This window comes from Paenibacillus sp. FSL K6-1566 (assembly GCF_038050475.1).
GTDB classification, from domain to species: domain Bacteria; phylum Bacillota; class Bacilli; order Paenibacillales; family Paenibacillaceae; genus Paenibacillus_AQ; species Paenibacillus_AQ lactis.
The window spans coordinates 4,715,132-4,772,802 of record NZ_JBBOSR010000001.1 but is presented as its reverse complement, the minus strand read 5'-3'; the positions used below and the strand labels follow the sequence as shown (position 1 = coordinate 4,772,802).

At 52.9% G+C, this 57,671-nt stretch carries 54 protein-coding genes, 1 tRNA gene, 1 other RNA gene and 1 pseudogene (2 of these 57 running past the window's edge); 38 read left to right on the top strand and 19 right to left on the bottom strand.

Features of this window, described 5'->3' with window-relative positions:
- A protein-coding gene (locus tag NST08_RS21235) for a Gfo/Idh/MocA family protein (RefSeq protein ID WP_007127638.1) crosses the window boundary here: on the bottom strand, positions 1-274 show its start. The gene continues 785 nt to the left of window position 1, outside the view; 274 of the gene's 1,059 nt are visible here — the first part of the coding sequence; it begins with the start codon at positions 272-274; the stop codon falls past the left edge of the window.
- Positions 275-406: 132 nt separating this feature from the next.
- Between NST08_RS21235 and NST08_RS21230 the strand changes: the two genes are divergently transcribed.
- The 9 genes and pseudogenes from NST08_RS21230 (at position 407) to NST08_RS21185 (ending at position 10,910) form a co-directional block, all read left to right on the top strand.
- Positions 407-1,279 carry an AraC family transcriptional regulator gene (locus NST08_RS21230; RefSeq protein ID WP_007127639.1) on the top strand — a complete coding sequence of 291 codons (873 nt, stop codon included), beginning with the start codon at positions 407-409 and terminating at the stop codon, positions 1,277-1,279.
- A 341-nt stretch (positions 1,280-1,620) separates the two neighbouring features.
- Positions 1,621-3,366, top strand: a complete 1,746-nt coding sequence (locus NST08_RS21225) for a glycerol-3-phosphate dehydrogenase/oxidase (RefSeq protein WP_341342267.1) — start codon at positions 1,621-1,623, stop codon at positions 3,364-3,366.
- A gap of 358 nt (positions 3,367-3,724) precedes the next feature.
- A complete protein-coding gene (locus NST08_RS21220; RefSeq protein WP_341032703.1) occupies positions 3,725-4,534 on the top strand; it encodes an HAD-IIA family hydrolase in 810 nt (269 codons plus the stop codon).
- Between the two features lie 66 nt (positions 4,535-4,600).
- Positions 4,601-5,206, top strand: a complete 606-nt coding sequence (locus NST08_RS21215; RefSeq protein ID WP_007127642.1) for a glycerol-3-phosphate responsive antiterminator — start codon at positions 4,601-4,603, stop codon at positions 5,204-5,206.
- 53 nt (positions 5,207-5,259) lie between these two features.
- Positions 5,260-5,973: an MgtC/SapB family protein gene (locus tag NST08_RS21210; protein WP_007127643.1), complete on the top strand. Its 714-nt coding sequence runs from the start codon at positions 5,260-5,262 to the stop codon at positions 5,971-5,973.
- A 270-nt stretch (positions 5,974-6,243) separates the two neighbouring features.
- A pseudogene (locus NST08_RS29955) lies at positions 6,244-7,858 on the top strand (spore germination protein).
- Positions 7,859-7,957: 99 nt separating this feature from the next.
- Positions 7,958-9,172 (top strand): Ger(x)C family spore germination protein, encoded by a 1,215-nt coding sequence (locus NST08_RS21195; protein WP_251537929.1) that lies wholly within the window; start codon positions 7,958-7,960, stop codon positions 9,170-9,172.
- A gap of 14 nt (positions 9,173-9,186) precedes the next feature.
- Positions 9,187-10,329 carry a GerAB/ArcD/ProY family transporter gene (locus NST08_RS21190; protein ID WP_341342264.1) on the top strand — a complete coding sequence of 381 codons (1,143 nt, stop codon included), beginning with the start codon at positions 9,187-9,189 and terminating at the stop codon, positions 10,327-10,329.
- 497 nt (positions 10,330-10,826) lie between these two features.
- A tRNA-Leu gene (locus tag NST08_RS21185) sits at positions 10,827-10,910 on the top strand.
- Between the two features lie 258 nt (positions 10,911-11,168).
- Here the strand turns inward: NST08_RS21185 and NST08_RS21180 are convergent.
- Entirely contained in the window at positions 11,169-11,804 is a 636-nt protein-coding gene (locus NST08_RS21180; protein WP_251537930.1) for a LysE family translocator, read from the bottom strand.
- A 283-nt stretch (positions 11,805-12,087) separates the two neighbouring features.
- On the opposite strand from NST08_RS21180, the gene NST08_RS21175 reads away from it, so the two are divergent.
- On the top strand, positions 12,088-12,801 hold the full coding sequence (locus tag NST08_RS21175) for a WD40/YVTN/BNR-like repeat-containing protein (protein WP_251537931.1): 714 nt from the start codon (positions 12,088-12,090) through the stop codon (positions 12,799-12,801).
- Between the two features lie 141 nt (positions 12,802-12,942).
- Here the strand turns inward: NST08_RS21175 and NST08_RS21170 are convergent, their stop codons facing one another.
- The 3 genes from NST08_RS21170 to NST08_RS21160 all read right to left on the bottom strand — a co-directional run bounded on the left by NST08_RS21170 (position 12,943) and on the right by NST08_RS21160 (position 15,135).
- On the bottom strand, positions 12,943-13,131 hold the full coding sequence (locus NST08_RS21170) for a hypothetical protein (RefSeq protein ID WP_251537932.1): 189 nt from the start codon (positions 13,129-13,131) through the stop codon (positions 12,943-12,945).
- A gap of 157 nt (positions 13,132-13,288) precedes the next feature.
- The gene (locus tag NST08_RS21165) at positions 13,289-13,885 is read right to left on the bottom strand and encodes a helix-turn-helix domain-containing protein (RefSeq protein WP_251537933.1); all 597 of its coding nucleotides are present in this window, start codon (positions 13,883-13,885) and stop codon (positions 13,289-13,291) included.
- Positions 13,886-14,214: 329 nt separating this feature from the next.
- Positions 14,215-15,135: a helix-turn-helix domain-containing protein gene (locus NST08_RS21160; RefSeq protein WP_251537935.1), complete on the bottom strand. Its 921-nt coding sequence runs from the start codon at positions 15,133-15,135 to the stop codon at positions 14,215-14,217.
- Positions 15,136-15,307: 172 nt separating this feature from the next.
- Between NST08_RS21160 and NST08_RS21155 the strand changes: the two genes are divergently transcribed.
- From NST08_RS21155 to NST08_RS21140, 4 genes are read left to right on the top strand one after another with little or no spacing between them, the layout of a single operon-like run.
- The gene (locus tag NST08_RS21155) at positions 15,308-16,183 is read left to right on the top strand and encodes a fumarylacetoacetate hydrolase family protein (RefSeq protein WP_213614695.1); all 876 of its coding nucleotides are present in this window, start codon (positions 15,308-15,310) and stop codon (positions 16,181-16,183) included.
- A 25-nt stretch (positions 16,184-16,208) separates the two neighbouring features.
- Positions 16,209-17,675 carry an alpha-ketoglutaric semialdehyde dehydrogenase GucD gene (gene gucD / locus NST08_RS21150; protein ID WP_213614693.1) on the top strand — a complete coding sequence of 489 codons (1,467 nt, stop codon included), beginning with the start codon at positions 16,209-16,211 and terminating at the stop codon, positions 17,673-17,675.
- 16 nt (positions 17,676-17,691) lie between these two features.
- Complete coding sequence (locus NST08_RS21145; RefSeq protein WP_276824975.1) at positions 17,692-19,668, top strand: YjhG/YagF family D-xylonate dehydratase; 1,977 nt, start codon at positions 17,692-17,694, stop codon at positions 19,666-19,668.
- Between the two features lie 49 nt (positions 19,669-19,717).
- Positions 19,718-21,307 (top strand): glycoside hydrolase family 43 protein, encoded by a 1,590-nt coding sequence (locus tag NST08_RS21140; RefSeq protein ID WP_210095045.1) that lies wholly within the window; start codon positions 19,718-19,720, stop codon positions 21,305-21,307.
- 125 nt (positions 21,308-21,432) lie between these two features.
- On the opposite strand, the gene NST08_RS21135 is transcribed toward NST08_RS21140, so the two are convergent.
- Entirely contained in the window at positions 21,433-22,890 is a 1,458-nt protein-coding gene (locus NST08_RS21135; protein ID WP_007127666.1) for an alpha-L-fucosidase, read from the bottom strand.
- 381 nt (positions 22,891-23,271) lie between these two features.
- Between NST08_RS21135 and NST08_RS21130 the strand changes: the two genes are divergently transcribed.
- From NST08_RS21130 to NST08_RS21085, 10 genes are all read left to right on the top strand, one after another.
- Positions 23,272-23,559: a Dabb family protein gene (locus tag NST08_RS21130; RefSeq protein ID WP_007127667.1), complete on the top strand. Its 288-nt coding sequence runs from the start codon at positions 23,272-23,274 to the stop codon at positions 23,557-23,559.
- Between the two features lie 44 nt (positions 23,560-23,603).
- Positions 23,604-24,023 carry a DUF86 domain-containing protein gene (locus NST08_RS21125; RefSeq protein WP_210095046.1) on the top strand — a complete coding sequence of 140 codons (420 nt, stop codon included), beginning with the start codon at positions 23,604-23,606 and terminating at the stop codon, positions 24,021-24,023.
- Positions 24,024-24,236: 213 nt separating this feature from the next.
- Complete coding sequence (locus tag NST08_RS21120; protein WP_213614685.1) at positions 24,237-24,692, top strand: DUF948 domain-containing protein; 456 nt, start codon at positions 24,237-24,239, stop codon at positions 24,690-24,692.
- A 15-nt stretch (positions 24,693-24,707) separates the two neighbouring features.
- Positions 24,708-25,079 carry a YtxH domain-containing protein gene (locus tag NST08_RS21115; RefSeq protein WP_007127670.1) on the top strand — a complete coding sequence of 124 codons (372 nt, stop codon included), beginning with the start codon at positions 24,708-24,710 and terminating at the stop codon, positions 25,077-25,079.
- A 366-nt stretch (positions 25,080-25,445) separates the two neighbouring features.
- Entirely contained in the window at positions 25,446-26,252 is an 807-nt protein-coding gene (gene racE / locus NST08_RS21110) for a glutamate racemase (RefSeq protein ID WP_007127671.1), read from the top strand.
- 246 nt (positions 26,253-26,498) lie between these two features.
- Complete coding sequence (locus tag NST08_RS21105; RefSeq protein ID WP_210095047.1) at positions 26,499-27,701, top strand: M14 family zinc carboxypeptidase; 1,203 nt, start codon at positions 26,499-26,501, stop codon at positions 27,699-27,701.
- Positions 27,702-27,937: 236 nt separating this feature from the next.
- Entirely contained in the window at positions 27,938-28,207 is a 270-nt protein-coding gene (locus tag NST08_RS21100) for a hypothetical protein (protein WP_007127673.1), read from the top strand.
- A gap of 148 nt (positions 28,208-28,355) precedes the next feature.
- Positions 28,356-28,658 (top strand): HesB/IscA family protein, encoded by a 303-nt coding sequence (locus NST08_RS21095; RefSeq protein WP_007127674.1) that lies wholly within the window; start codon positions 28,356-28,358, stop codon positions 28,656-28,658.
- A 27-nt stretch (positions 28,659-28,685) separates the two neighbouring features.
- Positions 28,686-28,907 carry a DUF1450 domain-containing protein gene (locus NST08_RS21090; RefSeq protein ID WP_210095048.1) on the top strand — a complete coding sequence of 74 codons (222 nt, stop codon included), beginning with the start codon at positions 28,686-28,688 and terminating at the stop codon, positions 28,905-28,907.
- A 125-nt stretch (positions 28,908-29,032) separates the two neighbouring features.
- Positions 29,033-29,299, top strand: a complete 267-nt coding sequence (locus NST08_RS21085) for a hypothetical protein (RefSeq protein WP_007127676.1) — start codon at positions 29,033-29,035, stop codon at positions 29,297-29,299.
- Between the two features lie 188 nt (positions 29,300-29,487).
- On the opposite strand, the gene NST08_RS21080 is transcribed toward NST08_RS21085, so the two are convergent.
- Both NST08_RS21080 and NST08_RS21075 read right to left on the bottom strand, forming a co-directional pair.
- On the bottom strand, positions 29,488-31,479 hold the full coding sequence (locus NST08_RS21080; protein ID WP_387730636.1) for an LTA synthase family protein: 1,992 nt from the start codon (positions 31,477-31,479) through the stop codon (positions 29,488-29,490).
- Positions 31,480-31,669: 190 nt separating this feature from the next.
- Positions 31,670-32,824, bottom strand: a complete 1,155-nt coding sequence (locus NST08_RS21075; RefSeq protein ID WP_210095050.1) for a THUMP domain-containing class I SAM-dependent RNA methyltransferase — start codon at positions 32,822-32,824, stop codon at positions 31,670-31,672.
- Between the two features lie 167 nt (positions 32,825-32,991).
- On the opposite strand from NST08_RS21075, the gene NST08_RS21070 reads away from it, so the two are divergent.
- Positions 32,992-33,624: an O-methyltransferase gene (locus NST08_RS21070; protein WP_007127679.1), complete on the top strand. Its 633-nt coding sequence runs from the start codon at positions 32,992-32,994 to the stop codon at positions 33,622-33,624.
- 78 nt (positions 33,625-33,702) lie between these two features.
- Here NST08_RS21070 and NST08_RS21065 read toward each other — a convergent pair whose 3' ends face one another.
- Positions 33,703-34,923: an MFS transporter gene (locus tag NST08_RS21065; protein ID WP_007127680.1), complete on the bottom strand. Its 1,221-nt coding sequence runs from the start codon at positions 34,921-34,923 to the stop codon at positions 33,703-33,705.
- A 264-nt stretch (positions 34,924-35,187) separates the two neighbouring features.
- Between NST08_RS21065 and hemE the strand changes: the two genes are divergently transcribed.
- The 7 genes from hemE (at position 35,188) to NST08_RS21030 (ending at position 42,977) form a co-directional block, all read left to right on the top strand.
- Complete coding sequence (hemE, locus tag NST08_RS21060) at positions 35,188-36,246, top strand: uroporphyrinogen decarboxylase (RefSeq protein WP_210095051.1); 1,059 nt, start codon at positions 35,188-35,190, stop codon at positions 36,244-36,246.
- A 35-nt stretch (positions 36,247-36,281) separates the two neighbouring features.
- A complete protein-coding gene (hemH, locus tag NST08_RS21055; RefSeq protein WP_210095052.1) occupies positions 36,282-37,223 on the top strand; it encodes a ferrochelatase in 942 nt (313 codons plus the stop codon).
- A gap of 147 nt (positions 37,224-37,370) precedes the next feature.
- Complete coding sequence (locus NST08_RS21050) at positions 37,371-38,663, top strand: CapA family protein (RefSeq protein ID WP_210095053.1); 1,293 nt, start codon at positions 37,371-37,373, stop codon at positions 38,661-38,663.
- A gap of 29 nt (positions 38,664-38,692) precedes the next feature.
- Entirely contained in the window at positions 38,693-39,466 is a 774-nt protein-coding gene (locus NST08_RS21045; RefSeq protein WP_341032717.1) for a glycerophosphodiester phosphodiesterase, read from the top strand.
- Positions 39,467-39,470: 4 nt separating this feature from the next.
- A complete protein-coding gene (locus NST08_RS21040) occupies positions 39,471-40,094 on the top strand; it encodes a fumarylacetoacetate hydrolase family protein (protein WP_210095055.1) in 624 nt (207 codons plus the stop codon).
- Between the two features lie 32 nt (positions 40,095-40,126).
- The gene (locus NST08_RS21035; protein WP_210095056.1) at positions 40,127-40,936 is read left to right on the top strand and encodes a DUF92 domain-containing protein; all 810 of its coding nucleotides are present in this window, start codon (positions 40,127-40,129) and stop codon (positions 40,934-40,936) included.
- A gap of 64 nt (positions 40,937-41,000) precedes the next feature.
- Positions 41,001-42,977: an ABC-F family ATP-binding cassette domain-containing protein gene (locus NST08_RS21030; RefSeq protein WP_341342263.1), complete on the top strand. Its 1,977-nt coding sequence runs from the start codon at positions 41,001-41,003 to the stop codon at positions 42,975-42,977.
- A gap of 93 nt (positions 42,978-43,070) precedes the next feature.
- Here the strand turns inward: NST08_RS21030 and NST08_RS21025 are convergent, their stop codons facing one another.
- From NST08_RS21025 to NST08_RS21005, 5 genes are all read right to left on the bottom strand, one after another.
- Positions 43,071-44,105: a M42 family metallopeptidase gene (locus tag NST08_RS21025; protein ID WP_007127688.1), complete on the bottom strand. Its 1,035-nt coding sequence runs from the start codon at positions 44,103-44,105 to the stop codon at positions 43,071-43,073.
- Positions 44,106-44,193: 88 nt separating this feature from the next.
- Positions 44,194-44,532, bottom strand: a complete 339-nt coding sequence (locus NST08_RS21020) for a LapA family protein (protein WP_007127689.1) — start codon at positions 44,530-44,532, stop codon at positions 44,194-44,196.
- 110 nt (positions 44,533-44,642) lie between these two features.
- The gene (pepF, locus tag NST08_RS21015; RefSeq protein WP_007127690.1) at positions 44,643-46,433 is read right to left on the bottom strand and encodes an oligoendopeptidase F; all 1,791 of its coding nucleotides are present in this window, start codon (positions 46,431-46,433) and stop codon (positions 44,643-44,645) included.
- 201 nt (positions 46,434-46,634) lie between these two features.
- Positions 46,635-46,817: a hypothetical protein gene (locus NST08_RS21010; RefSeq protein ID WP_007127691.1), complete on the bottom strand. Its 183-nt coding sequence runs from the start codon at positions 46,815-46,817 to the stop codon at positions 46,635-46,637.
- Between the two features lie 3 nt (positions 46,818-46,820).
- Positions 46,821-47,054 carry a hypothetical protein gene (locus NST08_RS21005; protein ID WP_007127692.1) on the bottom strand — a complete coding sequence of 78 codons (234 nt, stop codon included), beginning with the start codon at positions 47,052-47,054 and terminating at the stop codon, positions 46,821-46,823.
- A 196-nt stretch (positions 47,055-47,250) separates the two neighbouring features.
- On the opposite strand from NST08_RS21005, the gene NST08_RS21000 reads away from it, so the two are divergent.
- From NST08_RS21000 to pfkA, 3 genes are all read left to right on the top strand, one after another.
- A complete protein-coding gene (locus tag NST08_RS21000; protein ID WP_028405178.1) occupies positions 47,251-47,448 on the top strand; it encodes a cold-shock protein in 198 nt (65 codons plus the stop codon).
- A 284-nt stretch (positions 47,449-47,732) separates the two neighbouring features.
- Positions 47,733-48,815 carry a tetraprenyl-beta-curcumene synthase family protein gene (locus NST08_RS20995; protein ID WP_007127693.1) on the top strand — a complete coding sequence of 361 codons (1,083 nt, stop codon included), beginning with the start codon at positions 47,733-47,735 and terminating at the stop codon, positions 48,813-48,815.
- 23 nt (positions 48,816-48,838) lie between these two features.
- Positions 48,839-49,810 carry a 6-phosphofructokinase gene (gene pfkA / locus NST08_RS20990; protein WP_007127694.1) on the top strand — a complete coding sequence of 324 codons (972 nt, stop codon included), beginning with the start codon at positions 48,839-48,841 and terminating at the stop codon, positions 49,808-49,810.
- 98 nt (positions 49,811-49,908) lie between these two features.
- Here pfkA and NST08_RS20985 read toward each other — a convergent pair whose 3' ends face one another.
- The 4 genes from NST08_RS20985 to NST08_RS20970 form a co-directional block, all read right to left on the bottom strand.
- Positions 49,909-51,303, bottom strand: a complete 1,395-nt coding sequence (locus NST08_RS20985) for an MATE family efflux transporter (RefSeq protein WP_007127695.1) — start codon at positions 51,301-51,303, stop codon at positions 49,909-49,911.
- A gap of 344 nt (positions 51,304-51,647) precedes the next feature.
- Complete coding sequence (locus tag NST08_RS20980; protein ID WP_340899905.1) at positions 51,648-52,835, bottom strand: putative glycoside hydrolase; 1,188 nt, start codon at positions 52,833-52,835, stop codon at positions 51,648-51,650.
- Between the two features lie 417 nt (positions 52,836-53,252).
- The gene (locus NST08_RS20975) at positions 53,253-53,447 is read right to left on the bottom strand and encodes a hypothetical protein (protein WP_007127697.1); all 195 of its coding nucleotides are present in this window, start codon (positions 53,445-53,447) and stop codon (positions 53,253-53,255) included.
- Positions 53,448-53,606: 159 nt separating this feature from the next.
- Complete coding sequence (locus NST08_RS20970) at positions 53,607-54,428, bottom strand: YitT family protein (protein ID WP_007127698.1); 822 nt, start codon at positions 54,426-54,428, stop codon at positions 53,607-53,609.
- Between the two features lie 289 nt (positions 54,429-54,717).
- Between NST08_RS20970 and NST08_RS20965 the strand changes: the two genes are divergently transcribed.
- Positions 54,718-56,307, top strand: a complete 1,590-nt coding sequence (locus NST08_RS20965) for a DEAD/DEAH box helicase (protein ID WP_007127699.1) — start codon at positions 54,718-54,720, stop codon at positions 56,305-56,307.
- Positions 56,308-56,470: 163 nt separating this feature from the next.
- Here NST08_RS20965 and NST08_RS20960 read toward each other — a convergent pair whose 3' ends face one another.
- On the bottom strand, positions 56,471-56,569 hold the full coding sequence (locus NST08_RS20960; protein ID WP_007127700.1) for a hypothetical protein: 99 nt from the start codon (positions 56,567-56,569) through the stop codon (positions 56,471-56,473).
- A gap of 189 nt (positions 56,570-56,758) precedes the next feature.
- On the opposite strand from NST08_RS20960, the gene NST08_RS20955 reads away from it, so the two are divergent.
- Together NST08_RS20955 and ssrS are read left to right on the top strand one after the other, a co-directional pair.
- Positions 56,759-57,574, top strand: coding sequence for a YesL family protein (locus tag NST08_RS20955; protein WP_007127701.1), 816 nt, complete (start codon positions 56,759-56,761; stop codon positions 57,572-57,574).
- A 35-nt stretch (positions 57,575-57,609) separates the two neighbouring features.
- Positions 57,610-57,671: non-coding RNA, 6S RNA (gene ssrS / locus NST08_RS20950), on the top strand (it continues 130 nt past the right edge of the window).

Sequence of the window (57,671 nt, the reverse complement as noted above, 5' to 3'; positions counted from 1 at the left end):
CATGCTTGCCGGCGTTAAGAGCGGCAATGCTGATCTCGGCATGGGTATTGTTCCAGGTACAGATGCTTACCGCATCGATCTCAGGATCGGCCAGCAGCTCGCGATAATCTGTAAATACTTTGGTAGCGCCGTACTTTTCAGCCGCAAGCCGTGCGCGTTCTTCATTTAAATCACATACCGCGAGCAGATTCGCGTTCGCGTGTTTTTGGTAGGATTGCAAATGCATAGCAGAGATCGAACCAGTTCCAATGACCCCAACATTAATTGATTTCATGATTTCACTCCTCTGAATTTACTGCATTACACTTCTGTATTATAATGCTTCTAAGGAAAGACACCATGATAAACCGTGCTTTTTGTTTGTACGATCGTGCTGTCTTGATCAAGTTCAAAGGAGACCATAGCATTGGACCATACACTGCGGGAACCGATGACGATGCCGGACCCCCAATTTCCGATCAAGGTTCATCTCTGCCAGTTCGAGGGCAGGGGACAGGTCATGTTTAATCGCCACTATCACGAGCATTTGGAAATTTTGTATTTTGTCTCCGGAGAAGCAATGCTGGAGTGTGGTTCCTCCACCTTGCATGCCCGCGAAGGCGATTTGATTGTCATTAATCGCAATGAGCTTCATTATGGAATCAGTCAGTCTGATCATTTGTTCTATTATGCGTTAATCGTGGACTTCTCGCTGCTCCAGAGCCATTCCTTGGATGCGCCGGAGATGAAATTCATTACGCCGATTACCCAAAATCGTCTGGTGTTCGCCAACCGGGTTAACGGAGATGACGTTCTTTCATCTATGCTGGCGATCATCCAAGAGCTGGAAAAGCGGGAATTCGGTTATGAGCTCGCCATTAAATCCGAGCTGTACCGCTTGCTTACGCTGCTCTTGAGAGGCTATGTTGCAACCGTTCTCACACAGGATGAATATGTGGAGCGGATGAAGAACGTAGAGCGTTTTGCCCCGATATTCAAATACATTGAGGAGCATTACAAGGAGGAGCTTTCGGTCGAGCTGCTATCCGGGATGGCCGGTCTCAGCCGATATCATTTCAGCCGGTTGTTTAAAGAGCTGAGCGGAAGAACCGTAACGGAATATGTTAACGAGACCCGGATTAATAAAGCGGATTATCTGCTGCGAAGCAGCCCGCTTACCGTCTCCGAGATCGCGGTAGCGACGGGGTTCAAGGATATTTATTATTTCAGCCGCATCTTCAAGAAATATAAACGGCTTGCCCCTTCTTTTTTAAGAAAAAACAGTGCTGTTTCTCATTGATCTGTCATAAGCTGATCCATGTGCAGGCAGTTCATACGCCGTGCCGCTGTATCATAGGATAAGACTGTAGACATATAGATCAATGCATCCTATAATGAATATCATTATCTTAAATGCATAAGCGGGCGGAGATCATGGAGGACCCTTTTGCTATGGATGCGTATGACGTGCGCATTTTCGGCAGATGCGGTTCTTTTTTAGCTATCTGAAGCTATAAACTCCGGAGGAAGCTGCTGCCAGATCTCGCAAAAAACTACTGCTAAACGAGGTTTGTCTTCCTTGAAAGCACGTCGATAGACGTTTTTCTTATATCAAGGCGTTGGGGAAAGAGGTGATTGACGGTGAACGAAGGGTTATCCGCAAAGCTGCGGGCCCAATATTTACAGGACATGGAGAGGGGCAAGCTGGATGTTCTGGTGATCGGCGGTGGCATTACGGGCGCCGGGATTGCCTGGGACGCCAGCTGCCGTGGAATGACGGTCGGCTTGGTGGAGATGAATGATTTCGCCTCCGGAACAAGCGGCAAATCCGCCAAGGTGATCCATGGCGGATTGATATATCTCAGGAAAGGGAAGCTTCGTTTGGTACGCGAGTCTTGTACCGAGCGGGCATTGCTGCGTCGCTGCGCCCCCCATTTGGTGAAACCGCTTCCAGTGCTGCTGCCGATTTATAAACATCAGCCCAGCGGTTATTTGGCGAGTTCCATCAGGCTGTATGCGTATGATCGGCTTGCCGGTGCGAAGGCTAGCCGTCGGGGAAGGATGTACCGGCGGGAACAAACCCTGTCTTTGGAAAACCTGCTGAATTCGGACGCGTTAAAAGGGGCGGCCTACTGCCGTGAGTACCGGGCTGATGATGCGAGATTGACGATTGAGGTGCTGAAGGCTGCCCGGATGAAGGGCGCGCTGATGGTCAATTACGCAAAAGTGTTGGGTTTTATCTATCGGGGCGGGAGGATTGCAGGCGTCCGTGTCGAGGACCGCTCAAGCGGAATCCGATATCCGATCCTCGCCCGCCAAATTGTGAATGCCGCCGGCCCATGGGCGGATCAGGTAAGGCAAATGGACAACTCGCTGGCCAGCGAGCAGCTGCAATTGACCAAGGGGGTGCATCTTGTTGTCGATTATAACAAACTCCCTGTTCGTCAGGCTGTTTGTTTTGAAGGTCCCGGAGGAAGGAGAGTCCTCGTCATCCCTAAGGATTCTAAGACTTGCATCGGTATGACCGGGACTCCGTTTGAAGGAGGTGTCGGGACACCAGATATAACGGACGAGGATAAGCGGTATTTGATGGGCGCCGTCAACGGCTTGTTCCCCGGAATCCGCCTGGAGCATGGGGATATCGAATCAGGCTGGTGCGGATTAAGCGCGATGTTCAAGCCGGAGAACAGACAGTCTCCCGACATGACCGGGAAGGATGGCATTCTCATATCCGAATCAGGGTTGATCACAGCGAGGCCAGGAAATCTAACCGGATTTCGCAAGAGGGCGATGTCCGTTGTGGACCTCGTGGCTAAGCACATCCAGGATGCGGATGGAACGATCTATCCTCCTTGCATGACCGACCGGACGCCAATCAGCGGAGGGGACCTGAACGGTCTTACTTATAAACGGTTCAAGGAAATGATGGTCGAACAGGGTGCCCTTCAAGGAATCGGAGCTGACCCCATGCGAAGACTTATAGCAAGATACGGGTCGAACGCCAAGAAGCTGCTGGACATTTATCGGGCTTCGTCAGCTGAGGAAAAGGATGAATATAAGCTGCTGCGGGCAGAGCTGATCTATTCAATCGAGCATGAAATGACCGTTGCCGTCGAAGATTTCCTGCTGCGGCGAACCGGCTGGGTATGGTTTGAGCGGGAGACGGCCGAGCGGATGATCGCTCCCGTCATGGAGATCATGGGCGAGCTGCTGGATTGGGATGAAGAAGAGCAGGCCAGGCAGTGGCGTTTGCTTGAGGATCAGCTTCAGATGGCATGGGGACTTGGAGGAGGCAACCTACTTGAGCGGTTCCCCTTGGAGCCTGACCAAGATCCCGCCGAGCTGATTGTAACGGATGAGGCAGCGAAACAGCTAACGCAAACCTAATGGTCCCCATTTTCGGCATTCGAACCGAATGATCCCCATGATTCACTTGTCAAATGGAATAACTGGATGTAGTATTAAATTATCGATTATAGAGCTGGGCGGAGATGATGAGAAGCCCTTTGCATAACGGAATCATTCATTTTGCATGAATGAGCATCTTGCTATGCAGAGGAGCTTCTCATTTTTTATGGGCGATTTTAGAAATCCGGCTCCTTTAGCAAGTGGTTTCGGCAAGGACTAACCGGCTGTGCCGGAACATATGAATACTAGACCACGTGCGGCTCCGTTTTCGTAGTCCCACGAGTCAGATTGTGAATCTATCAAAATTCCAAGATGGAACATGCAGAGGAGATCGAGTATGGATCATTTTTCAGGGTATATCTTTGACTTGGATGGCACGATTTATTTAGGGCCGGAAGCGATCGAGGGGGCCGTAGAGACCGTCCGTTATTTGCAGGGCTTGAATAAACGCTTGTTGTTTCTGACGAACAAAACGATCGATTCCCGAGAAAATTATTTGAAAAAGCTAGGGAAGCTCGGAATCCGGGTGGAGCTGGATAACATTTTGAATCCCGCACTCGTAACGATTCATTATTTGCACAAGCATCATCCGGGGGCGAAGGTTTATGTCATCGGCGAGCCGATATTAAAGCAGGAGCTGCTGGATAACGGGATTACATTTGCTTCCGCGCCGGAAGAGACGGACGTCGTTGTCGTGTCCTGGGATCGGGACTTTCATTATAAGCATCTGGACTTTGCATACCAATCGATTAAGAGAGGCGCGGCCGTTATCGCTACGCATCCGGATCGAACATGCCCGATGCCGGGAGGCGATATTCCTGATTGCGGCGGCATGATCGGGGCTATTGAAGGCACGACCGGCATGAAAATTACAACCGTCATGGGTAAGCCCTCCGTCTTGACGGCGTTGACGGCACTTGATATTTTGGGAGTTAAGGCTGAAGAGTGCCTCATGACGGGAGATCGTCTGGAAACCGATATTCGAATGGGCAATCAGGCCGGGATGAGCACAGCGTTGGTGCTTACCGGCGTCTCGACTTCGGAGGATTTGAAAGACAGCGATGTGAAGCCAACCTATATTCTGGATTCGGTCCACGATATTTATCGCAGCCGTACCGTGAAAGAGGCAAATGAAGCGGGTTCTTAAGGTACAAAAAATAAGCCCGGGCAGCTGGAGAACCGGAGATGCTGCTCTTGGCAACGAGGTGAAGACATGAGAACAAGTGTAGAAGGCGCGCAGCGAATCACGTACTGCTTGAAGCGCAAACCGATCATTACATCTTTGATGAATGCTGACGAGCTCCCCTCCGTGCTTGCAACCGAATCGAACATCGTGTTTATTTTGAGGACCGATATATTTAATATCGAGTCGATCGTAGAACAAATCCAGGAGGCCGGAAAGCTGTCCTTCGTTCATTTCGACCTGATCGAAGGGATCGGGAAGGATCGGGCGGGAGTAACTTATTTGGCTGAAAAGGTAGGCATCGACGGCATTGTCACCACGAAGAATACGATCATCGTCGAGGCCAAGAAGCTTGGCCTGCTGACCGTTCAACGACTGTTCGTATTTGACTCCGTTTCGCTGGATAACGGGATCAAGATGATTAAGGCTTCGAATCCGGATGCCATTGAAGTGCTGCCAGGCATGGTATGCGAGCGGATTATGGACCGGATCCGGGCGGAAGTCGATGTGCCCGTCATTGCGGGTGGATTAATGATTGATTTGGAGGATTTCGATACGGCTCTAAAGAGCGGCGTCATCGGGATTTCGACCTCCAGTAAGGAACTATGGCGCTGGCAGGATGAGCATATGCAATAAGACCGGCCAGCGAGGGGGATAATAGAACGGTTGCTGATGAGGAGTGAACGAAAATGTACGATATTTCACTGGATATGCAAACGATGCTGATGCGGCTGCTGCTTGCAGCTCTGCTCGGCGGGCTGATCGGTTGGGAACGGGAGCGCAGAAATAAGCAGGCTGGACTGAAGACCCATCTGTTGGTTGCCGTGGGATCAACCCTCATCATGTTGACCTCCATTTACGGATTTGACTCCTTGCTTATCAATCATCCCAATGCCAGATTTGACCCTGCGCGGCTTGCGGCGCAGGTGGTAAGCGGTATCGGCTTCCTTGGCGCGGGCGCTATCCTGCGGCGTTCCAATCATATTATTTCAGGCCTCACCACAGCAGCAACGTTATGGGTAGCTGCTGCCATCGGGCTCAGCGTGGGGTCCGGGTTTTACTGGCCGGCGGTCGTTACGACTGCCATTGTGCTGATCAGTACGCTTGTGCTGAACAAGCTGGAATCCCGGTTTTTGTTCATTAAGAAGTCGGGGAGCCTGAAAATCATGATTGAAGCGGGTGATCGGCCCGTGCAGGTCAGCATCATTACCGATCTTCTCCAAAAGGCGAACATGACCGTCCAGGGCATGATCGTCAATAATGACTCTGCCGATGATGATTCAACGAAAGTAACGATGGAATTCCGGGTGTATTCATTTAACAGCAAAGGCATCGATGCCTTATTCGAGCAGCTGTGGCAGGTCGAGGGGATCAAGCAGGTGCGGATGAATTGGCGGGATTAGGTACGTATTTGATCGGAAATAGCATCGCAGATAAGGTTTAGCCATGGAGCCGTACATTTGTACGGCTCCATTTCATTATCAGACCCCAACACTTCTCCATTAAGGTTGCACCCCATAAAGAATGACCATCACCAAGATTTCCTTTTAGAAGATAGATATATAGATGGATGGATCCGCTTCTACTTCACGGCCGGAGAAGGAATTCATTTCCTTGCTGCTCCGCATGAAAAAGGCATGTAAAGCAAATAATGGAGGTAACTCGAGCTTTGCATGCTGGGAGGAAACGAAATGCTACGCTACCGGCCTCGCGGCCGCCGCTTCGCCCCAAGGAAGGATGCGCCGGGGCAGGAAGCTTCCCGGAAAATTGCGGGAATCGAGCCGGCCGACCATTTACAGGAGCATCTGGACCGCATCCGCACAGAACTTGGGAACAGCCCGGATATCATTTTCCGGCAATTGAAGCTTGGAGGAGCGTCCGAGGCCAATTGCGCCATCGTTTATTTAAACGGGCTCAGCGATCCGGAAATGATCAATCACGATGTGATGGAATCGCTGCTGCAATTAAGCAAGGAATTCCTGCAGAAGGAGCGCAGCCCGGCCGATTTTCTGGATATGGTCATGAAAGACGGACTTGCGATGGGCGAATCCAGAATGAGTGCAGATTGGAATGAAGCGATGCTGGCGATATTGTCTGGAGACACGGTCATCCTGTTTGAGGGGGCGGATCACATCATTATCGCAGGCACTCAGGGCGGGCAATGGAGATCCGTAACCGAGCCAACCTCGCAGCTGGTCGTCCGCGGCCCGAAGGACAGCTTTGTGGAGTCCATTGCAACCAATATTTCACTCATCCGGTTCTCAGCTATGGCTCGAAACGATGAAGATCGGATCGGTCACCCATACCCACGTAGCCATCATGTACGTCAAGGGCAAGGCGGATCCGGGGATTGTCAGGGAGATCAAGGATAGGCTGAACCGGATTGAGATTGAAGGGATATTGGAGTCTGCCTATATTGAAGAATTCATTCAAGATAAGACCATTACTCCGTTTCCAACGATATATAACACGGAGCGTCCTGACGATGCGACGAGCAAGCTGCTGGAGGGCCGGATCGTTGTCTTGGTGGACGGAACCCCTTTTGTGCTGGTGCTTCCAACGGTATTTGCCCATTTCTTTCAGTCGCCTGAGGATTATGCGCAGCGTTTCGATATCGCCATCGTCATGCGGCTCGTACGCTATATCAGCTTTATTATTTTGATTCTGGGTCCGTCTGTTTATATCGCATTAACAACGTTTCACTATGAAATGGTACCGACGCAGCTGCTGATCAGTCTGGTTGCCCAACGTGAAGGCGTCCCCTTTCCGGCTTTTATCGAAGCGATGCTCATGGAGGTTGTGTTCGAGATATTGCGGGAAGCCGGTGTCAGGATGCCGCGGGCGATTGGGCAGACGGTTTCGGTTGTCGGTGCGCTCATCCTCGGACAAGCTGTCGTTGAAGCAGGTCTGATTACGCCAGCGATGGTTATCGTAGTGGCATTGACCGGTATTGCAAGCTTCACGCTTCCGGCCTACAACCTGTCCATCGCTGGACGGCTGATTCGCTTTGGCTTCATGGTTCTCTCCGGCATGTTCGGCTTCTATGGGCTGACCTTGGGCGTCATCGTGCTGATCGCGCATATGAACAGTCTCCGGTCCTTCGGTGTACCCTTTATGTCGCCAATCAGTCCATTCCGGCTCAGGAATCAGAAGGATGCGATCATCTGTTTACCCTTTCAGCCGCTGCAAACTCAAGCTGCGGAGTCTTCAACCGGATTTGGAGCGTCATCGAATCAAGACACTTCCTTGGCTGGAGACTCGGATGGGAGGATGAGCGGGTCGGGGTAACAAGGTGCCGATGGCGGAAGCGCTTCGGGAAGGGGGCAGCATACGGCTGCGAACGGAGCAGGAGGAAATCGTAACTCATGATGGGAGGCGAACTGAGATATGCGCAAACATCAAGGGCTGACCATTCTGATCATATGCTGCTGTCTCGGTCTGCTGAGCGGCTGCTGGGATGTGGTAGAGCTGAATAAGCGTGCAATAGTCTCCGGTATCGGCGTGGATTGGAAGGAAGAGGAGAAGGAATATCTCGTTTCCTTCCAGACGGTCATCGCCGATGAAATTTCGGGGAAGGCTGGCAGAGGAGCAACGCCTACCTCCGTATATAAGGCATCAGGGAAGAGCATAGTCGAAGCGATGCGCAATGCTTCCCGCAAAGTGCCCCGTATCATTTCGCTCGCCCATACCGGTCTGATCGTCATCTCGGATCGCGTGGCGAGAGAGGGCATTATCGATCTCTTCGATTATTTGGACAGAGACTCCGATATCCGGCTGAATGCCGAAGTATTGATTGCAACCCAGGGACAAACCGCAGAGGATGTCGTGTCTGCAATGACACCGATTGGAAAAATCACGGCTTTTGCACTCGAGCAGAAGATCGATTTAACGTCGGGACAGCTTGGAGAGAATTTTCGGATCGAGGTAGATGATGTCATCCGTGGATTGCTTACCCCGGGAGGCGGGCCTTTGGTGAACGGAGTGATGATCGAAGGCAGCGCCGAAAAGGCATCGAAGATGGAAACCTTAAAGAACGCGAAGGTAGAAGGATTGGCGGTCATCTCCCAAATGGCTGTATTTAAAGGGGATCGTCTTGTGAGCTGGTTAAACGCGGACGAATCCCGCGGCACCGTTTGGATCCGGAATAAAATGAAAATCACGCCGATCCATTTGAAGTTACTTGATCAAGGTGGAGAAATATCGCTTGAAGTTATGCGGTCCAAAACAAGGCTGCTCGCTGACTTAGAAGATCCTGCGAATCCGATTATTCACATTCACGTGGAGCCTAATTTCTCGATCCGTGAAGTGAACAGCGCGATTGACCTGCGAAATCCGGCAACGATGAAGCTCCTGGAGGACGCAGCCTCGAGAGAGGTTATTCGTATTATGGAGCTAGCCGTTCGTAAGAGCAAGGAAGTGAATAGCGATATTCTGGGATTTGGTCAGGCTGTGGAACGGTCCGATCCGTCCGCTTGGCGAAAGATGAAGAATCGCTGGGATCAGCTCTTTCCACGGGTGCAAGTGAAATACCATGTGAAACCGGTGATACGAAATTCTCAAATGAGGGATCGTTCCGTTCTATACAAGATCCACAACCAATGAAGGAGGAGAGTCAAATGGAAAAGGTGAAAATCAGCCCATTTCAATTCTTCTCGATATTGGTTCTGTTTCAGTTCGGCACGACGCTCGTCGTAAATTTGGGACTTGAGGCAGGCCGGGATGCATGGATAGCCGTGCTCATCGGAACGGTGATCGGCATGCTGATCTTCTCCTTGAATGCGTATTTGTACACGGCATTTCCCGACAAACTGCCAGTGGAGGATTATCGATTATTGCTCGGGAAATATGTCGGCAGCCTTGTAGGACTAGTCTATGCCGTCCTTTATATGTTCACAGCGGCTCGAGATCTCGTAGACGGGGGACTGCTGGTCATGGCGTCCGCCGCGTTGAGGGAAACGCCGCTTCTGATCGTGAATCTGCTCATGATCATGGCGGTGGCCTATGTGCTGCATCAAGGCTTGGAGGTGCTGGCACGGACGGCTACCATCTTTTTAGCGATTATGTTTATGATCGGGGTGTTCAGCGGGATCGTGATTCTATTTTCCGGGATCATTGACCTTCAGCTCCTCCTACCTGTCATGGGTGAAGGATTCCAGCCGATTCTAGAATCGGTGCTAAAGAAAAACATTCATTTTCCGTTTGGCGAGCTTATCTGTGCGACGGCCATCTTTCCGGCGGTTAACCATACCAAAAATGGGGTGAAAGCAGGACTGCTGGCGATATTGGTTACCGGCGTCATCCTGGCTCACGTGTCGTTGATCACGATTTCAGTACTGGGAGCGGATATTACCGAACGGGCGGTATTTCCGCTCTTGACCATGATGGGGAAGGTAGAGATTTCGGAATTTATCGAGCGGACGCAAATTCTGATCGTGATGGTTCTGATCATCGGCGTGTTCTTTAAAATCAGCCTATATTATTATGCAGCATTGATCAGTTCCTCCATATTGTTCAAAATCCCGTATCGTAAATTAATTTATCCCTATGCACTGGTCATACTCGGCCTCTCCATTATCCTTGCCCGCTCTTACAGCGAGCATCTAATGAAAGGGGGAGCCTACCTGTATACGGTGTTCCCGTTCTATTCCATCGGTTTACCGCTCCTGCTCGTGATCATATGTCTGATCCGCAAAGCCATCCTCGGAAGGCGTTCCGGTTCTGCACCCGGCCCGGGTTCGGGACCCGCTTCCGGTTCCTGAATCCGATTCCCCAGACGCTCTAGGGGGGCTCGTTTCATGCTTCCTCTTGCGGAAGCTGCGATAAAGATCCGGAATAACCAGCAGAGCTAGCAAGAGGATCACGGTGATTCTCTCAACGGGAGAGAAGAGCGTGAAACGCCAGTTAATGATAAAGTTGTACCACGGAAAGCCGAAGAGGATGTCCGTAAGGATCGTTATGGTCAAGCATAATACGGCGGTTAATAACATGATCGAATATTTTTTCAGGAGCATGCAACTCACCTCGCCTTTCGTCTTAGGGGGTCAATCGGATTGGCGCCTCTTATAACCCCGTCCTGTTATAGTATGGAGGGGAGGGAGGTTAAAAATACCGAAGCGGGAGAGCGGGTCATGCGGTACGCCATCATGATGCATACCATGCTTTCGACATTTTTTTTAAAAAAATGCTTGCTTTTTAACTTTAGTCGTTATATACTCTTAATTACGGTGATCACAACGAGTTAATAACCCAAACACATGCGGTCGTGGCGGAATTGGCAGACGCGCACGGTTCAGGTCCGTGTGGGCTAACCCCCGTGGAGGTTCGAGTCCTCTCGACCGCATCTAATGTAACAGCGAATAAGCTCTTGAATTTGTCCTTGCGGCAATTCAAGAGCTTTTTTGTATATCTGAGTTTTCCGCAGCTCGTATCATCGGTTGAAAGCGTGATGAGGGTTGTACGAAAATAAGAAACAGCTCCCTTCGGAGCTGTTCTCATGCGCTGAGTATCCCACAATTCAATAAGTGGGGGTTGCATCTGCAATAAGTTTGTCTGCCGGCACCGTGCACTTAAGCGCCTTGATAGGGATACGTTTCTTCCATTACTGTCTTTGGAATGCTACCTTTAGGCCTAGTCCAATGTAGATTGCTCCAACGAATTTGCCGCTCCACTGGCTTAGGCGCCTGATCCATGGCGTCCGTTTAACCACTCTTCCAAGCGTGGAGACACTTAATACAATCGTGGTTGTATACAATATGCTTAGAATCACAAAGATCAATCCCAGGACTAAGAACTGCCCGACCGCTTCACCGCGTTCGTGATGAATAAATTGAGGCAGGAATGCCAGAAAGAAGAGGGCCGTCTTCGGATTAAGAAGCTCAGCAACAGTTGCCGAGGCATAGGATTTCAGGGAGCCTGCCGATTCAACCTGGGGCATTTGCGGTTCGGAGGGCTTGCTTAGGATTGCGCGAATCCCTAGGTATAGCAAGTAGGCTGCGCCTGCAAATTTAACAACATTGAAGGCAAGTGCCGAAGTCATCAATATTGCGGATAGACCTACCGTTGCAAATAAGGTATGAAGGAAATCCCCGGTAGCGATACCGAGCCCAGCCATTATGCCTCCTCTTCGCCCGTTCTGAACGGTGCGGGTAATGGTGAGGAGAACGGCGGGTCCTGGAATCAAAAATAGACCAAGAACAACGATGATGTACGTCATAAGAGTCGGAAAATCGAGCATTTGCAATCCCCCTTTATGGTCCTAAAGCGATGGGTCTGTCGTTACTCAAACCATCCTGTCCCTATATTAGAGTCAAGTGATTCAAATGGCAAGCAGGTGAATCGATAATTATGCTGCTCTTAGAACCTGCCGGATAAGCGTTTTTTCCTGTTCCGTTTTATGGGGTGTTGCCATTATACTTATAGTAATTGAATGGTCTTGGAGCTGGCGTTATGTTATCGCCGTTCCATCATGGATAGATTGACAGCAGGGGGAATTTGACCGGGAAGGGGGAGTGGTCGAAATGGCAAACGTACGAAACCGGTTCGGCACATGGTTGCTGCTGGTCGTCTTGCTGTCCGTGACAGCCGGTTGTGAGGCGCCCGATTCCGGGAGCAGCGTTGTCGCTCCTGCTCCCGTATCGCTTACGCAGAACCATGACGGGAAGCGGAGCGATTCGGACGGATCGGCATCCGGCGGGAAATCCTCGAAGACGGATCAGTCCGAGGGGAACCCATCAGAACCTGCCGGCCAGGGTTCAAGTGGCGCAGCGGATGGAAAGAGCAAGGACGAAGTGGATCTCACGGATGTGACGGCCATGTGGCTTATCAATCACCAAGCAGGCTGGATTGGGGGAGACGGATGGATTGCCTTCAGTGATGACGGTGGAACCGATTGGGAGGTGCAGGCTTATCCCGAGGAGACGGTTCGCCAAATCTTTGCCTTGAACGCAAACCACGTATGGGCCGTCATGGAGAACAATGATTTATATCAGTCGACGGACGGGGGACAGGTCTGGAACAAGATCGGCAGGACGCCGAATGGGGGATTTCTTCATTTCGTATCGCCGGACACGGGGTTCAGCGGATCGGCGAGAACGGAAGACGGGGGGAAAACCTGGGGAGAATCCGAGGGTCCGGATACGACCCGGAAACCGGAAGATTTGCGGGAGCCGTTGATTGGCTGGCGGCTTCAGAATCACCAGCAGGATTTTCACGGTCACGGCGAATGGCTGTAACATAGAAGAAGATCAGGCGGCATGGAAGAAATCCGCACCAACGTAAAACAAGCAGGCACGGGCAAATGGTAGCTCTCTTATCCGGCCTGCTTGTTTGCTTTATATTTTTGCTCCTGCGGTTGTTTCCACCGGGCGCTTCCCTCAGGGCAGCTCCTTAAACAGGATTCGGCAACTGAGCCATATGCCTCCTGCAATGCCGAGAATACCGCCGGCGGCTACGCTGCCGACCAGATCGTAGGAGTGCCATCCCAGCAAAAAACCGATGCCGCTGCCGAACGTCGTTCCTGCCAGCAGACCCAGCGCAGCACCGTTCTTCTGATTTAAGCTCATGCCAGACCATCACCTCAACGAACAATATTCCCAGTTAACGCCATAAACATGCCGGCAAGAAGAAAAAAACTCGGCGCACCTTAATCCGGGTAAGGTCACGCAGAGCGGTTGATGAAGAGGTTATGAGTGCTTTTTCGAATCGATTTACGTTGTTGCTTTACGATTGTTTGTTCAGGATGCAGTCTGCAAACAGGATCGATTTTGGAATGCGGAAAAATTGTTCCGCTTTCTCCTGGAATGCTGCCGATGGAACCGTTCCTTGATGCAGCCATTTGCGGAATGTGCCGGGATGCACGCCGATCCAGCGGCTCACATCGCTTACCGACAAATCGTGCACCATGCATAGGCCCGTCAGAATCCGGTTACTGACCGGCGAGCGCGTCAACGTCCGCTTCATAAAGCGCGACGGTGCAGGCTGGCAGATCAGCGGGGACTGCTCCAGCAGCTCCTCCCGGAACAGAATATGACGGGGATACCCGAGGTAACTGCAGGCTTTCTCCAGATTTTGCTTTCCGGGTACGCGCCCCTCATATACCCAAGCACTGACGCTGCGCGAGGAAACTCCCAATTCTTCGGCAAGCTGAGACAGTTTGATGTCATTGGCCATTAGAATGGCAAGGAGGACGCGGTTGCGAATTTGGCAGCGGGTCGGCCTCCGAAAGCGCTTGACTCGCACGCCTTTCCCCAAATATTTCCGATTGATCAGGGACCACGCCTCAATGGAGTGTTTTTCTTGCTGCAATGGTGTAGGCATAATTCCTCCGATTTTTTTAACACAATACTACAATATTCGACACTAACTTTTCAATAGCCAACGTCTAAACATTTGTTTCCATTTCGTTGTTGCATAATCAACGTGTACTGCGACAGACCTGTGAAAAGAAGTGCTTGCCGTACCCAGAAACACGCCGCTGGAGTATGAATCCGACAACCTTAAAGTGATGATGTCTCGTCGACTCAACGAATATCAAATGATCTGTATCTCGTAGGGTGTACAGTTGGCTACAAAGCTTAAATGTTTCATTAGACTTGTCGATGCCTAACAAAAAACCTGCCGCCGGCCGGTTCTATTCGCAATTTGGTTCAATAATCCGGGTGATCCGGTCCGGCTGCCGATGGCTGCTGGGAATGGATGCGGAACTCGCTTGGTGCGATGCCGGTCCACCGCTTGAATTGGCGGCTGAAATGCGCATTGGTCTTATACCCCAGCATCATCGCAATATGGTCAATGCTTAGGTCTGTTTGCTTCAACAGCCGCTGGGCCTCATTCAGGAGGGTTTCGGAGAGAAACTTGCGCGGTGCTCTGCCGTATACCTGCCGAAAAATCCGATTAACCTGCGACGGACTAAGGTTCAGCGACTTGGCGATGTCTTGGATCCAGGTTCGCTCGGTCTCCTGAATTTCACCGTGAAGATGAATATATCTTACGGAGTCCTCGATTTGCTCGGCGATCTGACGCGCGATGGATTCTTTTCTGGATAAGGTGACGGATGTGGTCTGAGACAGCTGTCCGACCAGGGAGCCGAGCAGTTCGAATACGGCGGCATGGACCCTCATCTGTTTGGAGGCCGGCAGCGGGCTGGATAAGTGCTCTGTGGCCAGATTGTACAGCGTAGACAGAGAAGAAGACAGTCCCTGGGCTAAAGCCGAATCTGCCGGATAATAAATGTCCTTGCAGCGGTTGAGTTCTCTGCAAAAGGATGTATCGTGAACGCTGAAATGAACGGAGAAGTAAGTGAAACCCTGCTGACCGGCACACGTGCAGGAATGTGTCATGCCGGGGCGAATGAACAACAAGTCTCCAACGGACTGCTTGTACAGCTGTCCATTGACCACCATATTCATCTCGCCGTCCATCATCCAATGAATTTCGTACATGGAATGCTCGTGGGACGGATAAGTCCAGCGGGAATCCACTTTTCTTGCATGCAGCCCCAATAATTGAAAAGACATGCGAACATCGGGCAGACGACCTAAATACGCGGCTTCGGAAAGCTTGGTCACAGCAAACCTCCTCGGTATGTCCTGTATTCCCGTAACGGTTAGACTCATCTTAACAGAAAAATTATGCGTGAAAAGGGTAAATCGTCGTAGAGATTAGCGCATCGTCATGGGCGATCGGTGGTGCTATGGTAGTAATATCAACCCGATGGGGAAGAAATGGGGGCAAGCCTGAATGAGAATTATTCGATTTCTAGACAGGCAACAGAAGCGGCTGGCAGCCGTTACGGATGATGAAACAGCCTATCGTCTGCCGCAGCCGGATTTTATGACTTTGATCCATCAAGCCAGGGAGCGCGGGATCTCTCCTGTTCAATTGGTTGAAAGCGCTTTTAGCCCGACAAGTGAGCTGGCTGGTGATTGGACTTCTCTGCATCTTGTCACGCCACTGGACGCGCCGGAAGTATGGGCGGCGGGTGTTACGTATCAACGAAGCCGCGAAGCACGAAATTATGAAGCTACGGATGGAAGACTGGATGCGGAGACATTTTACGATAAAGTCTATGACGCTGAGCGGCCGGAAATCTTTTTCAAATCCACGGCCGCCCGCACCATCGGACCGAACGAGGCCGTTACGCTGCGCAGCGATTCCACATGGCAGATTCCAGAGCCTGAGTTGGGACTAGTCCTTGCCGCTGATGGAAGTATAGTGGGATACATCGTGGGTAATGACATGAGCTGCCGCGATATCGAAGGGGAGAACCCGCTGTATTTGCCGCAAGCAAAAATATGGCGCAATTCCTGCTCCATCGGACCGGCCATCCGGCTTGCGGAAACGGTGCAGAATCCATATGCATTCAGCATCTTCTGCGAGATTTACCGCGAGGGGCGCATGGTCGTGAAGAGCCAGGCAAGTACAAGTGAATTAAACCGAAAGCTGGATGAACTGGTCTCGTTCTTGGCAAAGGACAACGATTTATTCGATGGTACGGTGCTTTTGACAGGCACAAGCATTGTGCCGCCTAATGATTTTACGCTTGAGCCCGGAGACCGGATTGAAATTTCGATCAGCAGTATCGGTACGCTGGTGAACCCTGTTTTATCAAATTAGTTTTTAATAAGGAGGGCGTATTCCCATGACGGCATTTCAAAGAGAGCAAGTATACAGGAACTATATCAACGGAGAATGGGTGAAGGCTGCGTCCGGAGAAACCGAACCCAGCATCAATCCGGCAAACCGGAAAGAGGTAGTCGGTTATGTACCGGTTTCCGGTATAGAGGATCTGAACCGTGCTGTCGCAGCGGCCAAAGCAGCAGGCCGAGCCTGGCGGCGATTAACCGGCGCGGAACGCGGCAATGTTCTCTACAAGGCAGCTAATGTGCTGGAACGCCGGGCCGACGAGGTCGCCGAGGCGATGACGAGGGAAATGGGCAAAACGCTTGCAGAAGCTAAGGGAGAGACGATGCGCGGCGTCGCGATCCTAAGGTATTACGCCGGCGAAGGGATGCGAAAAATCGGCGATGTCATTCCTTCGACGGACAGCGAAGCGCTGATGTTTACGACCCGTGTACCGCTTGGCGTCGTGGGCGTCATTGCCCCATGGAATTTTCCCGTAGCGATTCCGATTTGGAAGACGGCCCCGGCTTTGATATACGGCAATACCGTTGTGTTAAAGCCGGCGCAGGAAACGGCGGTCACGGCAGCCAAAATCCTGGAATGCTTTGAGGAGGCGGGAATTCCGGCAGGCGTTCTCAATCTTGTATGCGGCAGAGGTTCGGTGATCGGATCTGCGCTTGCCGAGCATCCGGATGTCAACGGGATAACGTTCACAGGTTCCAACGAAGTCGGAAAACGGGTTGGCGCCGCCGCTTTGGGGCGGGGAGCCAAGTATCAGCTTGAAATGGGCGGCAAAAATCCGATCATTATCGCGGCAGATGCGGACCTGGACTTGGCAGTCGAGGCCACCATCAGCGGCGGCTTGAAATCCACCGGCCAAAAATGCACCGCCACCAGCCGGGTCATTGTGGAGCGGAAAGTATATGAAGCCTTTAAAGAAAAGCTCCTGTCGCAAATCCGGGAGATCCGGTTGGGCGACGGCATGTCATCCGAAAGCTGGATGGGTCCATGCGCGAATGAAGGACAGCTCGAAACGGTGCTGAACTATATTCAGAAAGGGCAGGATGAAGGCGCCGTGCTGCTGACCGGCGGAAAAAGAGCGGACGGTCCAGGGCTTGAAGAAGGGTTTTATGTCCAGCCAACCGTATTTGAGGGGGTCGAACCGCATATGTCCATAGCCCGGGAAGAAATCTTCGGCCCTGTGCTTGCATTGATCGCGGTGGATTCCCTGGAGGAAGCCATAGAGACGGCCAATGACAGCGACTTTGGCTTGAGTGCCTCCATCTATACGCAAAATGTCGACGCAATGCTGTCTTTCATCCGGGATATGGATGCCGGATTGGTCAGGATCAATGCGGAAACGGCCGGCGTAGAGCTGCAGGCTCCGTTCGGCGGAATGAAAATGTCGAGCTCGCATTCCAGGGAACAGGGGCAAGCGGCCATCGAGTTTTTCACTTCCATCAAAACGGTTTTCGTTAAGTCTTAGGCGGCGGGAGGGTGCCATGCACGAACAGATTATGTCGATAATGGGGGAGAAAGACTCAAGCTGTTTCGATATTATGGCGTATGCTCCCGGGGCGGCGGGACGGCTGCCTTTAACGGATGACTTGCTGCGGAACGCTCCGAGCGGCGACTTGTTCGGCATGTCCCAGAATGTCGGGATGGGCTGGAAGCCCGGGGAGTTGAACGGAAAACAGTTTCTGATCCTGAGCACGCAGGGCGGAATTCGCAACGAGGACGGCAGTCCTGCCGCCCTCGGTTACCATACGGGCCACTGGGAGGTCGGCCTGCTCATGAAGGCTGCGGCGGAAGAGATATCGGGCCGCGGTGGAATTCCGTTTGCAGGCTATGTCAGCGACCCTTGTGACGGCCGATCCCAGGGAACGACAGGCATGTTTGATTCCCTTCCATACCGGAACGATGCTGCCATGGTGTTCCGCAGACTGATTCGCTCCTTGCCGACGCGCAAAGGGGTGATCGGCGTCGCCACTTGCGACAAAGGTCTGCCGGCGATGATGCTTGCGCTTGCGGGCATGCCACAGCTGCCGGGTGTGATCGTTCCCGGGGGCGTCACCCTTCCGCCTGTCGATGGAGAGGACGCCGGCAAAATTCAGACGATCGGCGCACGGTACGTCAGCGGCGAGCTCTCCCTGGAAGCGGCGGCGGAGCTCGGCTGCCGGGCATGCGCTACACCGGGAGGAGGCTGCCAGTTTCTAGGCACGGCGGCAACGGCCCAGGTCGTCGCCGAGGCGATGGGCATGACGGTGCCGCATGCCGCGCTTGCACCATCCGGGCAGCCGATCTGGATCGAAATGGCTCGGCAATCCTCACGCGCACTCATGGTCATGGAGTCCAAAGGGCTGAGAATGGCGGACATTGTCACCGATGCGGCGATTCGCAATGCGATGGCCGTTCATGCCGCATTCGGCGGCTCTACCAATCTGCTGCTCCACATTCCCGCCATTGCCCATGCAGCCGGTTTAACCGTGCCTGCGGTGCAGGACTGGATTCAGGTCAACAAGCATGTGCCGAGACTGGTCAGCGCCCTGCCGAACGGCCCGATCTTCCACCCGACCATTCGGGTGTTTCAGGCCGGAGGAGTGCCTGAAGTGATGCTTCACCTCAGGCAGCTTGGCATACTGGATGAGTCCGTGCTTACCGTAACAGGTACGACGCTGGGCGAGGTGCTCGACTGGTGGGAATCGTCGGAACGCCGTCATCTGCTGCGGAAGCAGCTGAAAGAGAAGGACGGGGTTGATCCGGATAGTGTCATTATGAGCGCGGAGTATTCGCGGCGTCTTGGCATTACCTCTACCGTAACGTTTCCGACCGGGAATATCGCTCCGGAAGGCTCTGTGATCAAATCCACATCGATCGACCCTTCGGTACTGGATGACCATGGCGTGTATCGTCACAGAGGCAGAGCCAAAGTATTTACAACCGAACGCGAAGCGATCCGTGCGATTAAGTCCGGCGGAGTTCTGGCAGGCGACGTCGTCGTACTTCTCGGGCGGGGTCCGTCAGGGACCGGGATGGAGGAGACTTACCAGCTTACGTCTGCGCTGAAGCATCTGTCTTTCGGCAAATACGTGTCGCTCATTACCGATGCCCGGTTTTCCGGTGTTTCCACCGGGGCATGCATTGGCCATGTTGGCCCCGAAGCGCTGGCAGGCGGGCCAATCGGCAAGCTTCGGAACGGTGACTTGATTGATATCGTCGTGGATCGCAACACGCTGGAAGGCAGCATAAATTTTGTCGGTGAAGGGGAAGTCGAGGTTTCGCCGGAGGAAGGCGCTCTCATCCTGGCACAGAGGCCTTTCCATCCCGATATGCGGCCGGATGAAGCTCTGCCGGATGACACCAGGCTGTGGGCTGCGCTGCAGTCCGTCAGCGGAGGGACATGGAGAGGAAATGTGTACGACGTGGAACGGATCATAACCGCTCTGGAAGCCGGCAAAAAAGTACTGGGCTGGCACTGAAACAATCACTTTTTGTACAATCATCATTTTCATGCCGGAGGTTGCTTAAATGAATATGATCACGAACCCCATTCTTCGCGGTTTTCATCCCGATCCGTCCATATGCCGGGCAGGGGAAGATTATTATATCGCCACATCCACCTTCGAATGGTTCCCGGGCGTACGGATTCACCATTCCCGGGACCTGGTTCATTGGAAGCCGATACAATCTCCGCTGACCCGGACATCGCAGCTGCATATGGAAGGCAACATCGATTCCGGAGGTGTATGGGCTCCCTGCCTCAGCTATGACAACGGCGTGTTTTACCTGATTTACACAGATGTCAAAAGCCGGGTCGGCGCTTTTAAAGATACCCATAATTACCTTGTGACGGCGACGAATATCGAAGGCCCGTGGTCTGAGCCGGTGTATTTGAACAGCAGCGGGTTCGATCCTTCCTTATTTCATGATGAGGACGGACGCAAGTGGCTGGTCAATATGATTTGGGATCACCGTAAAGGAAAGAACCGGTTCTCGGGCATCGTGCTCCAGGAATTTTCCGTTCAGGAACACAAACTGACCGGGCCCGCCGTTAACATATTCAAGGGCACGGAATTAGGGCTGACGGAAGCACCGCATCTGTACAAATATAAGGGGTATTATTATCTGCTCACGGCTGAAGGGGGAACCGGTTATGAACATGCGGTGACGGTAGCGCGATCCCGTACGTTACAAGGGCCCTATGAGGTCGATCCTGCCAACCCGATCCTTACTTCATACGGCAGGCCGGATTTAAAGCTGCAGAAGGCCGGTCACGGCAGCCTCGTCGAGACGCACACCGGCGAATGGTACATGGCCCATCTGGTCGGCCGGCCTGTCAATGGACAGTTTTGCACACTTGGCCGTGAGACGGCTTTGCAGCAGTGCACGTGGAGCGAGGACGGCTGGCTGCGGCTTGCGAGCGGTGACCGATATCCCGAGGTTCAGGTGCCTGCACCAAAAATCAAGCCGCATCCTTTTGAACCGGCACCGGAGATGGACCACTTTGATCAACCCATGCTCCGGAGCGATTGGAATACGCTTCGTATTCCGCCGGATCCGACGTGGCTGAGCCTTACGGAACGTCCCGGTTACTTGCGCCTGCGCGGCATGGAGTCGATGAGCTCGACGCACAGGCAGAGCATGGTCGCCCGAAGACTGCAGGCTTTTGCGTGTGAAGCCGAAACTTGTCTGGAGTTTGCACCGGACCATCCGCAGCAAATGGCAGGGCTGATTCTGTATTACGACACGAAAGACTATCTTTATTTACGGGTAACTTATCATGAAGAAAAAGGACAGTGCCTGGGAATCATTCAGTCCAGATACGGGGTTTACGATGAGCTGCTGGAGGATATTCCGCTGAAATCGGTGAACGGAATCCGGTTAAAGGTTGTGGTTGATCATGACCGTGCCTGCTTCTACTATGCGTTACAGGATGATCCGTCCTGGTATCCCGCAGGCGGATGGTTCGATATCACGCATCTGTCCGATGAATCTCCTGAATATATCCGGTTTACGGGAACCTACATCGGTCTTTGTGTGCAGGATCTTGGCGGGACCCGGAAACACGCTGATTTTGATTACTTTGTATACAAAGAGACGAACAGCACGACGATTTAAGCCGATACTGATATGCCCCCCAATATGACATGGCTTTTCAGATTGATGGAAGAAAAAAAGAGTTCCTCGCCTCTTGTCTAGCAGTTTTGACAAGAAGGCGGGGAAGGTTTGTCCGTTCGCCCATATTATTCGATTTCGATTTGAAAAACGACCGGTACCGAACTTTTGACGGTTACGGTTTGTATCGATAAGGCTTCATCGTTTCGGTCCCATGTCGGCTTCTCATCGAACCCGAGCACACGAATATCCCGGATGATGCCATGATAGTGGGGGGAACGCTCTTTCAGCGAGCGGATGCGGACGATGCCATCCTCAGGATAAGCCAAAACCGTTGCATACAGATAACATCCTTTCATTGTGAAACGGATATCTTCGCTTGTGAAGTCTGTGGCCGTTCCGTCCGTGAATTGACCTTCTTTAATTTCCGTCGGCCCTTCACCGAATGTTTTCCAAAACGTTGTCCCGTATATCGCTTCTCCGTTGACCTGCAGCCAATCTCCGATGGCAATGAGAATATCTCGGTCCTCGGCGGGGATCGTTCCATCTGCTTTGGGCCCAATATTGAGCAACAAACTGCCGTTTTTGCTCACGATATCAACCAGATTCTGAATGATTTCGACTGGCGATTTGTATTCATTATCGGGCGTATAGCACCAGGAGTTCCTCGCAACGGCTGTATCGGTTTGCCAAAAGTACGGCTTCAGTTCCGCAAATTGGCCTCTCTCTACATCAGGGACGGCCGTGCCAAACATATAAGCGTCGTGCTTGTAATTGATGGCAACCGGGTATCCCCATTCGTCGCCCTTATTATAATAATAGGCTGCGAATTTCTTCAGGTACGGTTTAAAAGCGCTGGTCTGAATCCACCAGTCGAAATAAAAAACTTTAGGGCGGAAACGGTCGACCAGCTCGCAGCACCGGAGCAGCCAGTCCTCCAAAAATTCATGACTCGGAGGCGAGCCTGCCAGATCTTGATGATCCGGCTCCGGCATTGAAGGCCAATAGAAGTCGCCACGTGCAAGCGGTTCCCGGATATCCGAATCGAAATCCTTGCCGTGAGACAAGAAGAACCAATGCTCCGCACGGTGAGAAGAGACGCACAGCTCCAGTCCCTGGCGTTCGAAAGCGGTTTTCATTTCAGCGAGAAGATCCCGGCCTGGCCCCATCTCATAGGCGTTAAACCGGGAGAGTCCGCTTTTGTACATTTGGAAACCATCATGATGTTCGGCAACGGGCATTACATATCTGGCCCCGCTGCGTCTGAATAAATCGGCCCATTCTTCCGCGTCAAACCGCTCAGCCTTGAACATCGGAATGAAATCCTTGTACCCGAACTGTTTGTGTTCTCCGTAAGTAGCAATATGATGCTCATATTCCTCTGAATTTTGAATGTACATATTGCGTGGATACCACTCGTTTTTAAAAGCGGGTACGGAGTATACACCCCAGTGGATGAAGATACCGAATTTGGCATCTCTGTACCATTCGGGAACACGAAATGCTCCAAGAGATCCCCAATCGTCTTTGAATCGCCCTCTCGCAATCGTCCCGTCGATCACTTGCAAATATTCATTTCTATCCATGAAGTACAATCCTCCTTTTCGGTTCATGTTCTCTTATGATAGCGCTATCGTAGAAAGGAAAGAATGGATAATACTCATCTCATCGTGGATTTTATTAACCTGTTACGGCCGGAGAAATCCATTTATATTAGGATCATTCCATGTGGTTCAACAGCGTCAAAACGGTGGGTTGACTATGCCTACAACGAGGGCATATAGCCGACAGTGGCTTTGGCGGGGACTGGCTCAGGCGGGGGCGGCAGGCGTATGGATTGCCCAATGTCGGCCGGTGAGGCCAGGCTGCGGCTTCGAACCACTGCATGAGAGCGATTTCCTTTTCCGCACGAACGGGGTATGATAGAAGTGGGAATTTTACATAGCGAAGAGATGGAGGAACCAATCGTGATTAAACATATTGTGTTTTTTAAATTAAAGGAGCCAACAGCCGAAAATATTGAACGGACGGTACAAGTGCTGCGTGATATGGAAGGGAAAATACCGATGCTGAGATCGATCGAGGCCGGTGCCGATGTCATCCGTTCGGAGCGCTCGTACGATCTGGCTCTCATCGTTGAAGTCGATTCGCTTGAGGATCTGCAGGCTTACGCGGTTCATCCGGTCCATCAGGAAGTGATCCGCTACATTAATACCGTCAAGGATCATACGCTCAGCGTTGACTTTGAAGTGTAGCCCGTTGTTTGATAATCATTTAACAGCTCTGGAGGAGATTGACCGTGTATTATGTAAATCAGGAACAAATTGAACGGCGGCTTGAGGCTATTCCCGAGATTGCGGAGGGACTCAGGAAAGCAGCGCAGTCATGGGACGGCGGACTTGTGCTGGGAATGATGCAGGAACGGGCCCTTCATCTGGCGATCGAGGTCGTGACCGATGTCGGAAGCTATCTGATCGACGGCTTTATTATGCGGGATGCAAGCAGCTACGAGGATATTATGGATATCGTCCACGAGGAGAAGGTCTTTCCTCAAGACGTGCACGCCGTGCTGCTGGAGCTGGTTAGGCTCCGCAAGCCGCTGGTTCAGGAATATTACGATTGGGACAGGCATTCGCTGCATCCGTTAACGGCGAAGCTGCCGGATGCTTTGGAGCGGTTCGCGGCGCATGTTCGCGAGTATTTGAAGAATGAGCTTTAAGCGAGGAAAAGGATTCTAACCGTGCAGCACGGCTTGGCGACGCATTTGTAAAACATCCGGTCCGGGATATCCCGGGCCTTTTTCGTGTTAGACAGGTCCTCTTCATAACCTCCCGAGAAAAATGTAAAAAGCTGTGTCAATACAAGCCCATCCTGCTTATAATGCATCAAGCGACTAGGCATTCGCCCGGTCGGATGAAAGGAGGAGTTCCCTATGACGGAGTGGAGCGCGCTTGCGGCTGCTGTTGGAATTATGATCGTTGCCGGCACAGCGATCGTGATGATGCTGTCCCTTCGCAAGCTGCTGCAGCATACGGAAGCCGTTCTTGCCAAGCTGGAGCAGGATAGCTCGCAGCTGGCGCAGGAAGCCTCGCAAGTGTTGAAGCAGGCCTCCGTATCGATGGAGATGGTACAGCGGCAGCTGGCAGCGGGCGAAGCCTTAACTGCTTCGCTGAACGATGCAGCTTCGGCCATTGCCAAGACGGCGGATGCCGTTCATGCCGTAGGGAAGAAGGCTTCGATAACGGCGATTGAGCATCTGGAACGGGCGCGCCTCGATAATGAAAGGCATATCGGGGAGATGTTTCGATGGATTGATGCCGGCATGACCTTATGGCACTCATGGAGCAGATACTCTTCCGCCAAATCCGGCGAGGGGCAGGCCAAATAGAAGGGATGGGATTGTATGAACGATAAGAGCAAAGGACTCCTGTGGGGCGTATTGATCGGCAGCGTTGCAGGCTCCGTGACGGCGCTTCTTCTCGCACCGAAATCCGGAAAAGAGCTTCGGGGCGATATTGCCGAAGGCGCCCGCGGCATCGGGAGCAAGGTGCAGGAGGCAGCCGAGAAGGTTGGGGAGCAGGGCTTGAATCTGGTCGGCATTATGACCGATCGCGCTGAAAACGTGATCTCTGACATTCAGGCATGGCGCGGCCGGAAAGAATCCTGGCTGGAGGAGGAAGACATCGTTCAAGTGTCGTCTTTCAGCGATGATGAGGCTGAGGAGGAAGAGCAGTTTATCAGCTTCATTCCGGAGTCCAAAGATCCGCAAGCATAATCGCTGCGAGGTTCGCGGCCACCATATCGAACATAGGCGAAAGCCGGGACTGCTATAGATGCGGGCCCGGCTTTTACTATGCGCATTTCGCAGCAGGAAGAAGGAATTTGGTCAGCGTTAACGTTGAAAATCCGAGCAAGCTAGTAAGCGTAGCTTTCAGATCGGCGAATTGGCGTCAAGGGGATTTAGGAGGCTTTCCGCGAGTGTCATCCATAGTTCATCTGTGGTCTTCCAGCGCTTGTCTAATCCTGGCGCACCTTGTTGAAGATAGGGGGGAATTGGGGTAAGATTTAGGTACATTTCGAACCGAAATGACATATGGTATCACGTAAACCATGAATATGATGAGAAGGAAGCGGTGGGTTCGTGCAGCAAGCAATCGCAATACTAGACTCAGGTGTGGGTGGGCTGACCGTCGCTAAGGAAGTGATGAGACAGCTCCCGAGAGAGAAGATTATTTATTTCGGAGATACTGCCCGCGCACCCTACGGACCCCGTACACCGGAAGAAGTCCGTTTATTTACGGAACAGATTGTAGATTATCTAATCCAATATGATCCCAAAATGATTGTCATCGCCTGCAATACGGCTACGGCGGCGGCGCTCGATTATATTTCATCCAAGGTGCCGGTGCCTGTCATCGGTGTCATTCATCCGGGCGCGCGAGCCGCGATCAGTGCAACGAAAACCGGCCGTGTCGGTGTGATCGGCACCGTCGGGACGATCGGAAGCGGAGCATATACGGCGGCTCTGAAGCAGCTGTCCCCCTATGTGGAGGTTGAGAGCCGGGCTTGCCCGGATCTCGTTCCGCTGGTGGAACACGGATTATTCCGATCCAAAGATTCGCTGCAGGTTGTCGAAGAATCACTGAATGGAATGAAAGACTCATCCATTGATTGTCTGATCCTTGGCTGTACGCATTATCCATTCCTGATGGATCCCATCCAGACCGTTATGGGGCAGGATGTGAAGCTAATCAGTTCGGCTGACGAGACGGCGCGCGAGGTCAGCACGATTCTGTACGACAAGGGACAGCTCGCCAGCAATGACGAGAGTCCGGTCCATCAGTTTTTTTGCACCGGAGATCCGGTGATCTTCCAGAGCATCGCTAAGGAATGGCTGGGGGATCATATTAAGCGGACGCCGGTGGTATGGCAGATTACGAAGCTATAATTCACGAATCATCATCGAGCGAAAAGGACGAAAGGAGCGGGCCGGCAGGGAAGAAATCCCTGCCGGCCCGTTTTGTGACCTGCCCCTAACGGTGTATGGGATAGGGATCGCGTATGGTTAACGAGTCCGGCGGATCAAGCGTCCGTATCATCCGCCGGTTCAAAGGCACATGATGGACAAACCGCAAATCATATATATGGAGTGGACGATAATCGAAGCGGCTCTGGCCGCGGAAAGGAATCCACTATGCAGCAGTATGTCGTTCAGAAAGGCGATACTTTAAGACGCGTCGCGGCACGCAACGGCCTGGCGCTGGAACAGCTGTTAACGGCGAATCCATGGGCGGCCCAGCAGCCTTATTTGAAAAAGGGGCAATTGTTGTATCTCCCTTCCTCATTGCGCCGGAGGTACATCATTCAAGAGGGGGACACGCTGGAGCGCATCGGCGCTGCCTTCCGGTTATCCGTAGGCGCTTTGATCGACCTGAATCCCGGGTTAACGGATCACAGCCTGCCTCCTGGCAAGACAATGGTTCTGCCGGCTCCGTCATCCGGGCATCTGATCAGGCTGGCGGGCGAGTACGGCCCGAATGAGCTTGAGCGCGATATTCAAGAAATGCGCATAAGGTACCCGGCCCTAAAGTGGACGGTGATCGGCACAAGCGTTCTCGGCAAACCGATCCATGCCGCTTCCATCGGCGTCGGCCCGAAGGCGCTTCATATGAATGCGGCCCTGCATGCCAATGAATGGATTACCGCCCCGTGCCTGTTGCGGTTTGCAGAGGATTACGCCAAGGCGCTGTCCGGAAGCACGCGCATTTATGGAGGGGACCCGGAAGCATGGTATACGGAATATACGCTATGGATCGTGCCCATGGCGAATCCGGACGGCGTGGAGCTGGTGCAGGAGGGGGTAACCCCGGACCATCCTTATTACGACCGGCTGCTTGATTGGAATTATGGACGTGAGGATTTTCGCCGCTGGAAGGCCAACATCCGCGGAGTCGACCTCGGCGATCAGTTTCCCGCGCACTGGGAAGAAGAGGTGGAGCGCAGAGGGAAAACGGGGCCATGCCCGCAGGATTATGCCGGGACCGCTCCGCTGTGTGAGCCGGAGGCTAGAGCCTTATACGAGCATACCCTGGACATATCCCCTGTAAGGGCGGTTTCCCTGCACAGCCAGGGGAAGGAGATCTATTGGAATTACAGGGATTATGAGCCGCCTGAGACCGAAGACTGGGCAAGGATTTTGGGCAAGGCAGCGGGCTACCGCCCGGTCAAGCTGCAGGGCAGCGATGCCGGGTATAAAGATTGGTTCATTCAGCATTATCGGAGACCCGGCTTTACCGTTGAGATCGGTTTTGGCGTAAATCCGCTCCCGCTGGAGGATTTTGAAGATTTATGCGTTGAGGCAGGCTCCATTGCCGCCGCGTTCATGTCACTGAAATAACGTTGGGATTTGAAACGGAAGCGATGCCGAGCTCGTATATCCTTTAGGAGCAGCCGCTGCATGGAATCTCCTGCAGCGGTCTTGTTATTTTTCGCCACGGCTTATGGCTTAAGACCCGGCCAAACGGAAGGCTGAGGAACATTGTATAGAATAAACCGTCTTATAGACCGGAAGGCTGTAATTTGAAGATTGGGTAATGATAATCATAACTGCGGCTCGAATGGAGGGATAGCATCATGAAATGGAGAAGATTATGGTCGCTGCGGCGCTGGTCGCATGTATTTCAGCGTATTTTCGGTTATATCGCCTCCTCCGAGGTTTCACTGCCGGACAAGCTCTTGTTTCTGGTTCCGGTCATACTCTACTGGGTGCTCCCGGATCTGATGCCTCTGCTGCCGATCGACGATATCGGCTTTACGATGCTGCTGATGAACTGGTTCGTTTCGCGCGTCGAACGAAAGTATCCCCAATTGCTGCAGGACAAGCAGCGGCGAACGGTGAAATAAGGCTGCTTAAGCTTTGCATATCCAGAGGAAATGGCCTGGTCCTACCGTACGGGAGGGAATTGCCTCATTACCCTGCTCTTGCGCATATTCCTCACTATGGTCTACAATAAACTATTGAATGCATCATCTTAGAGGAGATGAACGAATAGTGAAATGTAAAATCACCCGCAATGCGGCCAAGGTTATAAAGCGTGAAATGGCGAAGGAAGAGAATGCAGGAAAGCTGCTTCGGGTTATCGTGACCCATGCGCACGGCGATCATGCCCACTACGGGCTTGATTTCGATACGCCGAAGGAGAACGACGAAGTGGTTGCGACCGATAAAGAGATTGATGTGATTCTGGAAAAGGGGCAGCCGTTCCTTGATGGCGTCAAGATTGATTATCTCTACTTTCCACAGGAAGGCTTCGAAATCACGAATCCGTCCAAAGGCAATCACGGCGACCACTAGGTTGCTGCAGTAAAGAAGGTATGAAACATGGCAAATGATATAAGAGTCTGCGAGAAATGCAAGCATACGAGACTGAAGACCCTTATCCCGAAAATCAAGAAAATGGCGCCTGACGCCGAGATCAAAATTGGATGCAAATCTTACTGCGGACCGTGCGGCAAACGTGCATTCATTTATATCAACGGCCGATATGTCAGCGCGCCGACGGAGGATGAAGTGCTCGCCAAGGCGCAGCCGTTCATCAAGTAGATTCCAGGCGAGCATAATTTGACGGCTTCACCCTGATAATTCCCTTATGAAGGGTATAGTTCCTGCCTTGTCCATCCATGCTAAGAAGGCAACAGGAACCTGAACTTCAGAAGGGAGCAACCAACATGAACAGCCACGATTCCAGTCTTCATTCCAACAATCCCAGCAATAGCGCTCTGGATTCCGTAGAAAAGCTGCACCGTGCCGTATCCTCGGCAATGTCGCATCCTACGGAGCAGCTGATCCGGCAGGCTGAGAATTCCCTCTCCCACACGGAGCGGGCGGTTTCTCAGGTGATGGAGCAGGGAAGTCCGAACGCCGTAGAATTGGCGGAAGAGCTGTTAGGCGAGGAGAAGGAACGTCTGTCCAAGCTTCGTTCAAGCAAGAAATAGGTATGAATCCTGTGCAAGCCCGCTATTCGAGCATTAAAGCTCTATAGCGGGCTTTTTTGTAGTGTGCGGCCCAATCATCCGGCCCGTTTAGCGATGCGTACCCGATCGGCCGACATCCAGGTCATTTTCCACAAAATAAAGCCCCTGTATCCACTTGGCTGCCCAAATGGACGAACAGGAGCTATTGATCAAGGTTTTGAGATTGCAGAAGAACTCGAAGCTTTAAATTGACGGAGCAAATCATACATGATCACCTGATCCGACACCTGCAGCATTTCCTGCGTTTCCTCATATCCCTGGCTGCAGGCCTGAATATCGGTCGGCTGACGGCTAGCCAGATCATAGCAGGTGCCGCCCTGAAGTCCGGCGGCCTCGGATGGCAGATAGAACACCTTCCCGTCGGAAAATGCCCCGGTACGCAGCGGAATCAGCCGCTCTTCGTCTCCGAATAGATGCCCGCCGATCCAATAAGGGTCTGCCGCTATCCCAAGCAGGTGGAGAATCGAAGGCGCCACATTCATCATGCCGGAGGGTTCCGGATACACGCCCGCACTGCCGCCGTCCGGCAAATGAATGAGGAGCGGTACTTGATTCATGATCTGCTCCATATCGAGCGGACTTAGCTCGCGTCCCAAAAATTTCTCGTAGTCCTCTTTTTCCTTAATGGAGTTGTCATGGTCCCCATAGATTAACAGGATGGTGTTATCCCACAGCCCCTGCTCCTTCATCTGCTCGACGAGCTCGCCGAACGCAGCGTCAACGTAATGAACCGACTGAAGATAATCCCCCAGCATCGATCCCTCGAGTCCGCCGATGTCCAGCTTGCGTTCCGCTTCGGGGAGATGATACGGATGATGGCTTGACAGGGTGATAAGAAACGAATAGAACGGCTGCTTGATATTCTTCATATAATCGAGCGACTGGTCGAATAAGGCTTTATCGCTCAGGGACCAGCCCAGCACATCGTTCATCACGAAATCTTTCTTGCTGTAAAAATGGTCGTATTTCATCTCGCGGTACATCGTCGTCCGGTTCCAGAAGCTTGCATCATAGGAGTGAAAGACGTTGGCGGAATAGCCCTGGTCCTTCAATATTTCCGGAAGGGTATCGAAATCCCGGTCCGCGTAGCGGGTAAATACGGAGCCCGTCGGCAGCGGCAGCAGCGAGCTGTGCGTGACGAAGTCGGCGTCGGAGGTCCGTCCCTGTCCGGTCTGATGATAAAAATTGCTGAAATATAAACTCTCCTTCATCAGTTTATTGAGATTCGGCGTAATTTCCTGACCGTTCACGGATTGTCCGATCACGAAGTTCATCAAGGCCTCCGTTTGAACCATGATGACATTGCTGTCTTTATACTTCCCGAACAACCCGCCTGCATTCGGCTGGGTGGACCTCCTGGCCTCAAACCATTCCCGAATCCGCTCGATCTCCGTCCCGGCGAGCTTCGGCTGGCTGATGACATGATCCCGGCTGTAGCGATACAGATCATAGCCATGAAAGCCGATCAATCCGGTAACGTTATACAGCGTAATATTCCACCAGTTGCCTTCGAACAGGCCGACCGCCCACGTATCCGACGCCCGTTTAATGGGAACCAAGGTCATGCCAAGACCCAGGATCAGAGCGAGTGACCCGGATACGAGACGAAGGATAAGCCTTCTTCTTCGCTCCTGCCGAAGCTCCCCTGCAAACGATAGTCCGCGTGCCGCCCCGGATCCTTTTTTACGCAGCAGCATGATGACAGTGAACGGGATCATGACCAGCCAATCGATAACAAAGAACAGATCTCCCGCGTCTGTCAGGGACCGGATGCTGTCGCCCAGCGAGCTGACCTGACCGGCTTGAAGCAGCACCGGCACCGTTATGAAATCGTCGAAATAGCGGTAGTATACGAGGTCTGCATAGAGGATGCCGGTCCACAGCATGTTTAACAGCGTCAAGGAGACGAGCCTTGCCTTAGGGGGAAGCCACAGGGTCCAGAACGAGACGAGAAGCAGCGAGCCGACCGCAATGACATAGTCCGCCTGATCGAGCTTGATCTGGGTCAGCCGGAGCCTGTCGTCGAACAGAACCAGCTTGTACATCATGAGTATGAGAAAGATCCAAAATGCCGTGAATCTGTAGTGTAAAATACGGGCGACCCGACTTCGCAGGCCACGCCTGGCGTGAAATGATAGCAATGTTAGATTCCCTCCTTCTAGCATCGGGAGTTCCCCGATTCGAGCCGGTGTTATCGATGATTACATTTATAACATAAATGAGGCGCAAACTCATATGTCCCCCAAGAGGATGCAAGCTCTCGAAAGAGCAAAAAGCCGCCCTGCAGGCGGCTCTGGCGTGATAGGCGTGATATAAAGCCTTGCTCCAGCTTTACGATTGTTCAGGCGCAGGTTTACGCGGAGGTAACGGGCCTAAGTACTGATAGTACTGGCATTCGATCCGGCCGTTATACAGCTTGCGCCGCTTGTCCGCCTTGCGGCCGAAATAATGCTCGAACTGCTTGGTCGGGCTGAGCGCGAAGAAGGACCATGTCGGCAGCGCCCCGGTCATCGTGCCCAATTGGCGGATCAGCCGCTCTACCTCCGGCTTATCGCTCAAGCGCTCGCCATACGGAGGGTTCGTGATGATGCAGCCGAATTCTCCTTCAGGCAGCGCTTTGGCGGCAGGGAGAATCTTAAAGTCGATCTCGCCGGCAAGTCCGGCGCTTTTGGCTGCCGCCTTGGCCACTTCGATCGCCTTCGGATCGATATCGCTTCCCGCGATGTGAAGCGGGATGTCGTCGGTTACGGCATCGAACGCTTCTTCTCGCGCCTCCTCCCACAGCTTATCCCCGATGATACCCCAGTGCTCGGAAGGGAACGAGCGGCGCAGACCCGGCGCGATATTCCAAGCTTGCATAGCGGCTTCAATCAATATGGTACCGGAGCCGCAGCACGGATCATACAGCGGACGGTGGGGACCCCAGCGGCTGATCTGCAGGAGGGCGGACGCCATCGTTTCCTTCAGGGGCGCCTCGGTCACGAGCTTGCGGTATCCGCGTTTATGCAGAGCCGGTCCCGTCGTATCGAGCGTTAATAAAGCGCGGTCTTTCAGCAGCGACACTTCGATGACGTACCGGGGACCGTCTTCGGGAAACCACTCGGTACGATGCGACAGCTTTAGCTTCTCCACGATCGCCTTCTTGACGATCCCTTGGCAGGCGGGAACGCTGCTCAGCTGGGATTTATGGGAGCGTCCTTCGACCGGGAATTCCCCGCGCGCGGGAATCCACTGCTCCCAAGGGAGCGCTTTGGTTCCCTCAAAGAGCTCGTCAAAGGTCATCGCTTTGAACTCGCCCATTTTCACCAAAATGCGGTCGGATGTCCGAAGCCACAGATTGCAGCGGCAAATATCGATCAGGTCGCCGGAGAAGGTCACTCTTCCGTTCTCTACTTCCATATCGGTATATCCGAGCTCCTTCAGTTCCCGGGCGACAATAGCTTCAAGGCCCATAGGGGCGGTTGCGATCAATTGTAATCGAGGCATTAACGGTGTCAACTCCATTTAACATGTGTACGGCGCTTCACGCCGCCGGTTCAATCTTTATAGTATAGGCGATTGCATTCGCCAAGACAATTGTCTTATGATAGACCTCGTTAGGTTTAACGGATCATTTTAAGGCTTAAAGCCTGAAACAAAGGAGGCGGCATCACTTGCTGACGACCCCTGACGATTATGTTAATCAATTATATCCCGAAGATGACGAGCTCAAGCAGGTACTGCAAGCCATTAGGGAAAATGGGATGCCCGAAGTATCCGTAGCACCCGCTTACGGCAGGCTGCTGACACTGCTCGTGCAGACTTCAGGCGCGCGCAGCATACTGGAGATCGGCGCCCTCGGCGGCTACAGCGGCATCTGCCTCTGCCGGGGTCTTCCGGCTGATGGCAAGCTCACCTCGCTCGAATTGAAGGAGGAGTATGCGCAGCTGGCCGGCCGCCATCTGGAGAAGGCGGGCTTTAAGGATCGGGTGGAATACCGGATCGGTCCTGCGGCGGACAGTCTGGCGGAGCTGAAGCGGGAAGGGAAGACGTTTGATTTTTTCTTCATCGATGCCGATAAAGAGAATTACCCGCTGTACCTGGATTATGCCATCGAGCTGGCGAATCCGGGAGCGCTGATCGCAGGAGATAACTGCTTCCTGCGCGGAAGAACGCTGAATTCGGATAAGAACGGTCCATCGGTGCAGGCCGTACGCCGGTTTAATGAACGAATCGCGACGGATGACCGGCTTGTGAGCACGCTGCTCCCTGCTTACGACGGGCTGATTCTGGCACGAGTAAAGTGAATGTACCCACAAAAAGGGAGATCCCGGACGTATGCCGCCGGGATCTCCCTTTTTGTGTATGGGTTCTTATGTGTGCCGCTACCGGAATTTCGGAGCAGGCTTGCTCGCAAACAGCTTCCTTCTTACCCACAGCATATTGATGATCAGCAGGCAGCCGGAGGTGATGAACAATCCCTCGATCCCGATAAACCCGGCTAAAAAACCGCCGATGACGGCGCCCAGCATATTGCCGAGCGCGAGCGAGCTTGTGTTGAAGCCGAATGAACGGCTCTCCATACCGTCCGGCGTGTACGAGCGGATCAGCGCATTGACGCTCGGCAGGAGTCCGCCCATAAAGACGCCCATCATGAACCGCACCAGGATCAGCTGCCACACGGACTGTACGAATGCCTGCGGGATCAAGGTGAGCCCGGTGCCGATCAAGGCATACGTCAATATCCGATGTGCACCGACCTTGTCGCTTAGCCTTCCGAGGATCGGTGAGGCGATCATGTTGGAGAGGCCGGTTACCGCAACGACGAAGCCGGCCCATATCGCGATATCCTCGGCCGTGCCGTGAAGCTTCTGGACGTACAGCGGCAAGAGCGACATCGGACTGATCATTGCGAACTGCAGCAGAAACGTAACGGCGAACAGTGACGGAAGCTGCGGAATATGGCTGAGCTCCTTCAGGCCGCCGATAACCGAGACCTGAGGCGTGTGAGCGGCTTCCTCCCGGTCGAATTTTTCCTTAACCAGAAACAAGGCAAGCAGCGAAGCGGCAAATATCAGACCGCCTGTAATGAAGAAGATCGGACGGTATCCGACCCAGTTGGCCATGACGCCGCCGATCAAGGGGCCAAGGATCGTTCCGGCAACTTGTCCGGATTGCATGATGCCCATGGCAAAGCCCATCCGGTTCTTCGGCGTGGTGCCCGATACAAGCGATATCGCCGCCGGGTTGAAGCCGGAAATCGTCCCGTTCAGCAGACGCAAGGCAAGCAGATGCCATGGATGGGTGGCAAATCCCATACAGCCGATAACGATCGCCATGCCGAACCCCGAACGAAGCAGCATCAGCTTGCGGCCGTACTTGTCGGCCACCTTCCCCCAGATCGGTTGAAAAATAAATGAGGTCAGGAAGTTGGCTGCGAATATGAGTCCTGCCCATACTCCAATTTCCCGTTCCCCCGTGACATGGAGGTCCTGCGCCAAATACAGTGTCAGGAACGGGGTGATCATCGTCATCCCGGAGTTGACCAAAAACTGCCCGAACCAAAGCACAATGAGATTGATTTTCCAACGGTTCAATGTGCTCACTCACTTCCTTTCTAAGCTGTCCAGCCCGAAGTGATCCGGGCCCTCAAATTATGCATACCCTAAAAAATGCCGTTCTTTCAGTATAACACATCTGAAAAGCGCCAAATGTTGACAATGTCATAAGATTGTCATCTGATTTTCATAGGATGTCCATGTAAGACGGTTGTTACTTACTTTTAAAAAGGGCATAATGAACATTAGGAAACTTTATACACATTGATGAACTATGATGAACTATGATGAACTATTGATGGGGGCCTAATCATGACCTACAACGATCAATTTATCCGCGCATGCCGCAAGCAGGATATCAGCCATGTTCCTGTATGGTACATGCGGCAGGCCGGGCGCTATGACCCGGAGTACCGAAAGATTAAAGAGAAATACTCCCTTCTGGAAATTTGCAGCCAGCCCGAGCTTGCGGCTGAAGTGACGCTGATGCCGGTACGGAAGCTCGGTGTCGATGCGGCGATTCTATATTCCGACATCATGAATCCGGTTGCTTCGATCGGGGTCGACTTCGATATTGTGAAAAATATCGGGCCCGTTATCGATCAACCGATACGTACAGCAGCCGATGTCGAAAAGCTCCGCCCGATTGATGTGGAGGGCGATCTTGGACATGTGCTGGAAACGATCCGAATCTTGGACAGAGAGCTGGAGGTGCCGCTCATTACGTTTGCGGGCGCGCCGTTTACGATCGCCAGCTATTTGATCGAAGGAAGACCTTCGAAAAATTATCTGCGGACGAAAGAGCTCATGTACAGCGAGCCGAAGGTATGGTTCTCCTTGATGGACAAGCTCGGCGATATGGTCATCGCTTATCTGAGAGCGCATGTGAGCAATGGCGGCAAGGCGTTCCAGCTGTTCGACAGCTGGGTCGGCGCGCTGTCTCCTCAGGATTTCCGCACCTTCGTCCTGCCGACGATCGAACGGATTTTTGCGGAGCTGGCGGATTTGAACGTGCCTAAAATTTATTTTCCGGGCGTCAGCTCCGGAGAGCTGCTGCCGACCCTGACGGAACTCCGGGCCGACGTCATCGGCCTCGACTGGAGAGTGTCCATTAGCGAAGGGCGCCGCCGCTTGGGCGGTAAATATGCCGTTCAAGGCAACCTCGATCCGACCGTGCTCACCGGTCCGATGCCGCTGATTCAGCAGTATGCGAAAGAAATTATCGATCAAGGGATTCAAGAGCCCGGCTTTGTGTTTAACCTGGGGCATGGACTGTTTCCGGAAGCTTCGCTGGAGAAGCTGCGCGAGCTAACCTCCTACATCCATGAATACTCGGCGCAGGCATTAAAGACCGCCGCACAGCGAGCTTAGAGAACGAATACTTAATAGCTAGAGGTGAGAAGGTTATGAAGAATAAAATTGGCGTGTTGGTCATGTCCTACGGAACGCCGGAAAGCATGGAAGGAATCGAAAGCTATTATACCCATATCCGCCGGGGAAATAAGCCTTCCGAGGAGCAGCTGCGCGAGCTGACGGAACGCTATGAGGCCATCGTGGGAGGCGTGTTCCCGCTCCGCGAGAATACCGACCGGCAGGTCCGTACGCTGCAGGACACGCTGAACGTGGACCCCCGCGCGACGGATGTCGAATTCGTTTGCTATCAGGGACTGAAGCATGCAGCTCCGTATATTGAAGACGGCGTGGAGAAGATGGTGCAGGACGGGATTACGAAAGCGGTCGGAATCGTCCTTGCGCCCCATTATTCTACGATGAGCATCGGCTCTTACGTGAAGCGGGCGAAGGCGAAAGCCGACGAGCTTGGACTCGACATTTCGTTCGTGGAAAGCTATCATCTGCATCCGAAGCTGATCGAGGCATTTGCGGACCGGGTATCGGCGAAGCTGAACCAGTTCGAGGAAGCTGGAGCGAACCGGGATAGCGTGCGCGTGCTGTTCAGCGCTCACAGCCTTCCGGAACGGATTCTCTCCATGGGCGATCCTTACCAGGATCAATTGCTGGAGACATCGAAGGCTGTAGCGGAGAAGGCCGGCGTGAAGCATTGGCAGTTCACTTGGCAAAGCGCGGGACGGACGGCGGAGCCGTGGCTAGGCCCGGACATTCTGGATACGCTCCAGACGCTGAATAAAGAGGAGCAGGTCGAGGATGTGCTTGTCGCTCCTGTCGGCTTCGTCTCGGACCATCTCGAGGTGCTTTATGACCTGGATATTGAGGCGAAGAGCATCGCCAAAGAAATGGATATGCGGCTTGAGCGGATCGACTCGTTGAACAGTGATCCGCTGTATATGGAAGCGCTCAGCGATTCCATCATTACCCTTCTGAACCTGTAAACGCACACGCCTAGCGTTTATACGAACCGGATCATGTCAAGGCAGAACCCCCCGTTAACCGGGGGGTTCTATTCTTTATAGGGATGCTGGTATAATGGGAGAAGCGACCTAATGCGAAGATCTCATCAGTGAATGAAGGAGTGCCCTATGCATCTGTCACGATCGGAGAAAAGCAAGGCCAAGAAGAAGGCCCGTAAGCAGCGGAGCGGACAGGTATGGTTAATCCTTAACCTTTGCCTGATTATGATGATCGCTGCTCTGCTGATCTATTATTTTAAGTTTAAGCAGCACGACCCGGCCGCGGGAACGGCCTACCCGGATCAGGCGGGCATCGGCATGGAAGGCGGCAGGGAAGCGGACCCGGGATCCGGGAAGGGCGCTGGCTCCGGCTCGTTCGATACCGGCGAATTGGAAGATCCCGATCCGGAGATTCCGGTTGCTGAAATAGAGGAAGTGCGGGATTCCGGCGAGGAGGAGCGGGTCGTTCTGCATTTTGCCGGGGATAGTTTATTCTCGGGCAAAGTGGAGAACGCCCTTAAGCAGCATGGCTATGATTATCCGTACCGGCATCTCGGCACGGCGTTTCTGGACGATGATCTGACCGTCTTAAACCTGGAGACTCCGGTGACAACGCGAGGCGTAGCCGCCGCGAATAAACAATTCGTGTTCAAGTCATCGCCGGATGTGCTGCCTGCGCTGCGGGCTGCCGGGGTCGAGGCCGTAAATCTGGCCAATAACCACATCCTGGACCAGGGTCAGGATGGGCTGCTCGATACGCTCAAGCACCTGGACGACCACGAGATACGCTACGTAGGGGCCGGCAGGAATGAAAAAGAGGCCTTTGCGGCACAGTATTTCGAGCTTAAAGGAATGACGGTGGCACTTCTCGGCTTCAGCCGCGTGCTGCCCGAAACGACTTGGTATGCGCTGGAGAACCGGCCCGGGGTCGCCGGTGCTTATGATCATGTTTTGCCGAAAGCGGTTGAAGCTATCGCCGCGGCAAGGCAGAAGGCCGATCTCGTCATCGTGATTCCGCATTGGGGTCAGGAGCTGCATAAGACGCCGGATGCGAACCAGATCAATCTGTCCCGCGCCTTCATCGAAGCCGGCGCAGACCTGATCATCGGCGGACACCCGCATGTGCTGCAGGGACTGGAGCAATATAAAGGAAAATGGATTGCGTACAGCACGGGCAATTTTATTTTTACCAAATCCTCCAATGCCGATACGTGGAAGACCGCGGTCTTTCAAGCTTCCTGCAATAAGCAGGGTGCATGTGACATCAAGCTGACGCCATACCGGACGGAAATCGGACAGGTCATTCCGCTCGAAGGCAAGGAGGCAGAGGCCGTGCTGAAGGAAGTCCAGTCCCGATCGATCGGCGGCGTTACCGTTACGCCTCGAGGGGAGGTAATCCCGGGAACGGCCAAGGAAATCTAAGCTACCAGTTACACCAAGGAGGTGCCATCATGAACAATTTATGCGTGGCCCATCGCGGCTTCTCCGGCAAAGCTCCCGAAAATACGCGCGCAGCCATTCAGATGGCGATGGATGAGCCATTCGTGCATTGGATGGAAATCGACGTGCAGCTGACCCGGGACGGCGTTCCCGTCGTCATCCACGATTTCAGCGTGGATCGGACCACAACCGGGCGCGGGAAGGTAAAGGACCTGACCTGGCAGGAAATTCGGAGAATGGATGCAGGCCAGTGGAAAGGACGCCAGTTCAAGGGAGAGCAGGTTCCTTCGCTGGACGAAGTGCTGCAGATGGTCAAGGGACGGCTGAAGCTGAACATTGAACTCAAGACAAGCGGCGATATGTACCCGGGCTTGGAGGAGGCCGTTCTGGAGCGGATTCGCGCATACCATATGCTGCCGGATGTGGTGCTTACCTCCTTTGAGCCGAAGGCGCTCATCAAAGCGAAGGAATTGGAGCCTGAAGTTCGAACCGGACTTATTATCGATGCGCATCCCCGGAATTTGATATCCCGGCTTAAGCAAATGAAATGTTCGTTTTTATCAATCGGGTACTCCCATCTGGATGCGGCCTTTGCAGCCGAGCTGGTGCGGAACGGGATCACGCCGATGGCCTGGACCGTGGATGATGCCAAGAGCATGCGGACACTGGCCAAGATGAGCCCGGACATTATGATCTGTACGAACCGCCCCGATACGTGGGGGCAGATTTTTATTCAGAAAATTGCGCCCAAAGTTCCGTTCTGGCGACGAAAATGGAGGTTCTAATACCATGTGTGCATTAGTGAGTAACGTATATTGTGTCGGACGCAATTATCAGCTGCATGCGGCAGAGCTCGGCAATGCCGTTCCGGAGGAGCCGATGATATTCCTCAAGCCTTCCCATGCTGTCGTTCCTTTGGACGGCAGCGTGCTGCAGCTGCCGCTGGACCGGGGCAGTCTTCATTTCGAAGGGGAGCTGGTCATCCAGGCAGCCCGGGATTACGAGCCGGGGATGAGCGTTGACGAGCTGGTCGATACGATGGCGCTCGGCATTGATTTTACGCTAAGGGACGTGCAGTCCGTTATTAAAGAAAAGGGACACCCTTGGACCGCGGCGAAAGCCTTCAAATCGTCCGCTCCGCTGACAGCATCCATCGCCTTTCCCGGCACGGAGTCGCTTGCGGATACGGACTTTACGGTGATCAAGAACGGGGAAGAGGTACAGCGGGGGAATGTGAAGGATATGATTTTCTCCCTTCAGACGATTGTCGACTATATCGGTAAGCATTATGGCTTGGGTAAAGGAGATTTGATCTTTACGGGAACGCCGGCGGGTGTCGGTCCGACTGTATCCGGTGATGTATTTGAGTTGTACTGGGGCGATGTCCGTCTGGGCCGCTGCGAAATCGGTTAAGCATTACGCGATAGAGGTGGAGGGGTCCTGGAATGGATTGGTTGATCGGTGCCGTCTGTGCGGCGATGGTGTCCGCAGCGGCTTACCGGAGACGATCGCTCTCGGAATCCGGCGCGGCCGCCGCGATTCTGATGGGTACGATTTATTACGGAGCGGGGAACTTGTTTTGGTTCGGGACCCTGCTTCTTTTTTTCATCACCTCGACGCTGTTGACGAGGTACGGAAAGAGAAGGAAGGCAGAGCTGGAGAAATCCTATGCGAAGACCGGACGCCGCGATGCGGGGCAGGTGTTCGCCAATGGGGGCATCGGCATGATCCTGTGCCTGCTACATGCTATTCAACCCTCCGAGCTTTGGGTGATGCTGTACATCGGCGTCATGGCAACGGTAACGGCGGATACGTGGGCAACGGAGCTGGGAAGTCTAAGCCGCAAGCAGCCCCGCTCCATTCTTGGCGGCAGGAAGCTGACAGCCGGCGAATCGGGCGGCATAACCTGGCTCGGATCCAGTGCGGCCGGGGCGGGAAGCCTGCTGATCGGAGCCGGAGGGTGGCTGCTGGCTGAATGGAGCGGGATGGATCCCTCCTTTCTGCCTTACCTGACGGCAGGCCTGACCGGAGGGCTGGTCGGTGCGTTTGCGGATTCGATCCTAGGAGCATCTCTTCAAGTTATGTACCGCTGCCAAGTTTGCGGCAGAGCGGTAGAGGTCTCCCGGCATTGCGGCAAGGCAACCGTCTATCATCGGGGCTTCCGCTGGCTTTCCAATGATGCGGTTAACCTGATCAGCTCGCTGCTCGGAGGGGCCGCGGCTTACGGGACGGCGCTTCTATTTACGATTTATTGAATTACTGACGGCTAAAGAGCGAAGCGAACACCGAAATTTATATACAGAAGTAGGGATCAGAAGAATGAATATCTTGACCGTTGAACAGTTGACGAAGAGCTATGGAGAGAAAATCCTGTTTCAGGATGCCTCCTTCGGTATGGAGGATGGGGATAAGATCGGCATCATTGGCGTAAACGGCACGGGAAAGTCCACCTTTCTGCGGGTTATCGCCGGCCTGGAGCCGCCGGATTCGGGTAAAATATCGATCGGCGGACGCATTCGGGTGCGCTATCTTGCCCAAAATCCGGAATTTGCTCCCGATAACACGGTGCTGCAGCAAGTATTTGAAGGCGAGCTGCCGGAGATGAAGGCGATCCGGGAATATACGGAAACGATGGAGCTGCTGGAGCTCCACCCGCATGATGAGGCGCTTCAGCAGAAGCTGCTGAAGCTGAGCCAGCAGATGGACAATCTTCAGGCCTGGCAGCTGGAGAGCGACGCCAAGATCATTCTGTCCAAACTCGGAATCCGGAATTATGATGCCAAGATGGGGACGCTGTCCGGCGGGCAGCGGAAGCGGGTCGCTTTGGCCGCCGCATTGATTCAGCCCTCGGATTTGCTCATCTTGGACGAGCCCACCAACCATATCGATAATGAATCGGTAGCCTGGCTGGAGCAGTATTTGCAAAAACGCCGGGGCGCGCTCCTCATGATTACGCATGACCGGTACTTCCTTGACCGCGTGGCCAACGTGATGCTGGAGCTGGACCACGGACGCCTATTCCGGTACGAGGCCAACTACAGCCGGTTTCTTGAATTGAAGGCAGAGCGGGAAGAGCGGGAAGCGGCATCCGAGCAGAAGCGGCAAAACTTGCTGCGAAATGAGCTTGCCTGGATCCGCCGCGGCGCGAAGGCCCGGACGACGAAGCAGAAGGCGAGAATTGAGCGGTTTGAGAAGCTCAAGGAGCAGGAGCCGGTCCACAGCTCGGGCGAGCTGGACGTCTCGGTTGCCTCGACGCGGCTCGGGCGCAAGATTTTGGAGATCGAAGGGCTTCGGAAAACGGTCGGCGACAAGGTTCTTATTGACGATCTGTCCTATATTGCCGTTCCTGAGGACCGGATCGGGATCGTCGGTCCTAACGGCAGCGGCAAATCGACCCTGCTGAATCTCATCGCAGGCCGGCTTGAGCCGGATTCCGGGAATATCGTGATGGGTCCGACGGTGAAGCTCGGTTATTTCACCCAGGAGCATCAGGAGATGGACGGAAGCCAGCGGGTGATCGAATATATTAAAGATGAGGCGGAGGTCGTCCGGACAGCAGACGGCTCTGCGATTACGGCAGCCCAGATGCTTGAGCGCTTCCTGTTCCCTCCGGCGATGCAGTGGACGCCGATTGCAAGGCTGTCGGGCGGCGAGAAACGCAGATTATATTTGCTGCGGGTGCTGATGAGCGCTCCGAATGTGCTGCTGCTCGACGAACCGACGAATGATCTGGACATCCAGACGCTGTCGGTCCTGGAACAGTACTTGGATGAGTTCCCCGGGGTTGTTATCGTCGTGTCTCACGATCGTTTCTTCTTGGACCGTACCGTCGATAAAATCATGGCTTTCGAAGGCCAAGGACGTGTGCGTGTGCACGTAGGCTCATACAGCGAGTATGCGGAATGGATGCTGCGCAATGGTGGGGAAGCTTCCGGATCCGGAGCATCAGGAAGCCGAGATAGCGCCGGTACAGGAGCAGCAGGAAGCCCATCGGGGGAAGGGAGGGCGGCAGGCAGCGGAAACGGCAGCCCGGCGAAGGAAGCGCCTCGTGAAAAGCTCAGGTTCAGCTACAACGAGCAGCGGGAGTTTGAACAGATCGATGGTTTGATCGAGGCAGCCGAGAATAAGCTCGCCGCTGTCCAGACCGAGATGGAGGCTGCCGGAAGCGATGCTGCGAGGCTCCAGGAGCTGCTTCAGGCACAGGAGGCATGCGAGCAGGAGCTGGAGCGGCTGATGGAGCGCTGGACGTATTTGAACGAGCTGGCGGAGAAGATAGAGCAGAGCAAGAAGTCGTAACTCGCCGTTCGATGAAAAAGGGACGCCCGTCGGCCAATGGCCGTAGCGGGCGTCCCTTTTTACCGGTTCGGAGCTTATTTCTTTACATCTTGATTATTTGACATAAGCGGCAAGCAGCTTCACCGTATTTAATACGGCCTGTTTATGCGTTCTTTCCATCGCATGGGATGCGTGAACGCCCGGTCCGATGAGCGCTGCTTTGATGTTGCTGCCTGCGCCGAGCGCGGCCGATGCATCCGAGCCGTAATGAGGGTACACGTCAACGGCATACGCAATGCCTTCCTGTTCGGCCAGCTGGATCAGACGGCTTGTCATTTCATAATCGTATGGACCGGAGGAATCCTTGGCGCAGATCGAAACGTCGGTTTCCTTGCAGCTTAAATCATCGCCGATACAGCCCATATCCACGGCGATGAGCTCCTTGATGTCCGAAGGAATGTAAGCTGCGCCGTGTCCGACCTCCTCGTAGTTCGAGATCAGTACTTTAACATTGTATTTCGGCTTCCAATTCTCGCGTTTCATGCTCTCCAGAAGGCCGAACAGCGCAGCAACGCTTGCCTTGTCGTCAAGATGCCGGGATTTGATAAAGCCGCTTGGCGTAATGACCGCACGGGCGTCGAAGGATACGAAATCGCCGACGCCGATGCCGAGCTTCTTCACATCATCCGCAGACTCAACCCATTCATCGATTCGGACTTCCATATTGGCTTCCTCGCGTTTGAACTCGCGGGCATCGCTGTAGACATGCACCGATGGGTGCGTGGACAGGATAGTGCCCGTATATTTCTTGCCGCTGCGGGTGTGAATGACGCAGTATTCGTTCTCAATGCTGTTCATCATATAACCGCCGACGGAAGTGAGCCTCAGCGTGCCTTCGGATTTGATGGCGCGAACCATGGCGCCGAGCGTATCCACATGCCCGCTCAAGCCTACCGTACGGCTGGTATCCTGTCCCGTGATGGACAGGATCGCCCCGCCTTTTTCATTCCAGGCCAGCGGGACGGAGAGGGAGGCAGCCTCCTTTTCGATTCGTTTCATGATATGTCCTGTATATCCGGTCGGACTTGGGGTATCCAGCAATTCCTTCAACAGATTGAGGATATAGGTTTCATTCGGTTGTATCGACATCTAGCAACAGCCTCCTCGGAGTTGTATGTATGAGCTTGGAACAACCAATGGAAGCATAGGATGTGAATCCATAGGCAGGAACCGTTATCTAGAGCTTCGGACCTTCCTTGGATTCTTCCTTCTGCTCTTCCTCCAGCTGGTGATCCGCGGCATGCATTTCAGGGGTGTATCCCGTAACCTCACGGATATGGATGAGCTGCTCTGCGAGCGAACGGATTTCCTTCTGCATCTGATATTGGCGGTAGATGCCGAATGCTCCGACGATCAATCCCCCGATCAGCGAGCAGCCAATAATCAGCAGGATTAGCGGGATGTCGACGGTACCGAACAGCAAATTCACCTGTACCGGATTGACGTTGATGACGGCAAATACAGCCGTGATTAATGCAAACAGCAGGGCAGCGATTAATGACCATTGAATCTTCACTGGGAACACCTCCTTCCTCACACAGTATAAAATCCCTTGCCTGCAAGGGCAAGGGATTTTATTCCACCGGTCAATTGAGATCGATTGAAACGCGGGTAAGTGCTTGATCGTTATTTCGTCAACTGCTCCATTTGGTTGATAATATCCTCGAAAACGCTCATCGCTTCGCGAATCGGCTCCGGCGAGGACATATCCACGCCGGCTTTCTTCAGGATGTTAATGGAATAGTCGCTGCCGCCGCTCTTAAGGAAGCCGAGGTAACGATCCACCGCCGGCTGGCCGTCTTCCAGAATTTGCTTCGAGAAGCTCGTTGCAGCGGAGAAGCCGGTCGCGTATTTGTATACATAGAAGCTGGTATAGAAGTGAGGGATGCGGGCCCACTCCATTCCGATCTCCTTGTCTACCTGCATGCCTTTACCGTGGTACTTGACGTTCAGGTCGTAATAAATGTCCGATAGATCCTGAGCCGTCAAGGATTCACCGCTCTCGGCGCGCTCATGGACGATCTTCTCGAATTCGGCGAACATCGTTTGCCGGAAGACGGTCGTCCGGAACTGATCGGCATAATAAGTGAGCAGGTACATCTTCTGTTTCGGATCCTTGGCGTTCTTAAGCAGGTAATCCATCAGCAGCGCTTCGTTCGTTGTGGAAGCCACTTCAGCCAAGAAGATCGTGTACTGCGCATCACGGTATTTTAAGTTGTTGTCGGAATAATACGAATGCAGCGCGTGCCCCATTTCGTGAGCCAGGGTGAACATGCTGTTCAGGTTATCCTTATGGTTCAGCAGCACGTAAGGATGGGTGCCGTAAGCGCCCCAGCTGTATGCGCCTGTACGCTTGTTTTCGTTCTCATAGACATCGATCCAGCCGTTGTCATAGCCTTCCTGCAGACTCTTCAGGTAATCCTCGCCAAGCGGGGCGAGTCCTTCCTTGGTCATCTGCTTCGCTTCCTCGTACGTAATGTCCCACTTGTACTCTTCGACAAGCGGCGCGAACAAATCGTACATATGCAGCTCATCCACGCCAAGCAGCTTCTTGCGAAGCTCCATGTAGCGGTGCAGGAGCGGGAGGCTCTCGTGGATCGTATCGATCAGGTTTGTGTAGACTTCCTTCGGAATGTTATCGCCATATAAAGCCATCTCCAGCACGGACGGATACTTTCGTACACGCGAGTAGAAGATGTTCTTGTTCACATTGGCATTAAGCGTCGCGGCCAAGGTGTTCTTCTGCTTGCCGTAGGTTTCGTAGACGGCTTTGAACGCACGCTCGCGGACTTCGCGATTCGGACTTTCAAGGAATTGAATGTAGTTCCCGTGGGTCAGCTCCACTTCCTTGCCGTCCTCGTTCTTGATTTTCGGAAACTTCATATCCGCGTTGTTCAGCATGCCGAATATGGTCTGCGGCGCAGAGGATAGATTTCCGACCTGGGCCAGAAGCGCTTCTTCGGTTTTGGAGAGCACATGGGCTTTCTCCCGCTTCATTTCAACAAGGGTGAATTGATATTCCTTCAGCAGGGGATCGGCAATCAATTGATCCAGCTCCGCATCGGAGAGGGCCAGAATTTCCGGCGTAATGAAGGAGAGGGATTCGCCCACCTCAACATTGAGCTTTTTGGCTTTGGCGGACAAAGCCTGATATGTAGGATTCGCGGTATCTTCGTCATGATGCATATGAGCATATACGTACAGACGCTCGGCATGGTAGGAAATTTCGTCTTCGAGCTCGAAGCATTCCTTGATTGAAGCGGCATTGTTTAATTTGCCTTGATAATCGGCCGTTTTCTTCAGCAGGTCCTTCAGCTTGGCAAAGCTGTCGTCCCATGCCTGTTGATCGGCGAACATGTCCTCAAGCTTCCATTGGTGCTCCTTCGGGACTTCGGAGCGTTTCAGTAGTTGTTCCATAGAGATCCTCCTTGCATGATATGTATTATTTGGAGTCCGGGCTTCTTCAGTATAGGCTTCGGAGCGGGCAGCGGCACAAGGCAGCAGGCAGAGGACCAGCGTAATGCAAAGCGCCTTGGAACCTTTCATGGCACAACCTCCTCGAATTCATCGCATTCGAGCGATAGTATGCCGCGTACCCGGCTCTTTCATCCTTATAAATTATGAGGAACCCAGATTAATAAAAGTGTATACAATAAGGTAAAAGGCAAACAAAATGAAGGCGGCGGCAATCAGGGCCATTCCGCGGCGCAGCCTTGCCGGGATCCGGTCACGATTCAGGATCATGATGGCGCCAAGGCTGAACGCCAAAATAATGAAGATGACAATATTCGTGGTATCCATCGTTTACACCTGCTTAAAGGAAGCCATGATGTCCTGCCATTCCTCTTCCCGTCCTTCGAAATCCTCTTTGGGGAAGCGATTCCTAGCCCATTCCATCAAGGCCGGCCGGCTCATGAAGGTATGCGTCTCTTCGCCCCACTGGTCGGAAATTTCGCGGAGTACAATGTAGCGGCCCTGAACCTCGACCGTCATCATGTTCCACTTGTCTTTTTTGTATATTTCATGTTTTTTGATCATATGCATTCTCCGTCCGCTACTTAGGCTTTTGGGTCAATGATAACGCACACAAGGGCTCAAAAGCAAATCATGATGACGTAAAAATATCGGTCCAAAAAAGCTCCATCTGGGGGTTTGACGGATTGCATTGTCGGAAAACATGGGATATAATATGGATATTCGCCATAGATGGCGGTATTTTTAGGAGGTTGTTCATTTGAAAGGTACAGTTAAATGGTTTAACGCAGAAAAAGGTTACGGCTTCATTTCCGTTGAAGGTGGCGAGGATGTATTCGTACACTTCTCCGCAATTCAAGAAGAAGGTTTCAAAACTTTGGAAGAAGGTCAAGCGGTAGAATTCGAAATTACAGAAGGTAACCGTGGTCCTCAAGCAGCCAACGTAACAAAACTGTAAGCTAACTCCGAAGAGGAGATCTTATAGAATTACCTAGGCATGAAGCACAGTTCTCCCTGAGAACTGTGTTTTTTTGCGTGGGATGGCCTGTTCACGGGTACAGCTGATCCATCATGGTTGGTATATTATGATTGTCTTCTTGGGGATAGCTGGAAGTAACGGCCTTCCACCATGGCCTTTGTGCCGTCAATGACGTGTGTTATTTGTGCAAAATGACCGATCATATTATAATAGGTTTGATTTGGATAGGTATAAAAAAGACAACCATGTGGAGGCAGAGTTCATTGAATAATCAAGAGCTAAGCCGCAAGGTTCCGCGAAGCCCGGTTGGATTGATGAGCCGGGTATACCGATATATTCTCCCGGAAGTGCGGGCTGAATTGGAGAAGTGGCGCCGGGAGGCTGAGCAAATTCCGGATGAGGAGCTTCGGAAGCAGGCGTTGGCCAGTATAGAGACGAAAAGATTCCACTGCCAGGGAGGCGCGGTATATGCCGCCGCCAATTTGCCAGAGAAGCATATACTCATCCCGTTGATTGTTGCTTACCAGACGATCAGCGATTATCTCGATAATTTATGTGACCGCAGCACTTCGCTGGATCCGGCGGATTTTCGGCAGCTCCATCAATCGATGCTGGATGCCGTTACGCCTGAAGACGAGATGGCGGATTATTACTCGCTCCGAACCGAGAGGGAGGATGGAGGCTATCTGGCCGGACTGGTGCAGACATGCCGGGACTGCATCGGCCAATTGTCGGGATATGAGGCAGCAAAGCCATACATAAGGAAATTGGCCGGGCTGTACACGGATCTGCAGGTTTACAAGCATATCCACCCGGATCAGCGGGAGGCTGCATTGCTTGAATGGTGGTCCCAGCATGCCCATCATACGCCGCACTTGCGGTGGAATGAGTTTGCTGCTGCAACGGGATCCACGCTGGGCGTATTCATGCTGTTTTTGGCTGCGACCGATCCGTTTTTGGATGATGAGGATGCATCCAGAATTCATGCCTCTTATTTTCCGAATGTATGCAGTCTCCACATTATGCTGGATTACCTGATTGATCAGGACGAAGACAGGCTGGGCGGCGATCTGAACTTTTGCAACTACTACGAAGATGCCGATACGATGCTGAACCGCATTGCTTCCATTGTCGATTGGGCCCGGAAGGATGTCAGAGCAATTCCCTCCACCCCTTTTCATCGGATGATCATTGAGGGATTACTGGCGTTATATTTATCCGATCCAAAAGTCAGCGAGCAGCAGCTGGTTCGCACCGTGTCCAAACGCCTGATGAGGAGAAGCCCGATGACAAGGCTGTTCTTCTACGTCAACAGTCGTTGGATTCGCAAGCATAAGCATGAGTGACATAGAAGGAGGAAACAAGAATTATGACAGCAGTCAAAAAAATTGCAGTTCTTACGAGCGGCGGGGATTCCCAGGGGATGAACGCAGCGCTTCGCGCCGTGGTGCGCAGCGGTTTGTATTATGGGCTTGAGGTATACGGGATCCAGCGCGGATACCAGGGGCTTCTCGAGAACGATATTATCAAGATGGATCTTCGCAGTGTTGGGGATATCATCCAGCGGGGAGGCACGATTCTTCGGTCGGCCCGATCCGCGGAGTTCAAGACGCCGGAAGGGCAGCAGAGGGGCGCTGATGTGCTGAATCAGCACGGCATCGACGGACTCGTTGTCATCGGCGGCGACGGCTCTTACCAAGGCGCTAACAAGCTGAGCAAGCTCGGCATCAAAACGATGGGTCTGCCGGGAACGATTGACAACGATATTTCCTTTACCGACTACACGATCGGCTTTGACACCGCGGTAAGCGTCGTTGTCGATGCGGTTAACAAATTGCGCGACACGATGTCCTCTCATGCGCGCTCATCCGTCGTCGAGGTCATGGGACGCCACTGCGGCGACATTGCGCTGCATGCAGGGCTTGCCTCCGGCGCAGAGACTATTTTGGTCCCTGAAGTGGAATTTAACCTGGATGAGGTGGCAGAGCGCCTCAGAGAGAACTTTGCGAAGGGCAAGCGCCACAGCATCATTATTGTAGCCGAAGGCGTGGGCCGGGGCGAAGACGTTGTCAGCAAGCTGAAGGAATGTCATGCTTCCATCGACGCCCGCGTAACCGTGCTTGGACATATTCAGCGCGGCGGTGCGCCAACGCCGTTCGACCGCAATCTTGCCAGCCGTCTCGGCGACTTCGCCGTACGCAGCCTGATCAACGGAGAATCGGATAAAGGGTGCGGCATCATCAAAGGCGAGCTCGTCCTGACCGATATTGACAAGGTCGTGAATACGAAGAAGGAATTCAATCGAGAGTTGTACGATCTGGCACTTCGTCTGTCGCAGTAATCGAATTACGGATTTCCTTTAATGCACAACCAAAAGAAGACCGCCTTCCATTGCAGAAGCTGAAGCGCTGCAATGGAAGACGGTCTTTTTTAATCGGGCTATTGATGATGAGGAAGCGAGGAAGCGGCTGATCGAGCAGGCATCTGTTGCTCGGTGAATCTGCGCTGGATCTTGACCAGGCGCCTCAGCATAAGCGCTGCACCGGCGGCAAGGCCCGTTATGAGGCCGATCCAATAGCCGAAGGCGTGCCAATCCGTGTAATTGGCCAGTACATATCCGACGGGCAAGCCGATCACCCAGAACGAGACGAGGGCCAGGATGAAAGCCACATTCACATCTTTGTACCCCCGCAGCGCTCCCTGCGTCGGTGTCGCAATGGCGTCCGAGATCTGGAAGAAGATCGCATACAGGAGAAACTGCTGGATGAGTGCGATTACGGCAGGTTCATTCGAGTACAAGCCCGCAACCTGGCGTCCGGCAACAAGCAGAATGACGGCCGTTATCAGCGAGAGGATGACGGCGGTGCCGATCCCAAGCTTGGCGTACTGCCATGCATCCTTCATCCGACCCGATCCGACCTCGTAGCCTACCAGGATCGTTAAGCTCATGCAGATGCTCAGCGGCAGCATGTACAGCGTGGAGGCAAAGTTCAAGGCTGCTTGGTGCGCGGCGATCGTAGCCGTATCAAAGCCGCTCATCAGCAACGTTACGGCTGCAAACACGGCGGTTTCCAGGAAAATCGAGAAGCCAATGGGCAATCCGATCTTCAAATGTCCCTTCCAAGCGCTGAAGGAAATCTTGGAGAAACTGCGGAAGATGCCGTATTCAGCAAACGGGTGCACCCGGTGGACGGTTATGATCGCAATGACCAGCACCGCCCAGTAGGTAATGGCGGATGCAACGCCGGCCCCGACGCCTCCAAGCCTGGGAAAGCCCCAAAAGCCATAGATAAAGAGGGCATTCAGCCCGACGTTGATCGGAAGCGTAATCAGGGTGATGACCATGGAAATTTTGGTTTGTCCAAGGGCATCGATAAAGCAGCGGAGCACCGTATAGGCGAACAGCGGAATAATGCCTGCCGAAATGGCGGCCAAAAACCTCGCGGCGACATGGCGAACCTCAGGCTCCAGGTTCATCGCTCCGAGAATGCTCGGGACGACGGCGTATCCCGCAGCGAGCACGATAACGGCCAGCAAGATGGACAGCCACAGTGCCTGGTTAACCTGATAGGCCACCTTGTTCTCCTGGCGCCCGCCGACTAGCTGGGAGACGACGGGGGTAATTCCCATCAGAATGCCGCTGAGTCCGGTCTGTACCGGAACCCAGATGCTGGTGGCGATCGCAACGCCGGCCAGATCGACGGAGCTGAATTTGCCGGACATATTCGTATCGAAAAAAGTAATGGCGGATAAAGCCAGCTGTGTTACGAGAATGGGGATGAGAATGACGGCGAACTGCCTCAGTTTCCCCTGGATCGTCGTGGTAGATTGCATGCTGCATATTGCCTTTCTCTCTTTAGTATTTGCACGCTGTCCGAATGCGAGCGGTGACCATTCGTTAGATTCGCGCCACACCGCGCGCAGTAAAAGAACCAAAGAATGACATCCTTTTAGGCTCGGACCGGGAAAGTGCATGTCCCACAATCATCATAGCATCCGATGTCAAGACATGAATCCTTCGCCAAGCCTCCATATTCGTAAATGGAGCGAAAGGTTCATTTACGTCCATATGCCGGCCGAAATAACTCAATCTCTCCGTTCAGGCATGGGAGCGCAGCCCTGTTCGAGCAGTCTCATGAAAAAGAGCCCGGCCGCATGATCGGCCTGGCTCTTAAGGTTTATTTATACTTCACGCCTTCCGTATAACGGTTGGAGGCGTTCCAGAGCAAATACTCGTCGACTCCGGTATCTTTCAAGGCCCGAATCTGCTCTTCAATCTGTTTTTTCCCGTATTTGATATAATTCCCTTTGCCCAGCCAGCTGGCCGTGAAATCCTGAATCCATGGGCGGATGATCGGCTTATTGTCGCCCAGCTCTTTGAGTTTCTTGTGGGTATCCTCCATCGATCCCTTGATGGTCTGGTACGGAGCCTTATCCGGCACCTCGGCGCCGAACCAGCCCGTCGTGTAGTGGCTCGGGTATACCATCGGGCTGATAATATCCACATTATTCGATATCTTTACAAAATCCTGGCCGATTCCTTCTGCTGCCGGCACCGATGCCGCGTAGCCGAAAATATCGACGGAAACGCGGATGCCGAGCGGTGCAAGCTCTTCACGGGCATACTGGACGAAATCCGATACGACATCGACGCGGGACTGCTCGGTTTTCACATACTTCAAAGTGTCGGCCCGCTTCTCAAAGCCTTCCGGGAACCGGACATAGTCGAACTGGATCTCCTTAAAGCCGAGCTTGGCTGCTTCTTTGGCGATTTCGATATTGTAATCCCATACCTCTTTGCTGTACGGATTGACGAAGCTGTCTCCGCCGCCGTTGGTCCACACGGTGCCGTCTCCTTTGCGGAAGGACAGCTCCGGATTCTTCTTGGCCAGGATCGTATCCTTGAACACGACGACACGGGCGATCGGATAAATGTCATGCTTCTCCAGCCGTTTCATCAGCTGATGGATATCCTTGATAAAGGGCTGGGACTTTCCAAGCTTTTGAAGCTTCGGATTATCGGTTTTGTACGTTATGTAGCCTTCGTCGTCCTTGATATCGATGACCATGGCGTTCAGCTCCGTTGTGTCCATCAGGTCAATAAGCTGTGTCATTCTGGAGCCGCCGGCACTGTAAGCTGTTACATAAATGCCTTTGACTTTCGGTGCGTCGACTTGCGGGTCGATCTCGGTCGTATTCGGCTTGATGCCGTTCTGTCCCTGACCCTTCCCCTGATTTTGATGCATGCTCTGAATCACGGCGGAGTTCCAGGAAGCCTGCAATTGGGTTGTAAGCGGGCTCTCCTGCGCGCCGGAGCCGCCAAAGCCCGCGGCAGCCAAGATGAAAAATGCCAAGATGATGTTCATAATTACTCTCTCCCTTGTCTACATTCACCATGATTATAATGGAACCGCAGCTTTCAAAAAGAACAGGTTTGTTACATTCGCCCAAGATATGGAGCTAAAGCATGCGGTATTGGTTCATTAAACGGGTGAAGGGCAATTTAAACGACTTTTCCATATTTACCGAAAGTGGACATAATTACGATAGGAAATTGAAGGGAGGACAGTTAATTGCAGACGGATTGCCTAGATCAACGATCCTGCATCGGATTTTAGAAATGCACCGGCAAAGACGAGCGATAATGTTTAGGATGAGGGGCTTAAGCTTGGCCAAGCCGGGCTGTCGTCGTAGGAGAATTCGGGCAAAAAATGCCGCTGTTCAGCGGCATGCACCGGTGAACAACGGCATTGATCTTGCAAATATTTCAAGCGGATATTCCATTAATGCAGCAGCGTGTGGCTTTGGTGTTCGCAAATGCTGTACTGAATAATTTCCAAAGCGTCATCCTGCTCCAAAATATTCAGCCCGTCCCTCAAAACGATCATGGAATTTAGCTCGCTCTGTCTGAAGAACGGAATCATTTCCGGGAACCACTTCATGACGATCTGTGACAATTTTACCGTTTCCATTTCCATAAAAAATCACCCTCTCCTTCCAAATTTGGTCAGGCAGGACGTTCTTATTGTAAAACGGAAAAACATTAAAATTGGGGCAACGAAGAGTAGCTCATGAATATTGTAGGAACCTGGCATTCATATTATACCACAAAAATTGCCGTGTTTTCATCTTGGCAATTAGTTCTTGCGGAACTGTCCCATCACCGCAACCGTCTCCACGATGTTGACGAAGGCGTCCGGATCAGTCTGTGTAATGATATGCTTTAATTCAGCGAGCTCGTATTTCGTCGTGACCGTCATCAGCATGTCCTTCTCCTTGTGGCTGAACGCCCCCTGGGTTTTGATCTTCGTAACGCCCCGTGGGCGCTTGAGCAGCTTCTCCAGCAGGGCCTCGGTCTGATTCGTTACAATGAACACGGTCACTTTGATATGGCTGATGTGCAGCATATCGATCATTTTGCCCGCCAGGTAAATGGACACCATGGAGGCAAGCGCGAGGTTCCAGTCGTTCTCGAGATAAGTGACGGCCAGGATAACGATGGCGTTCAGCGATACCAGGACGCTGCCGACCGGAAAGTCGCGATATTTCGTGACGATGGAGCCGATGATGTCAAATCCCCCGGTCGAGCCGCCGACCCGGAAGGACAGGCCGGTTCCGAAGCCGACCAGGATTCCTCCGAAGACGGCGGAGAGGAGCATGTCGGTGGCGACGGCGCTGACCGGAATGATCTCGAGAAACACCGTTGTCACGAGGACCGAGAGCACGCTGAGCACGACAAAATGTTTTCCAAGCTGGAACCACCCTGCAAGGAGGATGGGAATGTTGAGCACGAAGTACAGGATGCTGATATTAAGCGGCGTGAAATAACCGATCAGCATGGCAACGCCGGAAACGCCGCCGCTGAGCAGATGGTGCGGAATCAGAAACAGATTGAAGCCTGCGGCAATGATGATGCCGCCGAATAGGATGGAGAAGTAGGTCCATAGACGCTTCAACATAGGAATCACCTCCCGGTTATTATGACTTCTTGAAGCTTGCTGGTATTCCAGAAATGTTTTGTGATATAATGTATTGGATATTCTTGAGTAGTCCGTTACAATGATAACTTTTTGGAAGCTTATCAGGATGATTATACATTAACCAGTTACACCGCTGGTGATCAGAGAGAAATATACCGGTTCACCTCATGCAGAAAATCCTGCTGGCCGGGAAAGCCTATAAACGTTACCACTACTTAAGAATACAGAGAAGAAAGTGGAGTCCACAGATAGAAGGAGTATGAACCTATTGAAAAATTTTGCAGATTTTGGCTTGGAGCCCCGAGTGCTTCAAGCGATTACGGAACTTGGATTTGAAGAAGCGACACCGATTCAATCCCAATCCATCCCGATTGCCCTCACCGGAAAGGACATGATCGGACAAGCACAGACAGGTACCGGTAAGACCGCAGCATTCGGCCTTCCTCTTATTCACAAAATCGCGAAAGAAGAAGAGCGGATCGTCGCTCTCGTCATGACGCCAACCCGCGAGCTCGCCATTCAGGTTGCCGAAGAGATCGGCAAATTGTCCAGATTTAAAGGGATCCGCTCCCTTGCGATTTACGGCGGACAAGATATAGGCCGGCAAATTCGCGCTTTGAAAAAGAAGCCTCAAATTATTATCGGCACACCTGGCCGATTGCTTGACCACATTAACCGGAAGACCATCCGGCTTGACGATGTTCAAACCGTCGTGCTGGACGAAGCGGATGAAATGCTGGACATGGGCTTCATGGATGATATCCAATCCATCCTGAAGCTGGTACCGGAAAATCGCCAAACCCTGCTGTTCTCCGCAACGATGCCTCCGAACATCCAGAAGCTGGCTTCCCAGTTCCTGAAGGATCCGGAGCATGTATCCGTCATTCCTAAGCATGTGAGCGCACCGCTGATCGACCAAGCCTACATCGAGGTTCCTGAGCGTCAGAAGTTCGAGGCGCTGAGCCGTCTCCTCGATATGGAATCGCCTGAGCTGGCGATTGTATTCGGCCGCACGAAGCGCCGTGTAGACGAATTGGCCGAAGCGCTGCAAAAACGCGGTTATTCCGCAGACGGCCTCCATGGCGACTTGTCTCAGCACCAGCGCGACACCGTTATGCGCAAGTTCCGCGACGGCAGCATCGATGTGCTGGTAGCAACCGACGTAGCCGCTCGGGGTCTGGACGTATCCGGCGTAACGCATGTCGTCAACTTCGACTTGCCGCAGGATCCGGAAAGCTATGTACACCGTATCGGCCGTACGGGCCGCGCAGGGAAAGAAGGAACGGCATGGTCCTTTGTTACCCCGCGTGAAATGGATCATCTGTACTTCATCGAGCGCGTTACCCGTCACCGGATTCCGCGCAAGCCGCTGCCAACGATGGCCGAAGCCATTGAAGGCAAGCAGCGCGTCATCGCTGAACGCGTATTGGAAATCATCGACCAAGGCGAGCTGACCGAATATAAAGGGCTTGCCATCCAGCTTCTGGAGCAGTATGACTCCGTTCAGCTGCTTGCAGCTGCGATGAAGCTCCTGACCGGAGACAAGAAGGAAGCAGCCGATATCCACCTTACGCCGGAGGATCCGATTCGCGCGAAGCGCCGGAAGCCGGACATCCGCAGCGGACGCAAGCCTAGCGGCGGTTATAACGGCCGCAGCGGAGGCTATCGCGGTAACCGCGAAGGCGGTGGCGGCAACCGCGGAGGCTACTCCAAGGGCGGCTACGGTCGTGACGGAGGCGGCAGCTACAATAACCGCGATGGCGGCTACAACCGTGACCGCAACAACAGCGGCGAACGTAAGCAGCGCAGCTACAGCGGCGGCGGCGAACGCCGTCCGAACCGCAGCGGAGACGAGTAATCCGATCGGCAGCGGCAATAGCCCGCTGGCCATCGCTTGAATGGAATGAAAAAGACGAAGCACCTGCCCGCATTCGCATGGGGCAGAGGCGCTTCGTCTTTTTTTACGAGTTCAATGGTGTTTAGCTTAGCTGTATCATGCATTTAAGCTGCTAATTCATCCATTAGATATAGAATGTGCTAAGGATAATAACAAGCAGGATGAAGAGAACCAGAACTACTCCAGTAGTTCCGCCATAACCGTAACCGCCTACGTTAGACATGCATATTCCCTCCTCTGATTAGTGAGAATTGAAGCATTGATTTGAATGGATTACGAGATATCCTATGGTGATATCAGGTTATGCGATTGGATATTCACCCAGACCGCCGCAAATTAGGCTCTGGTCATGCCTATGCGATATAAGGTATATTAATAGATACATGCATGCTTTGAGTGAGGAGGAAAAGATTTGGAAATGAAAGGAGCCATGGGTGGCTTATATAAGCTCACCGAATGGATTACCCGCATCGCGTTTTCTAATATTTTATGGGTTTTATGCACATCGCCATTCCTGTTTATCGTACTGACCAAATTCCTGATGGCCGTCCAGACGCCGGATGCTCATAACGAGCAGCTGCTGTCGAACTGGATTTTGGGGATCTTGTCGCCTTTTGTGCTGTTCCCTGCAACCGCTGCCCTTTTTACCGTAGTCCGCAAGTGGGTGATGGGGAACCCGGATGTACCTGTATTTAAAACGTTTTTCAAGGGCTATAAGGAAAATTATAAGCAAAGCATGATCGGCGGATTCGTCTACACCCTGCTGTTCGTGATTATGTATGTGGATTATACGGTGTATATGACGCAGCTTGGAGACGGCTTTCAGCTCGTCGGCATCGTTATGCTGGTGCTGCTCATCGTGCTGTTCGTCTCGTTGTTTAATTTCTTTTCCATGACGGTCCATTATGAGATGAAGACGACCCAGCTTCTGAAAAATGCGGTCCTGCTGACCTTGATTCGTCCGTTCCGGGTGTTTTCGACGCTTGCCGGAAGCGCTATCTTGGTATATATCGGCACGCAAATGCCTGTGCTGTTCGTGTTCTTCCTCTTCTGCCTGATGGCATTGTTCGCGTTCTTTAACTTCTATGCAACGTTTACCAAGATGCAGGAGCAGCAGGAGAAGATGAGACAAGCCGAGGAAGAGGAATCGGAGACGGAGCAGGCGCTGCTCGAAAGCATGGATAACGTCAAAACCGAGGATAAAGGATCGAAACCGCGAAATTCATAGGTTTACTTTTGCGGCAAAACCCCCTATAATAAGACTACATCCTGCGATGTTCGTTTCGGTTTTCCGTTGTTTTGAACCAATGACGATGTCTAGGGAG

What these genes read in the sequence shown, in the direction of transcription:
- NST08_RS20985 (WP_007127695.1), bottom strand. Translation starts at nt 51,303, where the DNA reads ATGCAATCTACCACGACGATCCAGGGGAAACTGAGGCAGTTCGCCGTC.
- NST08_RS21105 (WP_210095047.1), top strand. Translation starts at nt 26,499, where the DNA reads ATGCAGCAGTATGTCGTTCAGAAAGGCGATACTTTAAGACGCGTCGCG.
- NST08_RS21050 (WP_210095053.1), top strand. Translation starts at nt 37,371, where the DNA reads ATGCATCTGTCACGATCGGAGAAAAGCAAGGCCAAGAAGAAGGCCCGT.
- NST08_RS21090 (WP_210095048.1), top strand. Translation starts at nt 28,686, where the DNA reads ATGGCAAATGATATAAGAGTCTGCGAGAAATGCAAGCATACGAGACTG.
- NST08_RS21220 (WP_341032703.1), top strand. Translation starts at nt 3,725, where the DNA reads ATGGATCATTTTTCAGGGTATATCTTTGACTTGGATGGCACGATTTAT.
- NST08_RS21045 (WP_341032717.1), top strand. Translation starts at nt 38,693, where the DNA reads ATGAACAATTTATGCGTGGCCCATCGCGGCTTCTCCGGCAAAGCTCCC.
- NST08_RS20975 (WP_007127697.1), bottom strand. Translation starts at nt 53,447, where the DNA reads ATGGAAATGGAAACGGTAAAATTGTCACAGATCGTCATGAAGTGGTTC.
- NST08_RS21195 (WP_251537929.1), top strand. Translation starts at nt 7,958, where the DNA reads ATGCGCAAACATCAAGGGCTGACCATTCTGATCATATGCTGCTGTCTC.
- NST08_RS21085 (WP_007127676.1), top strand. Translation starts at nt 29,033, where the DNA reads ATGAACAGCCACGATTCCAGTCTTCATTCCAACAATCCCAGCAATAGC.
- hemE (WP_210095051.1), top strand. Translation starts at nt 35,188, where the DNA reads ATGACCTACAACGATCAATTTATCCGCGCATGCCGCAAGCAGGATATC.
- NST08_RS21010 (WP_007127691.1), bottom strand. Translation starts at nt 46,817, where the DNA reads ATGGATACCACGAATATTGTCATCTTCATTATTTTGGCGTTCAGCCTT.
- NST08_RS21075 (WP_210095050.1), bottom strand. Translation starts at nt 32,824, where the DNA reads ATGCCTCGATTACAATTGATCGCAACCGCCCCTATGGGCCTTGAAGCT.
- NST08_RS21005 (WP_007127692.1), bottom strand. Translation starts at nt 47,054, where the DNA reads ATGATCAAAAAACATGAAATATACAAAAAAGACAAGTGGAACATGATG.
- NST08_RS21030 (WP_341342263.1), top strand. Translation starts at nt 41,001, where the DNA reads ATGAATATCTTGACCGTTGAACAGTTGACGAAGAGCTATGGAGAGAAA.
- pepF (WP_007127690.1), bottom strand. Translation starts at nt 46,433, where the DNA reads ATGGAACAACTACTGAAACGCTCCGAAGTCCCGAAGGAGCACCAATGG.
- NST08_RS21140 (WP_210095045.1), top strand. Translation starts at nt 19,718, where the DNA reads ATGAATATGATCACGAACCCCATTCTTCGCGGTTTTCATCCCGATCCG.
- NST08_RS21120 (WP_213614685.1), top strand. Translation starts at nt 24,237, where the DNA reads ATGACGGAGTGGAGCGCGCTTGCGGCTGCTGTTGGAATTATGATCGTT.
- NST08_RS21215 (WP_007127642.1), top strand. Translation starts at nt 4,601, where the DNA reads ATGAGAACAAGTGTAGAAGGCGCGCAGCGAATCACGTACTGCTTGAAG.
- NST08_RS21190 (WP_341342264.1), top strand. Translation starts at nt 9,187, where the DNA reads ATGGAAAAGGTGAAAATCAGCCCATTTCAATTCTTCTCGATATTGGTT.
- NST08_RS21165 (WP_251537933.1), bottom strand. Translation starts at nt 13,885, where the DNA reads ATGCCTACACCATTGCAGCAAGAAAAACACTCCATTGAGGCGTGGTCC.
- NST08_RS21180 (WP_251537930.1), bottom strand. Translation starts at nt 11,804, where the DNA reads ATGCTCGATTTTCCGACTCTTATGACGTACATCATCGTTGTTCTTGGT.
- NST08_RS21135 (WP_007127666.1), bottom strand. Translation starts at nt 22,890, where the DNA reads ATGGATAGAAATGAATATTTGCAAGTGATCGACGGGACGATTGCGAGA.
- NST08_RS20980 (WP_340899905.1), bottom strand. Translation starts at nt 52,835, where the DNA reads ATGAACATCATCTTGGCATTTTTCATCTTGGCTGCCGCGGGCTTTGGC.
- NST08_RS21155 (WP_213614695.1), top strand. Translation starts at nt 15,308, where the DNA reads ATGAGAATTATTCGATTTCTAGACAGGCAACAGAAGCGGCTGGCAGCC.
- NST08_RS21175 (WP_251537931.1), top strand. Translation starts at nt 12,088, where the DNA reads ATGGCAAACGTACGAAACCGGTTCGGCACATGGTTGCTGCTGGTCGTC.
- NST08_RS21115 (WP_007127670.1), top strand. Translation starts at nt 24,708, where the DNA reads ATGAACGATAAGAGCAAAGGACTCCTGTGGGGCGTATTGATCGGCAGC.
- NST08_RS20960 (WP_007127700.1), bottom strand. Translation starts at nt 56,569, where the DNA reads ATGTCTAACGTAGGCGGTTACGGTTATGGCGGAACTACTGGAGTAGTT.
- NST08_RS20970 (WP_007127698.1), bottom strand. Translation starts at nt 54,428, where the DNA reads ATGTTGAAGCGTCTATGGACCTACTTCTCCATCCTATTCGGCGGCATC.
- hemH (WP_210095052.1), top strand. Translation starts at nt 36,282, where the DNA reads ATGAAGAATAAAATTGGCGTGTTGGTCATGTCCTACGGAACGCCGGAA.
- NST08_RS21035 (WP_210095056.1), top strand. Translation starts at nt 40,127, where the DNA reads ATGGATTGGTTGATCGGTGCCGTCTGTGCGGCGATGGTGTCCGCAGCG.
- NST08_RS21170 (WP_251537932.1), bottom strand. Translation starts at nt 13,131, where the DNA reads ATGAGCTTAAATCAGAAGAACGGTGCTGCGCTGGGTCTGCTGGCAGGA.
- NST08_RS21025 (WP_007127688.1), bottom strand. Translation starts at nt 44,105, where the DNA reads ATGTCGATACAACCGAATGAAACCTATATCCTCAATCTGTTGAAGGAA.
- gucD (WP_213614693.1), top strand. Translation starts at nt 16,209, where the DNA reads ATGACGGCATTTCAAAGAGAGCAAGTATACAGGAACTATATCAACGGA.
- NST08_RS21145 (WP_276824975.1), top strand. Translation starts at nt 17,692, where the DNA reads ATGCACGAACAGATTATGTCGATAATGGGGGAGAAAGACTCAAGCTGT.
- NST08_RS21040 (WP_210095055.1), top strand. Translation starts at nt 39,471, where the DNA reads ATGTGTGCATTAGTGAGTAACGTATATTGTGTCGGACGCAATTATCAG.
- NST08_RS21100 (WP_007127673.1), top strand. Translation starts at nt 27,938, where the DNA reads ATGAAATGGAGAAGATTATGGTCGCTGCGGCGCTGGTCGCATGTATTT.
- NST08_RS21210 (WP_007127643.1), top strand. Translation starts at nt 5,260, where the DNA reads ATGTACGATATTTCACTGGATATGCAAACGATGCTGATGCGGCTGCTG.
- pfkA (WP_007127694.1), top strand. Translation starts at nt 48,839, where the DNA reads ATGACAGCAGTCAAAAAAATTGCAGTTCTTACGAGCGGCGGGGATTCC.